The organism is Mycobacterium kubicae, assembly GCF_015689175.1.
Classification (GTDB): domain Bacteria; phylum Actinomycetota; class Actinomycetes; order Mycobacteriales; family Mycobacteriaceae; genus Mycobacterium; species Mycobacterium kubicae.
This window is the reverse complement of sequence record NZ_CP065047.1, coordinates 3,495,824-3,553,494: the sequence shown is the minus strand read 5'-3', so window position 1 is coordinate 3,553,494 and position 57,671 is coordinate 3,495,824. Positions and strand designations below refer to the sequence as shown.

40 protein-coding genes and 10 pseudogenes (2 of these 50 running past the window's edge) are annotated in these 57,671 nt (G+C 62.9%); 27 read left to right on the top strand and 23 right to left on the bottom strand.

Annotation, left to right across the window (positions count from 1 at the left end; translation table 11 throughout):
• Positions 1 to 1,863, top strand: partial view of an nSTAND1 domain-containing NTPase gene (locus tag I2456_RS16750; RefSeq protein WP_163703937.1) — the 3' portion only. The gene continues 618 nt to the left of window position 1, outside the view; the window shows 1,863 of its 2,481 coding nt (coding positions 619-2,481); its start codon lies off the left edge, out of view; the stop codon is at positions 1,861 to 1,863.
• A gap of 527 nt (positions 1,864 to 2,390) precedes the next feature.
• Here I2456_RS16750 and I2456_RS16745 read toward each other — a convergent pair.
• Positions 2,391 to 2,915, bottom strand: coding sequence for an MTB12 family secreted protein (locus I2456_RS16745; RefSeq protein ID WP_085075182.1), 525 nt, complete (start codon positions 2,913 to 2,915; stop codon positions 2,391 to 2,393).
• A 541-nt stretch (positions 2,916 to 3,456) separates the two neighbouring features.
• On the opposite strand from I2456_RS16745, the gene I2456_RS16740 reads away from it, so the two are divergent.
• From I2456_RS16740 to I2456_RS16710, 7 genes and pseudogenes are all read left to right on the top strand, one after another.
• Positions 3,457 to 6,042: an excinuclease ABC subunit UvrA gene (locus I2456_RS16740; protein WP_085075183.1), complete on the top strand. Its 2,586-nt coding sequence runs from the start codon at positions 3,457 to 3,459 to the stop codon at positions 6,040 to 6,042.
• Positions 5,999 to 6,162, top strand: a pseudogene (locus I2456_RS16735) (IS481 family transposase); the annotation flags it as partial. The gene I2456_RS16740 and the pseudogene I2456_RS16735, both read left to right, overlap by 44 nt.
• A 258-nt stretch (positions 6,163 to 6,420) precedes the next feature.
• Positions 6,421 to 7,200 (top strand): RsiV family protein, encoded by a 780-nt coding sequence (locus I2456_RS16730; protein WP_085075184.1) that lies wholly within the window; start codon positions 6,421 to 6,423, stop codon positions 7,198 to 7,200.
• A 46-nt stretch (positions 7,201 to 7,246) separates the two neighbouring features.
• The gene (locus tag I2456_RS16725) at positions 7,247 to 7,408 is read left to right on the top strand and encodes a DUF417 family protein (protein ID WP_241007736.1); all 162 of its coding nucleotides are present in this window, start codon (positions 7,247 to 7,249) and stop codon (positions 7,406 to 7,408) included.
• Between the two features lie 697 nt (positions 7,409 to 8,105).
• Entirely contained in the window at positions 8,106 to 8,249 is a 144-nt protein-coding gene (locus I2456_RS16720) for a hypothetical protein (protein WP_163703938.1), read from the top strand.
• A gap of 408 nt (positions 8,250 to 8,657) precedes the next feature.
• The gene (locus I2456_RS16715; protein ID WP_241007735.1) at positions 8,658 to 11,183 is read left to right on the top strand and encodes a glycoside hydrolase family 2 protein; all 2,526 of its coding nucleotides are present in this window, start codon (positions 8,658 to 8,660) and stop codon (positions 11,181 to 11,183) included.
• Positions 11,184 to 11,193: 10 nt separating this feature from the next.
• Positions 11,194 to 12,150 carry an NAD(P)H-dependent flavin oxidoreductase gene (locus I2456_RS16710; RefSeq protein WP_205880176.1) on the top strand — a complete coding sequence of 319 codons (957 nt, stop codon included), beginning with the start codon at positions 11,194 to 11,196 and terminating at the stop codon, positions 12,148 to 12,150.
• A 219-nt stretch (positions 12,151 to 12,369) separates the two neighbouring features.
• Here I2456_RS16710 and I2456_RS16705 read toward each other — a convergent pair whose 3' ends face one another.
• On the bottom strand, positions 12,370 to 14,322 hold the full coding sequence (locus I2456_RS16705) for an aconitate hydratase (RefSeq protein ID WP_085075186.1): 1,953 nt from the start codon (positions 14,320 to 14,322) through the stop codon (positions 12,370 to 12,372).
• A gap of 84 nt (positions 14,323 to 14,406) precedes the next feature.
• Positions 14,407 to 14,895: a glutathione peroxidase gene (locus tag I2456_RS16700; RefSeq protein ID WP_085075187.1), complete on the bottom strand. Its 489-nt coding sequence runs from the start codon at positions 14,893 to 14,895 to the stop codon at positions 14,407 to 14,409.
• A 61-nt stretch (positions 14,896 to 14,956) separates the two neighbouring features.
• Between I2456_RS16700 and I2456_RS16695 the strand changes: the two genes are divergently transcribed.
• Positions 14,957 to 15,823, top strand: coding sequence for a TPM domain-containing protein (locus tag I2456_RS16695; RefSeq protein ID WP_085075188.1), 867 nt, complete (start codon positions 14,957 to 14,959; stop codon positions 15,821 to 15,823).
• Between the two features lie 1,223 nt (positions 15,824 to 17,046).
• Here I2456_RS16695 and I2456_RS16690 read toward each other — a convergent pair.
• Positions 17,047 to 17,976, bottom strand: coding sequence for a DUF389 domain-containing protein (locus I2456_RS16690; RefSeq protein WP_085075189.1), 930 nt, complete (start codon positions 17,974 to 17,976; stop codon positions 17,047 to 17,049).
• A gap of 49 nt (positions 17,977 to 18,025) precedes the next feature.
• On the bottom strand, positions 18,026 to 19,390 hold the full coding sequence (locus I2456_RS16685) for a DUF2029 domain-containing protein (RefSeq protein WP_139823288.1): 1,365 nt from the start codon (positions 19,388 to 19,390) through the stop codon (positions 18,026 to 18,028).
• Between the two features lie 134 nt (positions 19,391 to 19,524).
• Here I2456_RS16685 and I2456_RS16680 point away from each other — a divergent pair, with 134 nt between their 5' ends.
• Entirely contained in the window at positions 19,525 to 20,169 is a 645-nt protein-coding gene (locus I2456_RS16680) for a nucleoside/nucleotide kinase family protein (RefSeq protein ID WP_085075191.1), read from the top strand.
• A gap of 11 nt (positions 20,170 to 20,180) precedes the next feature.
• On the opposite strand, the gene I2456_RS16675 is transcribed toward I2456_RS16680, so the two are convergent.
• From I2456_RS16675 to I2456_RS16655, 5 genes are all read right to left on the bottom strand, one after another.
• Positions 20,181 to 21,446, bottom strand: a complete 1,266-nt coding sequence (locus I2456_RS16675) for a glycosyltransferase family protein (protein ID WP_085075192.1) — start codon at positions 21,444 to 21,446, stop codon at positions 20,181 to 20,183.
• A 112-nt stretch (positions 21,447 to 21,558) separates the two neighbouring features.
• The gene (locus I2456_RS16670) at positions 21,559 to 22,536 is read right to left on the bottom strand and encodes an NAD-dependent epimerase/dehydratase family protein (protein WP_085075193.1); all 978 of its coding nucleotides are present in this window, start codon (positions 22,534 to 22,536) and stop codon (positions 21,559 to 21,561) included.
• 3 nt (positions 22,537 to 22,539) lie between these two features.
• Positions 22,540 to 24,228 (bottom strand): nitric oxide reductase activation protein NorD, encoded by a 1,689-nt coding sequence (locus I2456_RS16665; RefSeq protein ID WP_085075194.1) that lies wholly within the window; start codon positions 24,226 to 24,228, stop codon positions 22,540 to 22,542.
• Positions 24,225 to 25,043 carry a CbbQ/NirQ/NorQ/GpvN family protein gene (locus I2456_RS16660; RefSeq protein ID WP_085075195.1) on the bottom strand — a complete coding sequence of 273 codons (819 nt, stop codon included), beginning with the start codon at positions 25,041 to 25,043 and terminating at the stop codon, positions 24,225 to 24,227. Before I2456_RS16660 ends, I2456_RS16665 begins: the two co-directional genes overlap by 4 nt.
• Before the next feature lies 1 nt (position 25,044).
• Complete coding sequence (locus I2456_RS16655; protein ID WP_085075196.1) at positions 25,045 to 26,220, bottom strand: spirocyclase AveC family protein; 1,176 nt, start codon at positions 26,218 to 26,220, stop codon at positions 25,045 to 25,047.
• A gap of 167 nt (positions 26,221 to 26,387) precedes the next feature.
• On the opposite strand from I2456_RS16655, the gene I2456_RS16650 reads away from it, so the two are divergent.
• The 6 genes and pseudogenes from I2456_RS16650 (at position 26,388) to I2456_RS16625 (ending at position 33,213) form a co-directional block, all read left to right on the top strand.
• A complete protein-coding gene (locus I2456_RS16650) occupies positions 26,388 to 26,993 on the top strand; it encodes a TetR/AcrR family transcriptional regulator (protein ID WP_068021772.1) in 606 nt (201 codons plus the stop codon).
• A gap of 90 nt (positions 26,994 to 27,083) precedes the next feature.
• Positions 27,084 to 28,904, top strand: a complete 1,821-nt coding sequence (locus tag I2456_RS16645; RefSeq protein WP_139823289.1) for a DUF6311 domain-containing protein — start codon at positions 27,084 to 27,086, stop codon at positions 28,902 to 28,904.
• A gap of 120 nt (positions 28,905 to 29,024) precedes the next feature.
• Positions 29,025 to 30,179, top strand: coding sequence for a zinc-binding dehydrogenase (locus I2456_RS16640; RefSeq protein WP_085075198.1), 1,155 nt, complete (start codon positions 29,025 to 29,027; stop codon positions 30,177 to 30,179).
• Between the two features lie 88 nt (positions 30,180 to 30,267).
• Positions 30,268 to 31,098 (top strand): LLM class F420-dependent oxidoreductase, encoded by an 831-nt coding sequence (locus tag I2456_RS16635; RefSeq protein WP_085075199.1) that lies wholly within the window; start codon positions 30,268 to 30,270, stop codon positions 31,096 to 31,098.
• A gap of 114 nt (positions 31,099 to 31,212) precedes the next feature.
• Positions 31,213 to 31,738, top strand: a pseudogene (locus tag I2456_RS16630) (MTB12 family secreted protein).
• A 230-nt stretch (positions 31,739 to 31,968) separates the two neighbouring features.
• The gene (locus tag I2456_RS16625) at positions 31,969 to 33,213 is read left to right on the top strand and encodes a glycosyltransferase (RefSeq protein ID WP_085075200.1); all 1,245 of its coding nucleotides are present in this window, start codon (positions 31,969 to 31,971) and stop codon (positions 33,211 to 33,213) included.
• An 18-nt stretch (positions 33,214 to 33,231) separates the two neighbouring features.
• Here the strand turns inward: I2456_RS16625 and I2456_RS16620 are convergent, their stop codons facing one another.
• A complete protein-coding gene (locus tag I2456_RS16620) occupies positions 33,232 to 34,113 on the bottom strand; it encodes a TIGR03854 family LLM class F420-dependent oxidoreductase (RefSeq protein ID WP_085075201.1) in 882 nt (293 codons plus the stop codon).
• 112 nt (positions 34,114 to 34,225) lie between these two features.
• Between I2456_RS16620 and I2456_RS16615 the strand changes: the two genes are divergently transcribed.
• Together I2456_RS16615 and I2456_RS16610 are read left to right on the top strand one after the other, a co-directional pair.
• Entirely contained in the window at positions 34,226 to 34,555 is a 330-nt protein-coding gene (locus tag I2456_RS16615) for an ArsR/SmtB family transcription factor (protein WP_068021991.1), read from the top strand.
• Positions 34,552 to 34,941, top strand: a complete 390-nt coding sequence (locus I2456_RS16610) for a VOC family protein (RefSeq protein WP_085075202.1) — start codon at positions 34,552 to 34,554, stop codon at positions 34,939 to 34,941. The genes I2456_RS16615 and I2456_RS16610 overlap by 4 nt, the downstream gene beginning before the upstream one ends.
• 7 nt (positions 34,942 to 34,948) lie before the next feature.
• Here the strand turns inward: I2456_RS16610 and I2456_RS16605 are convergent, their stop codons facing one another.
• Positions 34,949 to 35,596, bottom strand: a complete 648-nt coding sequence (locus tag I2456_RS16605) for a TetR/AcrR family transcriptional regulator (protein ID WP_068027116.1) — start codon at positions 35,594 to 35,596, stop codon at positions 34,949 to 34,951.
• A gap of 77 nt (positions 35,597 to 35,673) precedes the next feature.
• On the opposite strand from I2456_RS16605, the gene I2456_RS16600 reads away from it, so the two are divergent.
• Positions 35,674 to 37,143 carry a flavin-containing monooxygenase gene (locus tag I2456_RS16600; protein ID WP_068027114.1) on the top strand — a complete coding sequence of 490 codons (1,470 nt, stop codon included), beginning with the start codon at positions 35,674 to 35,676 and terminating at the stop codon, positions 37,141 to 37,143.
• A gap of 195 nt (positions 37,144 to 37,338) precedes the next feature.
• Here the strand turns inward: I2456_RS16600 and I2456_RS28575 are convergent.
• Both I2456_RS28575 and I2456_RS29160 read right to left on the bottom strand, forming a co-directional pair.
• Positions 37,339 to 37,419, bottom strand: a pseudogene (locus tag I2456_RS28575) (hypothetical protein); the annotation flags it as partial.
• Between the two features lie 132 nt (positions 37,420 to 37,551).
• Positions 37,552 to 37,719, bottom strand: a complete 168-nt coding sequence (locus tag I2456_RS29160) for an NAD-binding protein (protein ID WP_085075203.1) — start codon at positions 37,717 to 37,719, stop codon at positions 37,552 to 37,554.
• Positions 37,720 to 37,942: 223 nt separating this feature from the next.
• Here I2456_RS29160 and I2456_RS16585 point away from each other — a divergent pair, with 223 nt between their 5' ends.
• Both I2456_RS16585 and I2456_RS16580 read left to right on the top strand, forming a co-directional pair.
• Positions 37,943 to 40,516: a SpoIIE family protein phosphatase gene (locus I2456_RS16585; RefSeq protein WP_085075204.1), complete on the top strand. Its 2,574-nt coding sequence runs from the start codon at positions 37,943 to 37,945 to the stop codon at positions 40,514 to 40,516.
• A complete protein-coding gene (locus I2456_RS16580; RefSeq protein ID WP_068027107.1) occupies positions 40,516 to 40,842 on the top strand; it encodes an STAS domain-containing protein in 327 nt (108 codons plus the stop codon). Before I2456_RS16585 ends, I2456_RS16580 begins: the two co-directional genes overlap by 1 nt.
• 56 nt (positions 40,843 to 40,898) lie before the next feature.
• On the opposite strand, the pseudogene I2456_RS29155 reads toward I2456_RS16580, so the two are convergent.
• Positions 40,899 to 41,342 (bottom strand): annotated as a pseudogene (locus tag I2456_RS29155) (hypothetical protein); the annotation flags it as partial.
• On the opposite strand from I2456_RS29155, the gene I2456_RS29150 reads away from it, so the two are divergent.
• Entirely contained in the window at positions 41,224 to 41,766 is a 543-nt protein-coding gene (locus I2456_RS29150) for a pentapeptide repeat-containing protein (RefSeq protein WP_390639594.1), read from the top strand. The pseudogene I2456_RS29155 and the gene I2456_RS29150 overlap by 119 nt on opposite strands.
• Positions 41,767 to 42,013: 247 nt before the next feature.
• Here I2456_RS29150 and I2456_RS16570 read toward each other — a convergent pair whose 3' ends face one another.
• Together I2456_RS16570 and I2456_RS16565 are read right to left on the bottom strand one after the other, a co-directional pair.
• Positions 42,014 to 43,351, bottom strand: a complete 1,338-nt coding sequence (locus I2456_RS16570; RefSeq protein ID WP_085075205.1) for a PPE family protein, SVP subgroup — start codon at positions 43,349 to 43,351, stop codon at positions 42,014 to 42,016.
• Between the two features lie 173 nt (positions 43,352 to 43,524).
• Positions 43,525 to 45,291 carry an NAD-binding protein gene (locus I2456_RS16565; RefSeq protein WP_068161340.1) on the bottom strand — a complete coding sequence of 589 codons (1,767 nt, stop codon included), beginning with the start codon at positions 45,289 to 45,291 and terminating at the stop codon, positions 43,525 to 43,527.
• Between the two features lie 509 nt (positions 45,292 to 45,800).
• On the opposite strand from I2456_RS16565, the pseudogene I2456_RS16560 reads away from it, so the two are divergent.
• Positions 45,801 to 47,720, top strand: a pseudogene (locus tag I2456_RS16560) (APC family permease); the annotation flags it as partial.
• A gap of 121 nt (positions 47,721 to 47,841) precedes the next feature.
• Positions 47,842 to 49,782: pseudogene (locus I2456_RS16555) on the top strand (APC family permease); the annotation flags it as partial.
• Positions 49,783 to 49,853: 71 nt separating this feature from the next.
• On the opposite strand, the gene I2456_RS16550 reads toward I2456_RS16555, so the two are convergent.
• The 3 genes and pseudogenes from I2456_RS16550 to I2456_RS16540 form a co-directional block, all read right to left on the bottom strand.
• On the bottom strand, positions 49,854 to 50,522 hold the full coding sequence (locus I2456_RS16550; RefSeq protein ID WP_241007733.1) for a sensor domain-containing protein: 669 nt from the start codon (positions 50,520 to 50,522) through the stop codon (positions 49,854 to 49,856).
• A gap of 89 nt (positions 50,523 to 50,611) precedes the next feature.
• On the bottom strand, positions 50,612 to 50,812 hold the full coding sequence (locus tag I2456_RS16545) for a YdeI/OmpD-associated family protein (protein ID WP_390639592.1): 201 nt from the start codon (positions 50,810 to 50,812) through the stop codon (positions 50,612 to 50,614).
• Between the two features lie 137 nt (positions 50,813 to 50,949).
• Positions 50,950 to 51,184: pseudogene (locus I2456_RS16540) on the bottom strand (transposase); the annotation flags it as partial.
• A gap of 580 nt (positions 51,185 to 51,764) precedes the next feature.
• On the opposite strand from I2456_RS16540, the pseudogene I2456_RS28570 reads away from it, so the two are divergent.
• The 3 genes and pseudogenes from I2456_RS28570 to I2456_RS16530 all read left to right on the top strand — a co-directional run.
• A pseudogene (locus tag I2456_RS28570) lies at positions 51,765 to 52,067 on the top strand (copper-transporting ATPase); the annotation flags it as partial.
• Between the two features lie 176 nt (positions 52,068 to 52,243).
• Entirely contained in the window at positions 52,244 to 53,536 is a 1,293-nt protein-coding gene (locus I2456_RS16535; RefSeq protein WP_085075207.1) for a magnesium transporter MgtE N-terminal domain-containing protein, read from the top strand.
• Between the two features lie 74 nt (positions 53,537 to 53,610).
• Positions 53,611 to 55,209: an Nramp family divalent metal transporter gene (locus I2456_RS16530; protein ID WP_139823294.1), complete on the top strand. Its 1,599-nt coding sequence runs from the start codon at positions 53,611 to 53,613 to the stop codon at positions 55,207 to 55,209.
• A gap of 407 nt (positions 55,210 to 55,616) precedes the next feature.
• Here I2456_RS16530 and I2456_RS28565 read toward each other — a convergent pair whose 3' ends face one another.
• The 3 genes and pseudogenes from I2456_RS28565 to I2456_RS28560 all read right to left on the bottom strand — a co-directional run.
• On the bottom strand, positions 55,617 to 56,060 hold the full coding sequence (locus I2456_RS28565; RefSeq protein ID WP_222106563.1) for a hypothetical protein: 444 nt from the start codon (positions 56,058 to 56,060) through the stop codon (positions 55,617 to 55,619).
• 300 nt (positions 56,061 to 56,360) lie between these two features.
• A pseudogene (gene istB, locus I2456_RS16515) lies at positions 56,361 to 57,155 on the bottom strand (IS21-like element helper ATPase IstB).
• A gap of 83 nt (positions 57,156 to 57,238) precedes the next feature.
• A pseudogene (locus I2456_RS28560) lies at positions 57,239 to 57,671 on the bottom strand (IS21/IS408/IS1162 family transposase) (it continues 930 nt past the right edge of the window).

Here is a 57,671-nt window from a genome sequence, read left to right as displayed (position 1 = left end):
GTCGGGCATTTGGTAACGGCCTGGGAAGAAACCGTCCATTCCCCTGGTTGGTCCGAGGTTGGGCTCCTACATCTGCAGGCCACCTTGTACAGCCTGTGGAGCACCAAAACAGGACACAGAATCGAAGGTGTCGACGTTCAGAAGATGATTCGTAAATCCGGTGCCACTGCTTTCAACGCGTCACAGCCGGCTAACGTGGGCTTGTTCGAATATGGTTTGTCGACGTCGGTGGAGGTCGCCCTCAACCACTGCAGGGAAGCTTGTTTGCCCGCGGGCATAGATACTGCGCTTGCCACTCGAACGCGAGAGCTGGTCGTAAACATGGCCGCACATCTTTCGAGCGGCGGTTACAAGATCAGCCTTGACCGCGATGAGTTGGCCGATCGCGTAGTGATGGGCACATCCGCCCCAGTCGCGAAAGCCGCGCGCTCAGCCCTCGCCTCCAGAGTCGACAGCGCAGGTAGTGCTGATCTTGATGAAGATCAGCGCGATTGGCTTGCCGTGCGCCGCTCGGAGCTTCTTGACAGCAGCCGCCTACACGGCGGCACCTGGCCCTGGGAACTCGATCCCGAAGATTCAACCGGCGGAGCGCTTCTCGGACTGCGCCCGGTCGACAGCATGCTCGAAGAACTACGGAGCTTTCACTTCGCACTCGAATGGTTGCGTACTTGCGCGCTCATCCGTATGACAAGCACGGAGCCCGGCAGGGTGATGGTCAGCCTGATCCACGACCGATTCGCTGCCGGGTTGTCGCGGTGGAGTGAAACCGTCCGCACAGGATCGGAGGAAGCGATCGCGCGCGTCTCAGCGATCCGCGGAGCCATTCTAGATTGGTCGTCGGAAAGGCACAGTGAGAGCGCCGACCACGAGATGAGGACGGGCAGCAACCGAACCCGTGTGATCGCGAATGTGCGCTGGGCGTATTGCACTATCACGAAGTCATTCGAGAAAACGACGTTCGTCAGCTGCGACTTCCGCGGATCCACCTTCCACAACTGCCAGTTCGAAGGTGTTTCATTCGTTAATTGTTTGCTTGACGACGTGGAGTTCGTTGACTGCCATATCGTCGGCCAGCCCGATGCTCTGCCAGCCGATCTCACGACAGAACAGAAGGAGAAGCAGCCTTCTTTTCACGTGCAGGCGCCGCAACTAGTTCCGATTCTCAATCGCTATCGCGAGACGAACATCGCCGGGTCCATGCTGTTCTCAGAGACGGCTGGCCTCGCAGCTGTGCCAGTGCCCACCGGGCACACGCATGCACGCCTGGTTCCATTTGAACCGCAGCTGGGCGGATTAACGATGTTCGGTGGACGGCTGAGCTCGCTGAAGCTTCGCTCATGCGTATTTCCGCAGAACGGAAAACTATCGCTACGCCACGTTGCGGGCACTTCGGTGGAACTGGCAGAACAATCCGAGGCCAGGTTGGAAGTATTCGCTGCCGCGCTGCGTGGGCTCACCATAACCATTCCGATCGGCATGCTGACCGATCCGACCGCGGGCGTCGAAACGACACGACCGGATAATTGGTTTGAAGTGTCCGTCCGGGACTCGCGGATCATCAACACCTGGATAGGTCCTGGGATTAACGGAGCTGCCGAATTCTATAACTGTCGGGTGTGGCAACTCTTTAACGGATCCGACTCGTTCAGCGTCACGCTGCCGAACTCGCCCGTGCTGGGGGCGGTTAACGTCGATGAGTCGGAGGATCTCATACCGGTTCGTATCGAAGCTGGGACCCTGGGCGGGATTCGGGACGAGGTACTTGAAGCGAGTCTGCTTATCGACTATCGAAGCCGACCCGCCAAGTACGAAGTCACACATGAGGGTGAGCGTCAGCCTCGGCCCCATTTACCAGCTCACTAATGGCCTGAGCTGAGCCAGCCGGTCGATGACCTCACTCGTGTTCGGCTAACTCCGTCCGGGCGGCATCGAGCAGATGCGTATAACCGACAACGCGCAAAATTCCTGTCTCAAACTCAACTGGCACCTCTGGACGCAGCTGATCATCCTTGGAGAAAGTGGCGGAACCTGCTTATCCGGCACCGATCACCACAGCGTTGATTAGCACTTATGCCGCTCGATCGTCCATCGGGCGTGCGACGCATCGCCCGTCCCGTCGCGCTGCCGGCCTAGCTAACACCGGGTGCCGATCTCACCCCGGCGTCACCCCGGCGGCCGGGGGCGATTTGTAGCCGTACCGAGGGCGTACCGGAACCGTACTGGCGACGGTCAAAAAGGCTGTCTTACAGCCGATTTGGATCGTTTCGCCGAACCATTTCGCCTGGTCGCCACAGCGTTAGAGCCGCGGACTCATAATACGTTGGTCGCGGGTTCGAGCCCCGCCCGCCCCACTTTCACCCGACGTTCGGCGGTCGCGCGGAAAGTTTGAGTCAGTTCCCGGCGACGGCCTGCACCAGCATGGTCGCGGAAGGGCTCGACAATACCCAGTTACCGTTTTGATTGACGAACATGAGGGGCTTCGTCACCGGTGCCGGCAGCTTCGGCCCCGAGACGGCCACATCGGACATGACCGTAGTCGGACCGTTCTGTTGGATGTTGGAGACGACAAACGACAAGGGAAGCTGGCCGTTGCGGTAGGCCACTCGCAGCTCATGATCCATCTGATGGCCCTCGCCCGACCCGATGCCGCCTTCGACGAGGCCATCTTTGGTCCGGTAATTCACGCCCGGATTGGAAAGGTTATTGAGGATGCCGGTCAACTGGTCAGAGGTCGGCAGGATCATGGTCGTTGCGGGTTGCGGGTCCTGGGGTAGCGGCGCGCCGATTGAGGCCAGTTGAACTTGCGGCGGACCCGCAGGTGCTGTGCCGGATGCGCTGGATGCCAGCCCCGCGGCGCCACCGCCAACAATGGCCAGTGCAGCCGCGCTGATGGCAATAGACTTCATCGATTTCATGGTTCTCCCTGTTGTGCGCATGGACATGAGTGCACCGCGCATCGTTATGCCGACAATTTCTGTTGAGGACATCGTGCATCAATGTGTGGGCCCAAAACCGCTCTGTCCTAATCGGTATCAACCTGTTAGGAAACCGTAGTGCCGCTGCTCATCGATTGGCCGCAGGCCTCGTTGCCTCAGCGGTTGGGGTGTGGAACCGCGACTCGAACCCCGGCGGTGTCATTGAGGGACGTGCGGTACCGAATAATTCGTTGCCAGTGAGTCGCAATGGTTGGACATTACCCTGGGGATCCCGACGGGTCTGCTTGGTGGTGAATCCTATTGTTTAACAACAAGTTACAGTGGACGACTGGTTGCAGGGAGAACTGGGTTGCCAATCCTGGTCGCCGTTCGAGCGCCGCTTCACCAGCTGTATGACCTCGGTTGATGCTTGACACTTACTTCGGTTGATCCTTCACACTCCGTCCGGTGAGGAGTTACCCGCGGCCAACCAGCAGTCATCATGCATGCGCGACCCAAGCACGGGTACTCCTCGAGCACGATGACAGATATGCCCAGAAGCACCGATGACATCGACCCGTGTGTGCGCGTCTACGGGACACGGGTCCACAATCTGCAGGGTGTCGACGTCGTAGCGCCTCGTGATGCGCTGGTCGCGTTCACCGGGATCTCTGGATCCGGCAAATCGTCGTTGGCCTTCGGGACCATCTATGCCGAAGCCCAACGCCGCTACTTTGAATCGGTCGCTCCGTATGCCCGTCGCCTGCTCCTGCCTACCGGCGCGCCGAAGGTGGACGACATCACCGGGTTACCGCCCGCCGTCGCATTGCAGCAGCGCCGGGGCTCGGCGACATCACGGTCGACGGTCGGCACCGTCACCACCCTGTCGAATCTGCTCAGGATGCTGTTCTCCCGCGCCGGAACCTACCCGCGGGGGGCCACCGAACGACTGGACTCCGATGCGTTCTCCCCAAACACCGCGGTCGGGGCGTGCCCCGGGTGCCACGGGCTGGGACGAATCCATCGGGTGACCGAACAGACACTGGTACCAGACCCGTCGCTGACCATCCGCGAAGGTGCCGTTGCCGCATGGCCCGGTGCATGGCAAGGCCAGAACCTGCGCGACATCCTCGTCACGCTGGGGTACGACATCGACAAGCCATGGCGGAAACTTCCCAAGCGGCAACGCGATTGGATTCTGTTCACCGATGAGCAGCCAACGGTCGAAATCGATCCCAGCCAGCACCCTGTGCAGGCCGATTATTACTACAACGGCACCTTCTCCAGCGCGGAACGCCACGTCCGCCACACGTTGGCCAACTCCCATAGCGCGATGATGCGTCGCCGCGTGCTGCAATTCGTGGACAGCATCGAGTGCCCTTTATGCGACGGTTCCGGGCTTCGGCCCGAGGCGCTGCAGGTGACTTTCGCGGGACGAAACATCGCCGACTACGTAGCGATGCCGTTGGTTGACCTTGCTGATGCCTTGCGCCCGACGGCTTCTCGGACCGATGCCGCCGCCGCTTACGAGTCAACGGAATCCGGTGAGCTGACCGAAGTGGCGACCATGATCGCCGCCGACCTCGTCGCGCGCCTGCAGGTACTCATAGATCTCGGCCTGGGCTATCTGACACTGAGTCGCCGCACTCCGACGGTGTCACCCGGCGAATTGCAGCGGTTGCGACTGGCCACTCAATTGCGCGCCGGGTTGTTCGGCGTGCTCTATGTGCTCGACGAGCCGTCGGCCGGACTGCACCCCGCGGACGCCGAACCGCTCCTTGACGTGCTTGATCGTCTGCGTCGCGCGGGCAATTCATTATTCGTGGTCGAGCACGACATGGACGTGGTGCGCCGTGCCGATTGGATCGTCGACGTTGGACCGGGGGCGGGGGAACTGGGCGGGCGCGTGATCTACAGCGGCCCGGTGCCGGGTCTCGCCGACATCGAGGAGTCGGTCACTCGCAGGTATCTTTTCGAGGGGACCACGCCGCCGTCTCGTCAGCCCCGCACGCACTCCGGTCTAATGCGGCTGCGCGGGATCTGCTTTCACAATTTGAGAGACCTCGATGTGGACCTGCCGCTTGGTGTGTACACCGCGGTCACCGGAGTGTCCGGTTCAGGCAAGTCAACCCTCGTCGTCAAGGTCCTCGGCGACGTAGTGAACAGCCACCTCGGCACGGGACGCGCTGCCGAGCTGGCCCAATCCGACGACGGCGACGCCGACACCGAGATCATCGATCTCGATCACGACGCGAGCGCAGGTGTGACGGCAGAGGGGGTCGAGCAGATCAACCGGCTGGTATCAGTTGACCAGCGCCCGATCGGACGCACGCCGCGCTCGACGTTGGCGACCTACACCGGCCTGTTCGACGCCGTGCGCCGCGAATTCGCGGGGACCCCCAAGGCGCGGCGCCGCGGTTGGACAGCGGGCAGATTCTCGTTCAACGTCGCCGAAGGTCGCTGCCCCACCTGTCAGGGGGAGGGTTTCGTATCCGTCGAATTGTTGTTCCTGCCAGGCACGTACGCCACCTGCCCGGCGTGTCATGGAGCGCGTTACTCCGACGAGACACTCGAGGTGCGTTACCGCGACCGGACGATCGCCGACGTGCTCGCGATGACCGTCGATGAGGCATCGGAGTTTCTTGCCGACGTCACCAGCGCAGCGCGGAGCCTGACCACGCTGCAAGAGGTTGGGCTGGGATACCTGCGTCTCGGACAGCCCGCGACCGAGCTATCAGGTGGCGAGGCGCAGCGGATCAAGCTCGCCTCCGAACTGCAAAGACCCCGGCGAGGGCACACCCTCTACGTCCTTGACGAGCCGACCACCGGGCTGCACCCCGCCGACGTGGATCTGCTCGATCGTCAACTGCACCGCCTGGTCGACGCGGGCAACACCGTAGTGGTGGCCGAACACGACATGCGGCTGGTCGCAGGCGCGGACTGGGTGATCGACCTGGGACCGGGGGCCGGCAGCGACGGCGGTCGGGTGATCGCAGCGGGCCCGCCTGAGACGGTGGCACGCGCCAAAGACAGCCGCACGGCGCCGTATCTGGCTAAGCGGTTGGCGCCGTCTGCAACTCCGGCAGCAGGTGTGTGTGGGCGCCCATTACGCCGGGGCGCGCTGTGATGTCCATGTCGATGGCCGGTTGCTGCGGTTTTTCATCGGCGATGATCTGGTCAAGACCGTCGCGCGCACCCACACAGAGGTACGAAACACACGGCCTTCCGCAGCCGCGAACAGGCCTGACCAATAACCCAGAGTGTCAAGGATCAACCGACATAGAAACGTCAACCAGCAACCGACTCTGAACAGCCCTACTTAAAAAGGGAGTTGAGCGTGGCCGAGCAGCGGTATCAGGCTCGTCTGCAGAGCGCGACTTCGCTCGAACCCTCACTTCAAGCTACGGTAGGCAAGCGGCGGCCTCGCTTGCCTATCTTGCGTGAGTGCTGCTTGCTAATCGCTCGTCCGCGGCGCCATGCCGCGTTTGCTTGGAGGAATTCACAAATGCGCCTGCTCAACGTTGCCGTACTCGTCACGGCTGCGGCAATCCTCGGTTCTCCTGCGGCGGCGGTGGCGGCGCCGAAGGACTATTGCGCCGACCTCAAGGGCAACAACACCGGCCGCACGTGTGAGATCCAGCTGTCCGACCCCGCGTATAGCGTCGACATAAGCATCCCGCTCGATTACCCGGACCAGAAGCCGATCGCCGACTTCATCTCCCAGACACGCGACGCATTCCTCAGCGCGGCGAAATCGGGCGCGCCCGGCGACAAACCATCTCAGCTGAAGGTCAAGCCGACGGAATACAGCTCGGCGATTCCACCGCGGGGCACGCAGGCTGTTGTGTTCAACTTGTACCGGAACGTCGGCGGCGCGCAACCGCAGACGACGTTCAAGGCATTCAACTGGGACCAGAGCTACCGCAAAGAAATCGTCTACACGGCCGCATCTGACGACAAACAAAACACGCCGTTGTGGCGAGTCGATGACCCGCTGCGGACCGTAGCGCCGATCGTCCAGGCTGAACTGCAGAAGCAGCAGGCGCCATCGCCGGCCGGGCCGCCCACTCCGTCCCCGCAACCGGGACAGCCGGCCAGTGCCACGCCACCACCGGCATCCCCGGTCGCGCAAACCGCGCTGTACAACCCGGCGAACTACCAGAATTTCGCGGTGACCAATGACGGGGTGATCTTCTTCTTCGACCAAGGCACGCTGCTGCCCGACTCAGCCGGCGCGGTCCAGGTGCTCGTGCCTCGATCGGCGATCGACCCGATGCTGGCCTGAAAGTTTGCCTGTATCGGTCTTGCTGTTCATCGCGACCATCAGTTTCTTGTTCATTACTCCAGGCATCAGCGAACCGGCAGGCGGTGGTTTCCCGGCTATTACGTTGCTCGCGGAGTTCCTGCTCAAAGACATCGTCCTGCTGGGTGCTTCAGTCTGGACGTTGGCCGATGCGATTCGGTCGGGCTGGCCGCGAGCTCAGCACCGGTGAACTGAGCACCTTCTGGGCCCCGCCAGGTCACCCAGACCCGTGGTGGCAACCTGGCGCCGCCGACGACCGAAGGGCCCATCTGGTGTGACTTTGTGCTATAGCAAATCTAGGAGGTAACAGAGGCCGCTGACCGGGAGGACATCGGATCATGACCGTTCTACGAGGCATTCTCTCCGTCGCCGTGCTCGCCGGATGGTTAGCCGTCGGGTCAGCAGCTACCGCGTGGGCGGACCAGACAATGAGCGGCCACTACATCTCGACTGTGACCTCAGCATCCGGTGAGACCACGACCAACGATTGGTATTTCACTCCATGCGGTGACGGGTGTGCTTCCGTGGCCAACACACCGGGTGGACCCGCCTTCGGGGAGGCACGTCTCTTCAACGGACAATGGACACTGGTTTGGCACTCCGACGCTTTCTGTCCGGAGGGCACTCGGGTCCCCGGAGCATACTCCAGCTACGCCAGCTGGGATCCGAATACCCTTGAAGGCCAAGACGAGTCGGCCATCACGCGGCCGATATGCGGGTCCGGAGGCAGGCCGCCGCGCGTGACGCAGTCTATGCAGCTCACGCACGTTGGATAGCGCCTCGACACCTACCGCGGGCACTCGACGGCGGCACCGCGAAGTGGTTCGAGGGTTCCAACCACCGAACGCGGGTATGGGTCTCGGATCGAAAACCGATAGGAGACAGTAATGAGCCGACGCCACGACGATGATGCGGCCAGCTCTACCGCCGACGACACGGAGTCGAAGGATGACGACACGGTGGCGCCGGAGGTCGGCGAGGGACCGTTTTCTCCGCTGACTGGCCATCCGCACCCACCCATCGGGAACTGACCTGAGCGGTGGGTAAACCGACGCGATCCGCTGAGCCGCCTGACGCCAGACATTTTGACGGTGACGCGACCGCCGCACGATGAAAAGTGGCCGCTGTCTCTGTAACCGGTGGGAGCCGTGTTGCCACGGCCGGAGGCCAACGGCATGATAGGCCGAACGCTCAACTTGAGGAATCGGGAAAACATGCTGAAGGTCGTCGTCAAGACCTTCATCATGCTGCTCCTGTCGTCGCTGTCGTTGTGCGCAGCGGCGCATACCCCAGTCGCCGCGCGGGCACGGTCTGCTTCACCGGAGCGCGTTGAGCTATCGGACAATTGGACGCTGTCGTCGGCGGCGAAGATGTCGGTGGACGGCGACGTCCTGTCGTTGCCGAACTACGACGCCGCTGCCTGGTACAAGGTGCGCCGAATGCCGGCCACCGTGTTGGAGATTCTTCGTGAAAGCGGTGTCTACCGGGATCTGTACGTAGGGAAGAATCTTCGCGACCAGGTGCCGCAGGATCTCTATCAGCGCGATTGGTGGTACCGCACTCAGTTCACCGCCCCGGAGGGCCGAAAGACCTACTTGTTGGGATTTCCCGGCATCAATTACCGCGCCGACATTTGGCTGAACGGACGCCTGGTTGCCGACCGCGAGCAGGCCGTTGGCATGTACGCCGCTCACCAGTTCGACGTGACGCCGTTGATTCGGCCCGGGCAGCCAAACGTTCTGGCGGTGAGGGTGATACCCGAGCGCGCGCTTCAGGACGTCGACGGTGTCGAGTTGGCCGACAGTTGGAACGACTGGATCAACTGGGATTACCTCGGTCTTCCGCCACCCAATGGCGATTCAGACCGGCGAGGCACGTCATTCGTTCCTGACCGCAACGCCGGCATCTGGAAACCGGTGTACTTGAAAGCGCTGGGGGATGTGGAACTTGGCTCGGCAACCGTTAACTCAGAACTCCCGCTACCGCGCACCGATAGCGCACGGCTGACGATACGCGCAGACGTTCATAACTATTCCCCACGGCGCACCCGCGGCGTTCTCCGCGCCACCATCACTCGCCCGGACAACGCCACGGTTCACCTCGAACAGGCGGTCGTCCTCGCCCCCGGCGAGAACACGCAGGTCACATTCACCCCAGATCAGTTTGCGCAGTTGACCTTTCAGCACCCGGACCTGTGGTGGCCGTACACCATGGGACAGCCGACGCTGCACAACCTTCGGTTGGAGTTCCGGGTCGACAATCAACTCAGCGACGCACGCGAACTCCGGTTCGGCATTCGGACCGTTACCCAGCACCGCGACGAGGGGTTCTCCGGCGACGGCGGAGACTTCTTTCTGCAAGTCAACGGCAAGAAGTTCCCGGTGCGGGGCGCGGCCTACACGCCCGATCTGCTCTTCAAGTACGACCCCGACCGGGAAACCGCAATCCTGCAGTACGCAAAGGATCTGGGTCTCAACATGCTCCGGCTCGAAGGCAAGCTCGCCAGCGAACGCCTCGTCGAGAAAGCCGACGAGCTCGGAATTCCGCTGATGGCCGGCTGGATGTGCTGCAACCAGTGGGAGAAATGGGAACAGTGGAACGCCGAAGATCAGCGTGTGGCGATGGAAAGCATGCGCTCACAGATTCAGCTGCTTCGGGCACACGCGTCGGCGTTTGTGTGGGCGAATGGCAGCGACGGGTTGCCTCCGCCGGCGATCCGCGCGCGATACCGGTCCATTCTCGATGAATTGCATTGGCAGAACGCCGCCGTCGATACCGCCTCCCGCCAGACGCGGGATAACGACGGCATTTCGCAATGGGACGGAATCGATATGGCGGGACCGTATACGTGGCGACCGCCCACCTACTGGTTCAGCCGCCGTTACGGAGCTACCTGGGGAGCGTCGGCCGAACAGGGCAGTAATGAGCAGATCCCCCCGTTCGCCAGCCTCCGAAAATTTATCCCGCCTGACGACTTGTGGCCGATCAACGACACGTGGTCGTTCCACGCAGGCGCCCAGTACAAGAACGCCGCCTTGCTCAGCGCTCAGCGCTCAATCGGCATGCGCTACGGCGCGTCCGACAGTGCCGAGATGTTCGCTGCCAAAGCGCAATTGGCTCAGTACGAGGCCACCCGCGCGCAGTTCGAGTCCTTCGCCGCCGCGGGATGGGACAGCCACAAGATGACGATCTACTGGATGCTGAACAGTCATTGGCCGTCCTTTTTCGGGCAGCTCTTCGACTATTACCTGCGCCCCGGTGGTGCATATTTCGGAGCCAAGAAGGGGCTACGCCCGCTTTCGGTCGTCTTCGATTCGTACGCAAGGGATAACGGCAACTCGGCGCGGATCAGCGTCGTGAATCAATCGCCCTCCGATGAGCGGGATCTTCGTGTCCGGGTGCGCGTCTACGACACACAAGGGAATTTGCAGACCGACGGAACCGCGGAGCACATCAACGTTTCCGCCGGCGGCGCCGTCGACGCCATCACGCTACCGCGCGGCCTCGCCAAATCGCCCGTCTTCTTCGTTCGTTGTCAACTGACTCGCCCGTCCGGCGAGGTCGTCGCGGAAAACGTGTATTGGCAGTCCCAACAGCCCGATGACGTGGGTGATCCGGACAACGACCGGGCGTTCGACTCGACGCAGGAGAGCTGGGCGGACATGACCGCCTTGAACTACATGCCGCGCGTGCCGCTCGACATCACGGCCCATCGTCAGTCGACCCCTGGGAGCGTGGTCATCCGGTTACACAACCCCACGCACAACGTCGCATTCTTCGAGCGCGCCGAGATCATGTCGACGCGCGACGGCGACGAGATCCTGCCGGTTGAGTATGACGACAACTACGTGACCGTGTTTCCGGGCGAGACCGTGGAGATGCGGGGTAACGCAACGGGTTCGCCGGCGAACTGGGTGCGGGTGACGGGGCATAACACGTCGGCGACCACCGTGGCGATCGAATAACCTGTAGTCAGTGCCTGCCATCTTTGATCTACGCCGCCTAGACGTGCCGGTCGTTCAGGCCGGCATGGGCACCGTGGCGGGTCACGAACTCGCGGCGGCCGTTTCGGAGGCGGGCGGTCTCGGAACGATCGCCGGCGCTCGCGCCCCGATTGCTGACGAGGTCGCGGCCGCACGAAGGCTCACCGGACGCCCGATCGCGGTGAATCTGTTGTTACCGTTTGTGCGTCGTGGCGATGTGGAAGCGGCCGCTGCTGCTGACGTGGTCGTGACGTTTTGGGGTGCCCCTCGCCGGCTTGCTGCCAACACCTGGATTCATCAGTGCGGGTCGGTCGACGAGGCGAAAGCAGCGGCTGCTGCCGGTGCAGACGGTGTGATCGCGCAGGGGGTTGAGGCCGGCGGCCATGTCCGCGGGACGACTCCGGCCCTAGAGTTGCTCGAACAGGTCCGCAAAGCGGTGACCATTCCGGTCTTGGTCGCCGGGGGAATCGTGGATGTCCATGGCGTGCGGGAGGCATTGGAAGCCGGTGCCACCGCCGTCGTGGTCGGCACTCGCTTCCTGCTCAGCGAAGAGTGTCGGGCGCACCCGGAGTACAAGAAGCGCTGCCTTGAAGCCAGTGAGACGGTGCTGACCGAACTTTTCGGGCTGGGCTGGCCCGATGCGCCCCACCGGGTGATTCCCAACGCTGCGACTCGCCGCTGGCTAGGCAGCGACGCTCGGGGCCCGCACTGGCTTCGCCTCGGTAACCGGATAACGTCTCGCCTCGCCAACTCGATGCCGGCGGCGGCCCAGAATCGCGCTGTCCGAGCGCAATTGCCTCCCTGGCTACCGTATGCGATCGCCCAACCGCCCGCCGACGACCAACCCGCCGAGTTGGTCGACAGCCGTCCGCTCTATGCAGGCGAAAATGTTGGCAGAATCAATGACATTCGTCCGGCCGGCGAGCTCGTTAGGTTGCTCACGCCGTAGCGTCAATGTGCCAGCAGTAGGCCGCGATGACGACCAATCTGCAGTGCCGGACAGTCGACCCGAAAGACGTTATGAATCGGTGTAACCGAGGCTGCCCTGCAGAAACCAATAATGCATTCCAACAACACCATAGAAAAGGTCGGCCCGTGAATAGCGATTGTGTCAGCGGCCGTCGCCCTCGCGAACTTCCGCGCCGACGTACCTAGCGCAACGGACCCGTTAGCGATCTTCCCCCGCAAGGCGCGGAATCAACCCACCGGCCAACACGTCCTTGACCTGCCTCGGCGAAAGCCGATGCCGCACAGTGAAAGAGGAGTCTTTGGTGACGTTGTCGACCTGCAGTGTGCCCGAATCTCCCAGCTGATCCAAATGCTGGATGTGAAGTCTGTCGTCCTGATCGACCGAGTCGTAATCACCCGGATCCTCGAACTCGAGCGCCAGAATCCCGTAGTTAGCCAGGTTTTGCCAGTGAATCCGTGCGAACGACTTGGCGATAACCACCCGCAACCCTAGGTACCGCGGAGCGATCGCGGCGTGCTCGCGAGACGAGCCTTGACCGTAATTGTCGCCGGCCACGATGATGTGCCCGCTGTCCTCGGCTTCCTGCGCACGCTCCGGATAGGAGTCGTCGACCCGAGTGAAGCTGAACATCGCCAGCTTCGGAATGTTGGACCGAAACGGCAGTGCTTGTACACCGGCGGGGGAGATCTCGTCGGTGGAGATGTTGTCGCCGAGTTTGAGCAGCACCGGTGCCTCCAGCTCCTCGGGCAGCGGGGACAACTCCGGCAGGCTGGATATGTTGGGCCCCTTCACCGGTTCCACCTTCTGTGCTTCCTCGGGTTCAAGCGGAGGCACCAGCATGGCGGTGTTAACCGAATGCGTTTCGGGCAAGGCAAGTTTCGGATATTCCATACCGACATCACGGGCCCAGTCCCGCGGATCAGTGATCACACCCGTCAACGCCGAAGCGGCAGCGGTTTCTGGCGAGCACAACCACACCGCGTCTTCCTTGGTGCCGGATCGGCCGGGGAAGTTGCGCGGCATCGTGCGCAGCGAGTTGCGCCCCACCGCCGGGGCCTGACCCATGCCAATGCAGCCCATGCATCCCGCTTGGTGGATGCGCGCACCGCCCATCACGAGATCCAGCGTCGCGCCCATCTTCGTCAGGTCGGCCAAGATCTCCCGCGACGTCGGGTTGATGTCGAAGCTGACCTGCGGAGCGGTCTGCCGGTTGGCCACCATCGCCGCCGCGATCGCGAAGTCGCGCAGACCTGGGTTGGCGCTCGACCCGATCACCGCTTGCGCGATCTCCTCGCCGGCCACTTCCCTTACCGGCACCACGTTGCCCGGCGAGGACGGCTTGGCGATCAGCGGCTCGATCTTCGACAGGTCGATTGTTTCCTCGACGTCGTAGGCGGCGTCGTCGTCGGCGAGCAACTCCACCCAGTCGTCCTCGCGTCCTTCCGCGCGCAAGAACTGTCGAACCGCGTCGTCGCTGGGGAACACCGTCGTCGTCGCGCCGAGTTCCGCTCCCATGTTGGCGATCACGTGTCGGTCCATCGCTGTCAGGCTCGCCAAGCCGGGACCGTAATACTCGATAATTCGATTCACCCCGCCTTTCACGTCGTGGCGGCGCAACATCTCGAGGATTACGTCTTTGGCCGAGCACCACTCCGGCAGTTCGCCTTCCAGTCTGACGCCCCATACCTCCGGCATCCGGATGTGTAGCGGCCGCCCGGTAATGGCCAGCGCTACTTCCAGGCCACCGACACCAATCGCCAGCATGCCCAGCGAACCCGCGGCTGGCGTGTGCGAGTCGGATCCCACCATGGTCTTCCCGGGGACACCGAACCGTTGCATGTGCGTCGGATGCGAGACGCCGTTGCCTGGCTTGGAGAACCACAGGCCGAAGCGTTGCGCCGCGGTGCGCAGGTATTCGTGATCCTCGGCGTTCTTTTCATCACCCTGCAGCAGATTGTGGTCGACGTACTGCACGCTGACGTCGGTTTGTGCGTGATCGAGTCCGAGCGCTTCGAGTTCCTGCATTACCAGCGTGCCGGTCGCGTCCTGTGTCAACGTCTGGTCGATATGGATCGCGATCTCTTCCCCGGGCCTCATGTCGCCGGATTCGAGGTGGGAATCGATCAGCTTGTATGTGAGGTTCATGGACATCCCTGGCCTCCTCCTGACAGCGACGGGTCCGACCATGTGCTGGAAGAGGGGATACCCGCCGACCGCCTCGATTAGTACTGCCGCTTACCGCGGCAACACCGCCTCGATCGCATCAATAACCTCCGGCGCATCCGGTTCCGTCCTCGGTCGAAACCGATTGACCACCTCGCCGTCGGGTGTCACCAGAAATTTCTCAAAGTTCCACTGGATGTCACCGGCCTTCCCGTCAGAGTCGACGGCCTTGGTGAGCTCGGCGTAAAGCGGATGGCGGTTCTCTCCGTTGACGTCCGCCTTCGCGAGCAAGGGGAACGTCACCCCGTAGGTTGTGGAGCAGAAGGTCTGGATCTCTTCGGCCGTGCCGGGTTCCTGACCCATGAATTGATTGCACGGGACGCCGACGACCGTCAGGCCCCGGTCGGCATAGTCCTTCGAAAGCTTCTCCAGTGCCGCGTATTGCGGGGTGAGTCCGCACTTGCTAGCGACGTTCACGACAAGCGTTGCGCCGCGCGACAATTGGGCCAAAGTGGCGGATTTGCCATCGAGTGTGGTCAGGGGGATGTCTTTGAGGGTCACGGTCTTGACGCTAACACTGCTTGGCCTCTGCAGGTGCCGGTGCGCCGCGGTAGATTGCGCTATGCGGATCGTTCGCCAGCTCGGTGTGCTTCTGACGACTTTGGCAACGGCTTTGCTGCTGGCTCTTCCGGCCGCCGCACAACCGCCGTTGAAGCTCACCGACCACATCACCGACAGTAATCAGGTCCTGACAGAGTCCCAACGAGCGACGGTCACCTCGGCGATCGACAGACTCAGCCGTGATCGGCACATTCAACTGTGGATCGCCTACGTCGACAACTTCTCCCGGTTCAAACCTGAGAACTGGGCCAACCAAACCCGCAGCGCCAGTGGAATGGGCGACCACGACGCGCTGCTGGCGGTGGCGACGGACACCAAGGCGTACACGTTCACCCTGCCGAAGGGTCTCACAGCGGATGAGCTGAACACGCTGCAACGCAATCACGTTGAACCAGCCCTGACCGCAAAAGACTGGAGTGGCGCAGCTATTGCTGCGGCTGATGCTTTGGACAATCCGGCAAGCAAGTCAACACGGAGTTGGCTGCCGATCGCGATCGCCGCCATCGTCGCCGTACTACTGCTGGCGATCGGCATACTGCTCGTTCTCGCGCGCCGCCGCCGAGGCGACGCGCCAGGTCGTAATGACGTGAACATCGTAGGTAGCGATCTCCCGCTCGACCGGGCAATGTCCACGGCGGACGCTCGGCTGCACCAAATCTCCAACTATGTGACCAGGCATGGCAAGGATGTCGGCGCAGAGGCTAAAAAACGACTCGAAGAAGCGAAACGGCACTTGGCGGCCGCGCACGATAAGGAAGCAAGCAACGCCGCAGAAGCAATCTCCCATGCCAACGCGGCATCGACCCTAGCCGCCGAGGCGCAGACGCTGGCAAATGCTGATGTGCTTGCCGCTCACCGCAAGAAATGACTCAGGTGCAATCCGGCGCGACGAACCATTCAATACAGCTCGACGCTGGCATCGGCCGGTCGACGCCTAACACCCGTGGTGGGTGAGACGCGATCGAGGTGCTCTTGCCTCCCGCGCGCCGGTGATGCCGTGCCGTTTTCGAGCACCGCGCGGGACCGTCAAGTTCGCGAACGGCAGCGGCAGTTCGGGGTCACAAACGGCTGCCCGCGCCGAAGGGGAAACGCCAACTAGAAAGGCCTCGAGCATCGTCCGTTCGGCGACGTCGACTGATACGCAGGCCGCGTAGTGCACGCACAGCTCGTCGAGGTTCTCCAGGGTCTTCAGCGGCCAGCCTCCGGCGTGCGGCTTACGAGCACCAAGCGGCGTGTTGTAGTACTGCCGCACGCGCTGAGCGACCGACGTCCCTGCTAACCCGACGTACAGGATCGTCTAGTCTGGCAACCACATCGACGCAATGCGTGCGGCGAGCTGGTCGCGGCGGGGTCGTTGACCATCAAGCAAAAGCTCGGGACGGGCATCGAGCAACTCCTGCACCGCTGTAGTCGATATCGGACAAATTGGCTGTGTCACAACGGCATCGGGCGGTTCAGCCAAGGACACAACGTAGACGCCAGGTCCGTCGAGTGGCACCTTGCTGCGCCATGGAACCACTCCCGCCCAATCAAGTTGGGCAGCTCGCAAGAGGCTCTCAACACTTGACGGCACAGTCGAAATCTACGATGGGCTCGATTTCTGGTCTAACGCCAAAGCGCGTTATGCCCGCCCGCCACGCGCGCCGCTAATTGAACCGGCCGCACTCCGGTATCCAGAAGATGCCTCTGGCTTTCATGTCGTTGCAATACGCTTCCAACTCCTCTACGGCGCCAGGAGTCTCTTCTCCGCAGGTGTGGTTCAACAGGCAAGGATCTTCCGGCGTTGCGGTATGCGAAGTCGGATTATCGGCGAGCGTATGGGCGGCCCCGGCGCCGAAAGGCATTGCGACTCCGGCGATTACCGCGGCGACCCAGATCAACCGCTTCGGACAGCCCGTGACGCCCGGCCGTGACTTCACAGATCCCGACCCTGCTCCGATCATCAACCACTCCTTTGATAGTTGGTGGCTCATTATGGCAACTAATCGGAGTTTGCGCCTGTCGAGAGACGCAGACGTCGAGGCATACGACGGCCCTCGGTTCAGGTTGCCGGAGCTAACGGGACCGGAGGCGGGCCATCAGCCGTCACGGTCATCCTGTGGCGACCCGACGCCGCGAACTGGTTCGCAGATGCACCGAAAGCACAAGCACCCCAGCCAAGACGATTCCCGTCAGGTTCACCCCCAGTTGCGCCGCGGACTGCTCGGCGACCTGCCAGTCACCCACGGTGGCGGCGACCACCGCGAACCCGGCGGCCGGCACCGTGGTCACCGAGATGAACACCCCGACCAGCGCGGCCGATTTCGCGGAGATCAGCGAGAGCATGCCGGCCGCACCGGCGAACAGTGCCACGACGAACGACAGCGGGCCGACCTTGAAGATGAAGTCCACCTGTTGCAGCTGTCGGGTGGTCCCGAGCGTGATCCAGCCGACGCCCTCACCGGCTAGCACGCCAATCGCCGTGACCGACATCGCCAACGGAAAACCGACCAGCAACGCCAGCGCCGCCCGACGGGCGAGGTAGCCGCGGCGCCGCACGATTGCGACCGCCAGCGCGGCAAGCGGCCCGAACTCCGGCCCCACCACCATTGCGCCGACGACCGTGACCGGCGAATCGGTCACGACGCCGACCGCCGCGATGAGACAGGCCAGGGTCAGAAACGTCAGGTAGGTGAAATTCAGCGTGGACTCTTCTCGGGTTCGCTCGGCCAATTCGTCCCAGACGACCGCGTCGGCAGGATCGCCTTCGGCTTGCTCCTCGGCGCGATATGCCGCCGTGGAGACCACGGTGTCGACCACATCGAGCGTGATCGCCCCATGCCGCTTGAGCCCGAGTGCTTTGAGTTCTTCGATGACGTCGTTCGCGCTTTCTCGCGCGATGTCGGCGGTGATCTCATCGCCCTGCGGTTCGAGGGCGGCTTCGCGGTGCACGACGATATGAGTGACTCCCGCCTCGCGGTGAAGGACTTCCAAGACCGACTCGCTCGACTCGGAGGGTGCGATAACGCGCAAATGAAGCATTCACCGGACATTAGCGGCGGCACCCGTTGCCCAGGTGGAATCCGGCCGGTCAGTTCGCTACGTCCATCGCTTCGGCGCGGGCCGGCTCCGGCGCGGTCTGGGTAACCGGCTGCACTGGCACCACCGTTCGGGAGCGGAGGAACACCACAACAAGTACGGCGAGTAGGACCGCGCGTCCCCAAACGCCACAGTTGAGCGCTAGGTCGGCCCACGTGAACCTCGGGTTGCCAAGGGAGTGATAGTAATTAGTTCGATGCCAGCCGATGAATGCCGCGAGATCGGCGAGCAGGTACGCGACGACCCAGACGGTCCTTATCCGGACGGCGGCGAAAAATGGCAGCAGCCAGATCACGTACTGAAGTGAGTGCACCTTGTTGAGCAACAGGTAGGCGCACAGCATGCCAGCCGCTGTCTGGACCCACGGCACCGCGCCCGTTCGGAGGCCGATAACGGTGCCCGCTGCCAGAACAGCCAGGACGCCGATCGCGGTGCTCAGGGCCGCCGCGACATCAAGGAGATGCTGGCCACTGGAATCCGGCCCGAGCAGCCGCCTCGCCCCGTTCCACCAAATGGACAACGTGGTGACATCGATCGGCCGTTCGGCCTGGAACCGGAACACCGACAGCCAGCCCGCCCGATTCGCAACCACGAACGGAACGTTGGCGACAACCAAAACCGCCGCAGCCGCACCGACCGCACCGCATGCGCCGCGCCGTCGCGCCTTGGTGTCGGCCTGATTCCGATCGAGCAGGATGGCCAGGGCCAGTGGGGCCACGAAGGCCAGGGGATAGAGCTTCAGCGCGCCGCCCACGCCGAACGCGGCACCGGCCACTACCGCCCGCCTCGTCGGCGACCAGCCACGCGGAAAGCTGAGCCCCACAGCAAGTCCCACCGCGGTGGCAGCAGCCGGCAGGACGTCCCAGTTGTACAGACCGTAGAGCGCCAGCGGAGGAGTGCCCGCCCAGATCCATGCGCGTCGGCCCGAGATTCGCTCGAGGCACAACGTCGTGACGACAACAGCGGGCACGAACGAGATCGCCGTCGCCACCAGGAACCCCTGCACGCTTGAAGTCGGCAACGCTGTCGCCCACGCCCATAGCCCGGTCAGCGTCGGGTACTCGATCGCACCGCCATGTAAGGCGGGCGGGTCCGTGGTGTACCAGCTGTGAACGTACGGGAACACGTGTGCTGCCAAGTTGCGGTTTCCGAACAGCGTGACGGTGTCCGAGTAGCACCCGGTCCGGCTCACCCTGGTCAGCCACGGCACCGGTACACCGTCCGGACCGGTCTGCAGCGCCGTGCAGGAGAGTTTGTGGGCGAGGCTGACAGCAGTCAAGACCAGCGCAACGACACACATGAGGAGTGGCTGGCGGCCACCGTTACCGCCCGAGGCGGATTGCTGTGCTTTCGGCACGGCGACCCCTCCGTGCACTTCCGCCGACGTTTTGTTCGGGCAATACTAGCCCGCGTCCGGCCCGCCGCCGCCTCACCGTGCCGACCGGAAGTGATTCCGGAAGCCTCGCCGAAAGCCCACCTAGAGTAAGTAATGTGACCACGAACGCGGCCAGCGCGATCATGTCTGCGCTCATGGTGCATATCGGAAGCCACGCTCATGCGCGAATGATTGTCGGGTTGGCTGGGCCGCCGGGATCGGGAAAGTCAACGTTGGCAAGCGTTGTTGTTGACGAGATAAATGCTCGTGGACAATATTTTGCGGTGGTCATGCCGATGGATGGCTTTCATCTGTCGAATGTGCAACTGGAGAAAAAGGGCATTGCTGCCATCAAAGGCGCACCTGAAACGTTCGATGTAGACGGATTCATCGCTACCCTGGCGCGCATCCGGACACCCAGCTCGAAGACGGTCTATGTACCGGACTACAGCAGAGTTGTGCATGAGTCCATCGCGGCCAGCATCGCGATAACTCCGGAAACGAATATTGTTGTGCTCGAAGGCAACTACCTCCTGCTTGGATCGGGCGCCTGGCAAGAAGTCTCGTCGTACATAGACCAACCATGGTTCCTCGACATCGAGTGGGACGTCTGCCGCCAGCGCCTCATCGGAAGACACATTGCCACCGGGAAACCCCCCGCCGCAGCGTCCGAGTGGGTGGATCGATCCGATAAAGCGAACTACGACCTGGTCGTAAAAAACTCGAGAACAAAAGGCGTGGGTGTGGTCTCGACGGTGTGACCGTCGGAAAGCTATCCGGCGAAATCCTTGGTTACGAACAGCAGATGGATGATTACCGCCTGAGCGGCGAGCATCGCCAGTCCGCTGCCTAAGACGAGTAATCTGCGCTTCCGGTAGTGAGCGTAGATCAGCCCCAACGCGATATAAATGCCCAGACAGGGCAGTGAGTACCGATGAACCGCGACGAAACTATTGTTGATGGTAAAAAACACAATAGCGCACAGTCCGAAAATTCCTAGCGGTACGCCTTTGCCGCGATAGACCCAGATCAAATAAATGGAACTTGCGAGTAGCAGCGCAATACACAGCAGCGGTATCGCATAGTTCACTGTGATGTCATTATCAAAACGCCGCAGACCAACAACGGCCCGGACCGTTTCGAGCGCGCATCGGAAAATCGAGTAGACAAAGTTCGGCTCAAAGGAGAGATACCCCCAGGCTCGCGTCGACTTGTAGGCGCTGAACATCGCAAAGAAATCGCCACGCGCAGCCAACAAATAGACTCCATAGAGCATGAACCCCACCGGGGCTAGCAAGAGCGCCGCCGCGTTCCGATTGAAAGCCTTCTTTAGGCTCCAACTGTGAGCGCGAAGATATTCCAGGCCGCACAATCCGACGAAGAGCACCGCAGGTAGACGCGTCGCCGTGAGAAAAGCAAGGGTGATGCCCATGAGCACCCACCGGCGCTGCAAGGCGAAGGCGTATGCCCAGAACCCCAGCGCAACGAACACAGCCTCGGTGTAGAAGAGGTGCATGAAAATGGCGGCCGGCGCTGCTAAGAATAATGCTACGGTGACGTGGCGGAAGTGCTGAATCCCAAAGTTCCGAGAGATTCGCAGCAGCGCGGCGATCGCGAACGCGAGCGATGCGGTGTTCACCAAAAAGCCGAGGTGGGCGTACGGAATGCTGTGAAAGGTTACCGCCGAAAGCGTTCCGACAATGAGTGGAAACAGCGGATAGAACGCGGGCGACGCCGGATTGAAGAGGTAGCGCTCCCTGACGATATTCAAGTACCACTGGGCATCCCACAGAATGGTGTGGCCTAAACCGCCCGACCCATCCGGCAAGAGTGTGGTGCCAAGAATCGTCATCAGCCCTTGCCATGCCAAGGCAATGGCTAATGCGATCGCCGCATCAGAGCTCAGGAGCGCTTTGATCCTGAGCTCGATCGAGAAACGCCGCGCTTTAAGCTCGTCATTCCGCGACCAGTCCTGCTGCTCGGACTTGCGCGATAACTGGTCGACGCCGCGAGACTCTTCTTGTACCTCTGTCGGCACCCACCCTCCTCAGCCGTCAGCAGCGACGCACCGAGCGCCGTCGTACCGGTGTATTCCTTACCCACTTGAGCGAGGACTTGCACCTCGAACCTGCCGGTTCGGGCGGCGACGTCTAGGTCGCCATGGCCCTCCGGTTCTCCTTCACATACGCAGAGCTGCGGGTCACAAACCACCGCGCCAGCGGCCGCACCAGGCGGATCAACGGCACCAGCATCCCGAAATCTTTCTTCATGTCTTCGAGTTGCTCATTGAGTCCTCGCCGTTGGTACTGAAGGAGGCGCTGGCTCTCCTCGGTGTCCACCCAGTCGCCGAAGAAGCGGGGCGGCCTGGTCCGCACGAAAGCGTCGACGGGAAGCGGGCCTATTCCGATGGCCTTCATCAAAGCGTTGATGAAGTCGTGGTAGGTCATGCGACAGTGTGCGCCCCCGGCGATGTACAGGGTCTTTCCGATCGACTCCGCACAAGCGACGGCGCGCGCGAACGCCGTCCCGGCGTCGGCGGGATGGAGGAACTCGAATCGCGCGTCGGGGCTGAACTCGAACATGATGCTGGGGTCCTGTGCCTGCAAGTGAATCGGCGTCACCGCCGAAAGCCGCAGAATGCTCCAGCGAAGCCCCGACTCGCGGATCGCCTGCTCGCACTCGACCTTGTGGCGCCCGTATTCGTCGGTGGGAGATACAGGCGTGTCAGCACGAAGTGGCGGCTCGCGATCTTGTACGTCGCCGAAAATGCCCTGTGACGATGCGAAGATCAGCCGTTTTGCCGTCGCTGAAGCCTCCATCTGGGCGATCAGGTTGCGCGTGGCGACCACGTTCACCTTTCGGGCGAGCTCGGGCACGCGGTCCGTGGCAGGCGGGATGATGCCCGCCAGGTGGATCACGGCCTCCACGCCTTGCAGCGCGTTACGGAGTGTTTCGGGCCGGGTGATGTCGCCCCACACGAAGTCGACTCGATGGTCGAACCCCGACGCGAGTTTGCGGGCCCTGCGTGATTCGAGGTCGAACGCCACGACGTCGTGGCCTTCGTCGAGCAACGCCTCCAATGTGGCGAGGCCGATGTTGCCCAGCGCCCCTGTCAACAACACCTTCATGCGTCATCCTCTCGATGCTTTGGGCGCCGCGAGTTCCTTGAAGGCAGAAAGAAACAACTCGTCTATCTGCGGGCTCAGGTCGGCCAGGGTGGCAGCGCTGGCATAACTGGCGGAGCCGAAGACCCGTTCCAGGGTGTCGGCTTCAGTCGCGGCGCCGATCGAAAGACCAAGGCAGGCAACACCGTCCGTGCGGAGCTCTTCAAGAGCCTTGCGCGCGTCGGCTTCGGCATACCTGCCTTCGTAACCGTCGTCGTAGGGAAAGCCATCCGAGAGAACGACCAGCAGGCGATTCGGTGTGCCCGCCTCGGTCTTGAGGATTTCGCCTGCTCCACGCACGGCAGCGCCGAGTCGCGTGTAGTTCGACGGTTGGAGCTGATTGAGGCGGGCCCGACCGACGGCGCCGAAACGTTGGTCGAACGTCTTGATTGCCGGTAGCTGGACGGCGTGGCGCCCATGTGACCGAAATGCGTAGACCGCGACGCGGTCGCCGAGCTCTTCGAGCGTGACGGCCAGTGTGGCCGCGGCCCGGCGCTGGTGGTCATGGACGGCAAGCCCATCGGGATCCGTGTCAGTGGCCGAGCCCGACGCGTCGAGCAGAATCAAGACACCGAGATTGCGCGCAAGCTTGCGGCGTTCCAGGTAGACGTGTTCTGGTGGCGAGTAACCCGAGCGCAGATCGACGAACAGGTCGATGAGCGCCTCGACGTCGAGTTCGTCGCCATCGGGCCGCCCGCGCAACATCCTTGGACCCAGCCCGACCCGGGACAAGCGGCGCCGCAGCACGTCGTCATGGGGAACGGAGGCCGCTGCGATGTCACCGCCTGCCGTCAACGGGAAGTCGATGACCCGGCACCACTGCGGCCGATACCGGTTCTTGTGCACATCCCATTCCGGATACAGGGCGCCACCTACGCCTATGGCAGCACCGGGTCTGCCGTCGTCGCTGAACTGGATGCGCGTGGGAAGGGGCCGGGCGTTTGGTCCGCCCGCGCCCGCGCGACGCACAGCGCGAACCTGCATCTCTGCACCGGCAGCGCCGTCTCCTGGGGTGCGGGAGCTACCGAACAGCTTGCGGAAGTGGTCCGAGAGCGCCTGGGAGCTGAAGAGCGGATTCTCGAACAGCTTCAGGATCTTGCTGCCGCCGGACTGCTCTTGGTCGCCGTCGTTCTCACCTTCGGCTATGTCGATGGGATCGAATTGCAGTCGTAGCTCTTTGTTGGTCGGCTGCCCGCCGGTGCCGACAGCAGACGAAAGCAGCCGGGACGGTTTGATGACACCGAACCACTCGGGCGCATCAGCCACTGCCGTACGGCTTTTGGCCACTTCCAAGGACTCGTCGGCGGTGGTTGTGCTTGGATCCCCGTCTGGCCTGAGCGTGGCCACGAGGGGAACCTCTGCGGCGAGCGTGGCGAGGACGCGGCAACCTTCCACCGCCAAATAGCGGCGCGCCAGCGCAGGCCGCGCACGCAACGCTTTGACCAATCGCTGGTCCAGACTTCCCGCACCGAGTAGAGCGCTCTGGACCAGCAGCTCGCGGCGTTGCTCCGCCTCAGGACGGCCGGCTGAAACGAATATGACCTGTCCGTTGGTGTGTGCGGCCTCACCAGTCTCCGCAACCTCGACCGACCTGCCGGCAAGGTAGGTGGCGAGGAGCCGAAACTGGTTGACCCCCTGTTGGCTTGGCGAGGTCACGTCCGGGGCAGCACGGCGTCGACGAGTTCACCGAGTGCGCGCACGACATCCCTATCGTCAGTAAGGGTTTGGACGATGGCCGACTGGACGGCACTGCGCAGGCCGAGCCCCTCGGCGACGAGACCGCCGGCGAGGATCAGCAGGCGAGTGGAGGACACTTCCCGCAACGGGGACCCGTCCAAGTGCCGGATGGCGTTTCCCAGTCTCACCAAGACATGCGCTGTGCGTGAGTCGATTCCGGCTTCGTGCGCAACAATTTCCGTCTCGATCTCCATTGGTGGGAAGTCGAGCTCGATGGCGATGAAACGTTGTCTGGTCGACTCCTTCAGATTTTTCAGGACGCTCTGGTATCCGGGGTTATAGGAGATCACCAGCTGGAATCCGGGCGCGGCCGGCAACGTGGTGCCGAGACGATCGACCGGTAGTGCACGGCGATGATCAGCTAGCGGGTGGATGACTACGGTGGTGTCCTGACGCGCTTCCACTACCTCGTCCAGATAGAAGATCGCGCCCTCGCGCACGGCGCGGGTCAACGGGCCGTCCACCCAGACCGTTTCTCCGCCCTTGAGAAGGAAGCGGCCCACCAGATCGGCCGAGGTCATGTCCTCATGGCCCGCCACGGTGATCAGATCCCGGCCGAGTTCGTGGGCCATGGCCTCCACGAAGCGGGTTTTTCCGCATCCGGTGGGGCCCTTCAACAGCACGGGCAGACCACGGCGGGCTGCCGCCTGAAACACCTCCACCTCATCGCCAATCGCCTTGTAAAACGGCGCCTTTGGGGCAGTGAGGACAGGGGCGCGTTGGGTGTTCAGCACCTCACTTACCTCGCTCCAACGGAACGATGGCCGGAAGCTGTACGCCCGGTGGGAAGACAACGTGGCCACCGGGGTCGATGTAACCCGACTTCTTGCCCGGGATGGGTAGGGCTGGGTCGGGACAGAGCCGGTTCGTCCCTTCACCGCAGATGCCCATCAGGAAGTAGGAACGCTTCAGGATGTCGTTGGGCCAGGACTCGGCGTGCAAGGCGAGCCACTGCGCGGGAATGTTGTAGAAGACGAAAAAGAACATGCTGCACGCCGCGAAGATCGCCAGGAAGCGCGTGAACTGCTGCCGCACGAACCCGCCTTGGACACGTTCTAGTCCTCGTTCGACGAATGTCCGGCCGCGATCGTCGGTGAAGTAGCGCAGCGCGCACAGACCTGCCTGCACGCCTCCCCACATGAGTCCTTCGTAGAGCGGCCATTGGTAGTAGGTGCCGGCATTGATCGACAGAGACTTGATGGCGCCGGGGTAGGTGAACAGCCCCATTGGCATCAGGAACAAGCCCTCGATGACGAAATCGAAGATGAAAGTCCACCCAATCAGAACGCCGATCAAGCCGACGTTGCTGATGTTCGGCCACCGCGACTTCGCCTTACGCATGACCCAACAGCCAAGGATCGTGCACAGGAGAACTCCGAAGGAATACCCAGGCGCATTCATCAAGATCGGTTCGGCCATCATGCGGCCCGGTTCCCCGAACGAGACCCAGCCCGGAATGTCTTGTACCCAGGAGCCGCGGTTCCACATCCACGTGTTGTAAGTGCTCCAGGTGTTGAAGTAGTTCAAGAGCGGGTCTTGAAAGAACAGCAGTCCGCAAGCCACCAGGAGCATGCCGTCCAGCGTGATTCGTCGCTCTCGTCGCCAAGGCCTGACGATGAAGAAATACAGGCTGATAGGAAGACCGACGATGATCACGGCCGTCCACGTGAACAGGATGACCTTCATGAATGTCGGCGGATCGCTCGGACCCGGAGGCACCCGCTCGAAATTCGGGCCGGTGATCCAGCGGATCCACACGTACAACTGGAACGCCAGGATTGCACCGCCAACACAAGCCCACCGGCGGATCGACGTGGATTTCGGCTGAACCTGCGCACCCAGCGAAGCCGTCGTGCTGAGCGACTCGGTGACGGTCGAGCCGCCGTTCTTTGTGTTCAACGGTCCGCTCATGACCTTGTGCTCTCCTAATCAATCGATGGCGCAACGCTTTTCGCCGAGTGCCCGGCGTCAGTAGCTCGACCCCCAGGTGCCCTCGCGACGGCCCAATGCTCAGTAATATACCAATGAGTATCTCAATGACCAAGCAATATCTGAGATCCTGTGGCACAATCACAGGCATGGTCGAGCGATGGACTCGAGAGCGGCGCCTCGAGCACACCCGGTCGCTGCTCTTGGATGCCGCTGAAGAGGTGTTTGCCGAAAAAGGCTTCATGGCAGCGTCTCTCGACGACATCGCGCACGCGGCGGGCTATACCAAAGGTGCCATCTACAAGCACTTCGCCACCAAGGAAGACCTGTTCCTGGCAGTGAGCGACCGATACTGGCGAAGCTATTTCGACAATTTCGCCGAGGTGATGTCGACCTCGACACAGATCGGGGCGCGCGAACTCGAGAACATCGCCGAGCGCTGGCGCCAGTTGGGCCGTGACCGCGGTGCCGAGCACGCCGCACTGGGACACGAGTTCACCCTGTACCTGCTTCGGAACCCCGACGCGCGGGAACGAGTCGCCGCGAAGCGGTCCGAGGTAGTCGAGGCCCTGGCCAAGTTCATCGTCGAGGGCATCGACCGGCTCGGTGGAGCTCTGCTGATCCCGCCCTTGACCTTCGCCCACATACTTGTCGCTACCACTGACTCGGTGGAGCTGGTCAGCCAGCTCGACGACGTGGATCTCTATTCGCCGATTTTGGAAATGTACATGTCGGTCATCAAAATGCCTGACTAGCGAAGGCTGCCGGCCCAGCGGCGCTCGAACCGCCGCCGGGGTGTCGTTGTGACCGAATATGCCGCGGCCGCCTCTCGTGAAGGAGGGACAGTGCTAGCACGGCCGGTCGAGGAGGAGACGCCGCGCGCGAGCCTAGCGCTCCCCAGGCTCCGCCGGTGGACCAGCGGTGGCCGCGGGGGCATCACCGCCTTTTTCCTCTATCTGCTCGGGGCGGTCGTGCTGACGATCGGAGCTTGGAGCAACCCGAGGTCCGGTTGGGCCGGGAACTGCCGCGACCAACAGCAGACGATCTGGTACCTCGGCTGGACCCCGCATGCGCTCGACCATGGCCTGGACCCGTTCTTCACAACCCAGATCGGCGCGCCGGCGGGCGTGAACCTGATGTGGAACACCCCGATGACACTGCTCGGGCTAATCGGCTGGCTTCCGGCGCAGATCGGCGGACGGATCTTTGGATTCAACGTCTTGATGATCTGCGGCATCGCCCTCAGCGGATTTACGGCGTGGCTGGTAATCCGACGCTGGACGGGTGATGGGCTCGGCCCGATCGTCGGGGGAGCGGTCTACGCCTTCTCGCCATACGTCGCCTCCCACGCGGCACTGCACCTCAACCTGGCCACCGCCTGGGTACCGCCGTTGATACTGCTCGTCATCGACGAGCTCTTGGTGACTCGGCGTCATCCGCCGTGGCGATCGGGTATCGCGCTCGGGATCTTATGCGCCGCACAGCTTCTGATTACCGAGGAAGTGCTCGCCACCACCGGCGTGGCAGCCGTGGTGTTGGTCTGCTTTATGGCGCTGGCACGCCGAGACGGGCGGGTCCGAGCGCGCTGGCGCGAGGGAGTGGCCAGGCTTGTCCCCGCGCTGGCGGTCGCCATGGCGACGTTCCTCCTGTTGACCGCGTGGCCCCTCGCCGTCCAGTTCTTCGGACCGCAGCGCATCAGCGGACAGGTGCAGGATTCCGAGACATTCTCGACGGACCTGTTGAATCTTGTTCTGCCGACGCGTTATCAGCTACTCGCCCCGGAGGCAGCGACACGGGTGGCCCACCGATTCAGCGGCCTCTATCACGAGGCGACCGGATACCTGGGCCTGCCGCTTCTCGTCCTGCTTCTTTTCGTGGCTGTCCGCCAATGGAACGACCTACGCGTCCGCGTCGCCAGCGTCACCGGAGCTGTGCTGCTCGTGCTCTCGCTCGGGCCGTGGCTGCACATCGGCAACAAGGCTGTTCATATTCCGCTGCCGTGGTTGCCCTTCACGAAGCTGCCGCTGCTCAAACACCTTCTGCCCGGTCGGTTTACGCTGTTCGTCTGGTTGGCGGTTGCCGTGATCGTCGCGATTGTGATCGGGCAGGCGACTCACCTGGCCCTACGACCGGCGGCGCAGCGGCTGGCTGTTGTGGTGGCCGCCCTCGTCCTGATCCTTCCCGCGCCCCTGCACCGGCAGCCGTCTTACACGCCGGCCTTTTTCCGGACCTGGGCCGCCCACAACATCGGATCGGACGAAACAGTCCTTGTAGCACCGTATTTCATTACCGGCGCTCAGGCCGCACCGATGTTGTGGGCCGCGGAAACCGACTATGGGCTGCGAATGCCGGAAGCCTACGCGTATATGCCTCAGCCCGACGGCCGAACGATATCCGGACCGCCGCTGACGCGGCTCGCCATGATCATGCTGGCCATTCAAGACGATGAGACGCCGATCCTGGCGCGCGGAGAGACTCGCGCACAGGTCACCGCCAACCTGCGGGACGCCGACGTGCGCCACGTGATAGTCGGGCCGATGCAGGGATGGCCGGCAATGCTCGCCTTCTTCACCGACCTGTTCGGCCGGGAGCCCGAGCGAGTCGACGAAATCGCGATCTGGCGAAATGTGAACGTCCGGGGCGTCGTTGCGGCACCGGGGGAGTAAGCCCAGACCATCACTTCGGTATGCGCTCGATTGACTTCGAGATTTGAAGGGGAAGATTCGGACCGGATTGGGAGTTCCTATGGTCTGAGCACCCTTCCAAAACAAGAACGAGAGACCGCCATGACCGCAGACTTGCCTGATTCCGCACTCGAGCTACGTTCATTGGTGACGTCTGAAGGCGTGCTGGAACTTTCGCTGCACGAGGTGCCTGTTCCCGCCCCCGGCGCCAACGAAGTGCTGGTGCGCGTGGAAGCCTCGCCGATCAACCCGTCGGACTTGGGCCTCCTCATTGCCGGAGCGAATATGACGACTGCGACGGTCGCTGGCCCGCCGGAGCGGCCCGTGGTCACCGCCCCACTGGGCAAAGACGCGTTGAAAGCTCTATCGGCGCGACTAGACAAATCGCTTCCGGTCGGTAATGAGGGCGCGGGGACTGTTGTGGCCGCTGGGTCGTCGTCGGCGGCTCAGGCGCTCGTCGGCAAAAAGGTCGCGATTGCAGCGGGCGCTATGTATGCGCAATACCGGGTGGTCGACGCCGCTGCCTGTCTGGTACTCCCGGAGGGTGCCACCGCAAAGGATGGGGCGTCGTCGTTCGTCAATCCGCTGACCGCACTCGGCATGACCGAGACCATGCGGCGTGAAGGTCATTCTGCCCTGGTGCACACCGCCGCGGCGTCGAACCTCGGTCAGATGCTCGTCAAGCTGTGCCGGGTTGACGGCATACCTTTGGTGAACATCGTCCGCAAAAGCGACCAAGAAGAGCTGCTGAAATCCCTTGGGGCAGAATATGTCTGCAACTCCACGTCGCCGTCCTTCGCGGCAGACCTGGTCGAGGCGCTGAAGGCCACGTCCGCGACGCTGGCTTTCGACGCCACAGGCGGGGGCACGTTGGCGAGCCAGATTCTCAACGGCATGGAAGAAGCCGCCAACTCGGCCGCGTCGGAGTACTCGCGCTACGGGTCAAGCGTCCACAAGCAGGTGTACATCTACGGTGCACTCGACACGGGACCCACTGTGCTTAACCGGAACTTCGGGATGGCCTGGGGCGTCGGAGGGTGGTTGCTCACCCCATTCCTCAAGAGCGCAGGAGCCGAGACCATCACTCGGTTGCGTGCGCGGGTAGCCGCCGAGCTCACCACGACGTTCGCCAGTCGGTACACCAGAGAGGTGTCTTTGGCCGGCATGCTGCAACCAGATGCGTTCCTGGCCTACGTCAAGCGAGCTACCGGGGAGAAGTTCCTGGTCACGCCGCACGGACTTGCTGAGCCAATCTGACTCTGCCGCAGCGTGACTCCCGACGAGGGAATAATCCGTGAGGCCGGGATGTCTGGTGATGCTGAGGCGATAGACAAGGGGTAGCGGGATGAAGTTCGGGATTGCCACGTTCGTCAACGACGACACCATCGATACCGTGTCGCTGGCACAGGCTATCGAAGAGCGTGGATTGGAGTCGTTGGTCGTCGCCGAACACACCCACATTCCAGCGAGCCGCGAATCCCCGTATCCACTCGGTGGCGACCTGCCGAAGATCTATTACCGGACCCTGGATCCTTTCGTCACGCTGGCCGCAGCGGCTGCGGTGACGTCAAGCATCGAGTTGGTCACCGGTATTGCGCTGCTCATCCAGCGTGACCCGATCATCACGGCCAAGGAAGCCGCGAGCATCGACCTGATTTCCGGTGGGCGGTTCGTCCTCGGGGTGGGCGCCGGCTGGAACATCGAGGAGCTACGTGACCACGGCACCGACCCAAAGACACGTGGTGCGCTGCTGGACGAACGCATCGAGGCCATCAAGGCGCTGTGGACAACCGAACCCGCCGAGTACCACGGCAAGTACGTAGATTTCCCTCCGGCCTACAGTCGGCCCAAGCCGGTGCGTCAACCTCATCCGCCGATCTTCATCGGTGGCAATTCTGACGCCACGGTGAAGCGTGTGGTCCGCCATGACGCTGGCTGGATATCCAATCCGTTACCACTAGAGCAGCTGACCCAACGCGTCAACCAATTACGCGATGCCGCCGGCCACGAGGTGCCACTGTCGATGTTCGGCACGCCCAATGATCTCGATTACTGGCGCGCGGCCGAGGAATTGGGGTTCGGCCACCTGGCGCTGCTGTTGCCGACCAAATCGCGGGACGACTCGTTGCGGCTCCTCGACGAGTACGCGGCCCGGGTAGCGCAGTATCGCGGCTGACCCAGGCACGTCCCAGGAAGCCGGCAGCTTTTTCACAGGTGTCGCGTCGTCCATGCCTCGCAGAGACGGCTTAGTTTGAGCCGACACACGTCGATGCGCACCACAGGGGGATCCGTGAAATCCTTGAAATTCATCGCCCTTGACGCGGCAGCGCTGGCCGTGATCGGTGCCGCCGGACTGGCATCTGGTGTATCGGGTATCTCGCCGGTCAGCGCTTCTGAGGTCGCGTTGGCCGCGGTCGGCGCGCCGCTGCCGCAGGACCCGCCTCCGCCACCCGCCCCGGCGCCAGGTCTGCCGACGGCTGACCAGTTGACTGGCCTTCTCAACAACCTCGCCGATCCTGGGGTGTCGTATAGGACCAAAGAAGGGCTGGTTGAAGGCGGCATCGGTTCTGGTGAGGGCCATGTCGTCGACCACGAGCTCAGGAAGGCGTACCGCAACGGCGAACTCCCGCTGTCGTTCAACGTCTCCAACATTTCAGCCCGCCGGTCCGAACCGGGCTAGCGCCGACGTCGCCGTCTCCGGTCCGAAGATCCCCGCACCGATCACCAAGAACCTCACCTTCGTCAATCAGAACGGGAACTGGATGCTCTCGGCCGATTCGGAGTCGGCGTTGGTGCAGGCGGTCTCGGGGCAGTAAGTCCGCCTCCCCGCGCGAGCAGACACAGAATCGCACCGCGACCAGCGACTTAGTGCGATTCTGTGTCTGCTCGCGCAGGCGAGAGGCCGGTGAGTGCGTGCTCGCGGTCGACTCCCCGTAGCATGGATGCCACGTCTACTTGAGTACCTGCGCTGGGGCAGATGGGCAGGGGTCGTAGTCGTCGATCACTTGCTAACGCGCAACTTCACCGACTTACCGAGAGGTTCTGGATGCATGTCGCACTCTTCACCGATCTTCACCCCGACAGCCTCGGCGGCACCCAGGTATCGGTAGCCACTCAGCGCCGCGCCCTCGAGCTGCGCGGCCACCGGGTCACCGTGTTCACCGCGCCGCTGCCCAAGGCGGTGGATCCAGACCCGTGCGTCGTGGAGCTGAAGCCGGTGCCGGTGGTGGCCCCCCTCATGCGAAAACTGGGCAGGCATGACGACTTCATGTTCGTCTGGCCGTCCAAGAGGAACCGCGCAATCATCGACGACGCCTTCAACACCGGCGAGCCGATCGATCTCGTGCACACCCATGGCGATCTAGGGGTCGCCATCGCGGGTGTGGAAGCCGCTCGTCGGCACGGTATTCCGGTTGTGCAGACCAAGCACACCCGTTTCGACGTGTACTTCGAGCAAGCCACTGCTACCCCGCTTGTGCTGGCACTGTTGTTCGCCCAGATGCAGAAACGGCACCTGTCACGGGATTTCAACCTGTTACCCGTGAAGGAAGGTGCCGCCTCCCGGCTGGCGTGGCGTCTGATGGTCGCGCATGCGCAAGCTGTCGACCACGAGATCACACCGACGCGACACTTCGCGGAGTCGTTGGCTCGCCGAGGCGTGAGCCGGCCAATCTCTGCGATTTCCAACGGCGTTGACGATGACGTCATCGACCGAGCCGCGGCAGTCGACGTGGTCAGGCCGGCCGACGACGAGCCGCTCCGGCTGATCTGGTGTGGACGCCTGTCGTCGGAGAAGCGAGTTCTTGCCGCGGTCGAAGCTGTCGCCCAAGTTGATCACTGCACGCTCGACATCTACGGCGACGGTCATCTGGATGCATCCATCCGTAAGCTCATCGAATCTGCCGGACTTTCTCAACGAGTTCGCCTGCGGGGCAGGGTCGATCGAGAACAATGCCTTGTCGCCATGAGAACAAGCGGCGCGTTGCTGTTCACGTCCTATGACTTCGACACCCAGGGTCTGGTGCTGCTGGAAGCGGCCGCCATGTCACTTCCCACCATCTACTGCGACCCCGCCTTGAGCGAAACGGTCCCAGACGGCGGTGGTTTGCTCAGCGCCGACCCTTCACCGGAGGCACTGGCCGCTTCCATCCGTGAGCTCGTCGGGGACCGCAACAAATTGCGGCATATGACCGACATCGTCACCACACACCGAGACACTGCCCGGCAGTCCCTTCAGACCGACAAGATCATCGACATCTATCACAGCCTGGTTGACCCGGTGCCCGCTTGATCGACGCACCAACGGGATTCAGTTCTGCCGAGGAATCAACTCGGACACGAACCGATCGATGAATCGGTTCAGCGGCACACCACCAGCGGACCGTATGACGAATTTCGACAATCCGGCCTCGAGATATCCATCGAGCTGACGGTGCAACTGATCCCAGCTGGCGGCAACCAACTCGCCGGGATCGACATCTGGACGACGACGACGAACCGCTGCGATCATTTCGGCCGGCAATCCTCCGTCGGCGACCGCCAAGGAAATGCCGTAATGGTCGGGTTCGATAACCCGGCCGGCTTGGGCCGCGGCCTGCTCGATCGCCTTGCGCCCTGCCCCAGCCTCGCTGGGAGTCAGAAAACTCCCGAGCCAGCCGTCACCTAGACGGCCGATGCGGGCAAACGCCGCCGGAGCGGATCCGCCTAACCAGATATCCAGCGGTGCTTGGAGTTTCGGTGCGACCGACACCGCGGTGACCGAGAAATACTTGCCTTGGTAGCTGGCCGCGTCGTCGACCAGCGCGGAGCGCAGTATGCGCAGGGACTCATCGAAGACTGCCGCACGCTCTCCGTTCGGCACGACGAACACCTCACGCTCGGCCGGGATGGCCGAACGCAGTCCGAAGACGGGAAGCACTCGTTTGGGTGCGACGGCCGCCAACGACGCCAACTGCTTGGCGACCAGCACCGGATGGCGGCCGGGGAGTACCGCCACCGAGGTGCCTACCTTCAATCGGCTCGTCCGGCTCAACGCATAGGCCATTCCGACCATCGGATCCACCGCGGGGGAGTAGACCAGCTCGGAGAACCACAGTGAGTCCACCCCGCTGCTTTCCAAATGGTCGACAATGCCGCCGAGTTGACCGGGAGCCATCTCAGCGCCCAACCCGACTCGGAAGCGAATCTTCACCTGATCTCCCTGTGTCGAGTGCGTAGCGCAACACCGCACGGTCGCAATTTGTGCCCGCTATTCACCGCGCTTGCGTTGACAGGCAAGTAGACACTTGCATATCGTTCGCTGCGTGGGCGACGTCTTCAAGGCCTTGGCCGATCCCACTCGCCGTGCCGTGCTTGACGAGCTGACCGATCGAAATGGCCAGACGCTGTTCGAGATATGTGCCCGGCTCACCACCAAGCATGGGCTTGGTTCGTCACGGCAGGCGATCTCTCAACACCTCGACGTACTCGAGGGTGCCGGCCTGGTCGAGACCCGTCGCGAGGGTCGGTACAAGTTGCACTACATCAACACCGCGCCGCTCGAACCAATCGTTCGGCGGTGGCTGAAGAAGACCGGAAACGACACCGGATGCGCGGCAGGCGCGGAGGCCGGTGCACGGGAAGGATCATCATGAAAATCACTTTGACCAGCGTCTTGGTGGACGATCAGGACAAAGCGCTGCAGTTCTATACGGACAAACTCGGCTTTCAGAAGAAATTCGACGTTCCCATGGGTAGGCATCGGTGGATCACTGTTGTCTCCCCACAAGCTCCCGATGGCACCGAACTTGTCCTGGAACCCGACGAACACCCAGCGGCGAAGCCATTCAAGGAGGCTCTGGTTTCCGACGGCATCCCGTTCACCGCTTTCGCGGTCGACGACGTGCATGCCGAGTTCGAGCGCCTCAGAGCGCTAGGCGTGGAGTTCAGCCAGCAGCCAACGGATCTGGGTCAGGTGGTTGTCGCTGTGCTCGACGACACCTGCGGCAATCTCATCCAGCTAGTCCAGCAGACCGGATGACACTTGGTCAGTGTCCGGCGCCATAGATGCTGCTGACCCAGATGTGTGCGAGGGTGTCGACGGTCCGGTCGGCGGGCACCGCAGACGGTTCGTCGGCGAATGCGGCGAACATCGTGCGTTCGTTCATCAGGTTCAGTGAGATGGCCAAGTCACGCGCGGGAACGGTGTTCGGCGCCGCCCCCCGGGCGCGCTCGGACTCGATCGACTCGGTGGTGTAGTCGATCCACTTCTCCATGAACGTCGACCATCGGGCGGCGATCTCGGGCACGCTGGCACGCGCGGTGGCACCGGCGAGGGTGACCGCCCGGTGCGCTCCGAACGTCGCGAACAGTGCACTGATGGAACGCCACACCCCGGCGGGGTCCACGCCGGCGTCGTCTCGACCCCCCAGTGCAGCGTCGGCGCTCCGGTCTGCCTCGCCGATCACCCGGTCTATCAGTGCGGTCAGCACCGCGTCCTTCGACGCAAAATAGAAATAAAACGTCGGGCGGGACAATCCCGCGCCTTTGGCCAGATCATCGACCGAAATGTCGGCATAAGACCGCTCCTCGAGCAAGCGCTCGGCGGTCGTGAGAATCGCGAGTTCGCGGTCGTCACCGGATGGACGCGTGGAGCGTCGACCGCGGGTAGAGCGGACGGGGCCGGTCGTGGTCACCCGGCCGACTTTACTCCATGTCGAGATTCTCAACACCCTGTTGACTATCTCAACACCACGTTGATAACGTGACCGCCATGACCGAACACCTCGACGTCTTGATCGTGGGCGCCGGCATCTCCGGCATCAGTGCCGCGTGGCACTTGCAGGAGCGCTGCCCCTCCAAGAGCTACGCCATCCTCGAGCGCCGGGAGAACATCGGCGGCACCTGGGACCTGTTCAAGTACCCCGGTATCCGGTCGGACTCCGACATGTACACGCTGGGATTCCGGTTCAAGCCGTGGACGTCGGAGAAGGCAATCGCCGACGGGCCAGACATCTTGGCCTACATCAAGGAGACAGCCGCCGAGTTCGGCATCGACAAGCACATCCGCACGGCGCACACCGTGACGGCCGCTGAGTGGTCCGACGCCGACAACCGCTGGACGGTCACGGTCGACAAGGGCGACGAAACCATCAAGCTCACCAGCTCGTTCCTGTTCGCCGCCAGCGGCTACTACAACTACGACGAGGGTTACTCGCCGACTTTCGTGGGCTCGGAGGACTTCAAGGGCCCCATCATCCACCCGCAGCACTGGCCGGAAGACCTGGACTATGCGGGCAAGAAGATCGTGGTCATCGGATCGGGGGCCACGGCGGTGACGCTCATACCGGCGCTGGTCAAAACGGGCGCCGGACACGTGACGATGCTGCAGCGGTCACCCACGTTCATCGGCTCGCTGCCTGCCATCGACCCGTTCGCCGTCAAAGCCAACAAGTACTTGCCACCCAAACTTGCCTACATCGCCAACCGGTGGAAGGCGATCCTGTTCTCCACTTTCCAGTACCAGCTTTCGCGCCGCTATCCCGACTACATGCGCAAGACGCTGCTGACTATGGCCAAGCGCCGCCTGCCCGAAGGTTATGATGTCAACAAGCACTTCAATCCGCGGTACAACCCGTGGGACGAGCGACTTTGCTTGGCGCCCAACGGTGATCTGTTCAGAACCATCCGCAAGGGCCAGGCCGATGTCGTCACCGACACGATCGAACGCTTCACCGAGACCGGCATCCAGCTGACTTCCGGAGACCACATCGATGCCGACATCATCATCACGGCAACGGGTTTGAACCTGCGCTTGTTCGGCGGGGCGGCGATTCGCCGCAACGGTGAGCCCGTCGACCTGACGACGACCATGGCCTACAAGGGCATGATGCTGTCCAGTATTCCGAATATGACCTTCACCATCGGCTACACCAACGCCTCGTGGACGCTCAAGGCCGACCTGGTCTCCGAATACTTCTGCCGCGTGCTGAACTACATGGACGACAACGGCTTTGACACCTTCGTGCCCGAACACCCGGGCGACTCTGTCGAAGAGCGTCCGCTGATGGACTTCACGCCCGGCTACGTGCTGCGGGCACTGGACACCCTCCCCAAGGCCGGGGAACGCGCACCGTGGCGGCTCAAGCAGAACTACCTGCTCGACATTCGCTTGATTCGGCAGGGCAAGGTCGGCGACCAAGCGCTGCGGTTCAGCAAGCACCGGACGCCGGTGGCCGTCTAGCCGTAGTCGTGCTCGTAGGGCGGCTTCCAGGCGCTGGCAAGTCCCGCCGCGGTACTGAATAATCGATTGGGCATCGCGCGTAAGGTGTTGTCGCGCAGGGTAGTCGGTGGTACGCCGGCGACGCGCCTTGACGTAGCGATGCGGACCTAGGCGGGCAAGTGTCCCAGCATCCTCGAGTGCCAGAGCGGCGCCCTGTCCGAAAGTCGGTCTCAACGCATGCGCCGCATCGCCGATCAAAGCGACGCGGCCCGGCAACGGGTTGCTCACCGGAGGCATTTCTTGTAGTTCATGAATGATGACTCGGTTCGGCTCGCGGGCCGCGATGAGTTCGGGTAGGGGAGCGGGCAAGTCGAGGTAGAAGTCCATGTCCGGATGACCGGACTGTGCGCCACCGTAGGCGTACACGCCCTATCCGGGCAGCGGCAGCGCGCCGAATTCGGCTGTGCGGCCCCAAATGCCGGCCACCTCTGTAAAGGCGGATGGTCGTTCGACAACAGAGACTTGATGTCCAAGCCGATGAAATGCCAGGGCCGCGGCCAGACCGGCGATCCCGCCACCGACAACACCTACCTCCATGATACTACGCGCGGTAGTAGTAAAATTCCGCCGACTCGTCCGGTCCGACGGTCCGCGACCTACGCGAGAAGTTTGCAAATCCGCATTCGTGGGTACGGGCGATGATGCCGTGGCCGGCGCGCGTGGTTGCCGAATGGTGACGCGTCCGTCGGCTCGAAAGTGGTCTACGGGTGCGGCGCGTCTAGAGGAAGAAGCCCCGGCCCTACCGATTAGGTTTGCATCTATGGACAAAGACCGGGTTGAATCCGCATTCACCTGGCAGGGCAGGCGCTCGCTGGTCAGCCGAATCCACGAACAGATCGACGAACTGGTCGCTGCTCGCGACCAGATGGAAGATCTGGTGCGCGTCATCGTCGAAATCGGCTCCGACCTCGACCTGGACGTAACGTTGCATCGAATCGTCAGTGCGGCGATGGAGCTGACCGGCGCCCGCTACGGAGCGCTGGGCATCCGCGCGTCTGAGGGGAGCCTGGTGTCTTTCGTGCAAGCGGGAATGGGCGACGCCGCAGCACAGCAGCTGGGCGTTCTGCCGGTCGGAGACGGTTTGCGAGTCGATGACCTGACCGCATACTTGCAGGCCGAAGGACTACAGGCGCAGCACTCGCAGATGCGGGCGCTGCTCGGGATACCAATCACCGTCCGAGCAGCCGACTTCGGAACCCTCTATCTGGCCGACGACCGGCCAGGGCTGGTGTTCACCGATTCCCAGGAGAGCGCCGTGCGGGCTTTGGCCACGGCGGCGGCCGCAGCCATCGACAACGCCCGCTTGTTCGAGCAAGAACGAGAATCAGCGAAATGGACGAAGGCCAGTCGTGAGATCACCACGGCGCTGCTGTCGGGCGACCCGCAAACCGGGCCTCTGCAGCTCATCGTCAACCGGGCGCTCGAGTTGGCCGGTGCCGAACAAGCGATCCTGCTGGTGCCAAGGGAGCCGGACCTGCCCGCCGATGAGGTCGACACACTGGTCGTAGCCGCCACCGCGGGCCGTTATGCCTCGGAAGTAATCGGTCGCCAAGTCCCGATGGACGGATCGACCACCGGTGGCGTGGCGCGCCGTGGTCAACCGCTGATCACCGATTCCTTTCAGTACCCGATCGAGGGGTTCACCGATGTCGGTGAGCGCTCGGCAATAGTCATGCCGCTGGTCGCCGACCAGGCCGTGCTTGGCGTAATCGCCGTCGCACGTCACCCTCAGCAGCCGCCGTTCGGCAACGATTACCTCGAACTCGTCAGCGACTTCGCTCGACACGCTGCTATCGCGCTGGCCTTGGCGGCGGGCCGTGAACATGCGCTCAATCAGGAACTCGCGCAAGCGGCGACGCTGGATGACGCGGTGCACGCCGCGGCTGAGGAGTTGCGTCGGCTCTGGCGGGCCCGCCGCGTTCTGGCCGTCACCTTCCCGACCCGCAAACCCTCCACCCGAGCCCCGGTCTTCGGCGCGCCGGAAGTTGTATCAGTCGGTGAGCCCGCGCAGTGGACCGACCTGGCGCCCGAAACCCGACAGGTCCTCAGTGCGTTGCGTGATGGCGAGTTGCTCACCCCCAATACGTCGATGCTCGGGACGGCGGGCATCGCGCTGCAGCATCCCGAGGGTGTGCTTGTCGTCTGGATCGATTTGACCGAACAGAGGGCGTTCACTCTGGAGGATCAAACTCTGCTGACCGTGCTGGCCGGCCGCCTGGGCCAGGGCCTGCAGCGAGTCCATCAAGTTGATCAGCAGCGAGAGACCGCCCTGGCGCTGCAGCATGCGATTCTGGGACCCGCTCATCTGCCCAGCGGCTTCGCGGTGCGTTACCAGGCCGCCAGCCCGCCGCTCGAGGTGGGCGGGGACTGGTACGACATCGTCGACTTGGATGACGGACGCATCGCGTTGATCGTCGGGGACTGTGTGGGACATGGCCTCGCCGCCGCCACCGTGATGGGGCAGGTGCGCAGCGCTTGTCGCGCGCTGCTCTTCGACAACCCGAGCCCAAGCGCTGCGTTGTCGGGGATGGACCGCTTCGCGGCACGGCTGCCCGGTGCCCAGTGCACCACGGCGGTGTGCGTGGTGCTCGACCCCGATACCGGTGAATTGGTGTACTCCAGCGCCGGCCACCCGCCGCCGCTGCTGGTCAATCCGGATGGCACCACCCACAAGCTCGACGGTGGGCACACCATTGCGTTGGGTATGCGACCCGGTTGGCCCCGCCCGGAAGCTCACGCGGCGATGCCCGCGCGCGCGACCCTCGCGCTCTACACCGACGGTCTGGTGGAACGCCGCCGGATTCCGCTGGAGCACGGCATGTCCCGTGTCGCCGCCGTTGTGCAGAACGGCCGGACCTCCGCCCTCGACGATCTGGCAGATCAGGTCATGTCCGCTGTGGCGCCAAGCGGCGGTTACCAGGATGATGTGGTCCTTCTGCTCTACCGCCATCCGGCCCCGCTGGAGCTCACCTTTCCGGCACACCCGAACCATCTCGCGCCCACCCGCACTGCCTTGCGCCGCTGGTTGACCCGGGCCCGGGTGGACCCGGATCAGACAATGAATGTGCTCATCGCCGCCGGAGAGGCCGTCTCGAATGCCATCGAGCACGGTCACCGCCACAGCCCCGGAGGCACCATCACCCTCGGCGCCACGGCTCTGGACGACCGGGTGCAATTGACCATTACGGACACCGGCACGTGGAAGACACCGCAGCCGGCTTCCTACCCCCATCGCGGTCGAGGTATCACCCTGATGCGGGGGCTCATGCAAGACGTCACCATCCACCCCGACACCGACGGAACAACAGTTCACCTATCCGCGAGGATCACCTGATGCCCACGTCGCTCACCCTTGACACCGCTCGCTGCAACGACGGCAATGTTGTGCTCGTTGCGGCAGGGGAAATCGATTTAAGCAACATCGACGCCTTCGACCAGGCCCTGAGTGCTGCCACCACCGATGCGACGAACAGCGGCGGCCGGTTCACCGTCGACCTGAGCGCTGTGGAGTACCTCGATAGCGCGGCGATCAATGCCCTGTTTGCGCGCGCCGACCACATTCATGTCATCGCCCACCCGCTGTTGATGTCCATCCTCAGGATGAGCGGACTGACCGAGCTGGTACCGATCGACGTCGCGCCGCAGACCGCGGAACTCTGAAAGTCAGGGCCTGGCTAGTAGAGCCCTCGAAGGGTATGCGGTGCAGCGCATTTCGCTTACTTACTGGTGCCGGCGGTTTTCCTCGGCGGGGTAGTCGACTTCTTGACCTGATTACTGCCCGACGAGCCACTCGCAGTTGACGACGGCGGGGATGTAGTCGCCGGCGCCTTCTTTGCAGGGGCCTTCTTTGCAGAGGCCTTCTTGGCGGGTTGCTTCTGTGGTGTGGCTTTGGTGGTGGGCGCCTTGTCTGGTGTCGCCTTCTTCGCCGGCGTCTTCTTGGCTGGGGCCTTCTTGGTGGGCGCCTTATCTGGTGTTGCTTTCTTGGCGGGCGCCTTTTCCGGTGTGGCCTTCTTGGTGGGCGCCTTCTCTGGTGTGGCTTTGGTGGTGGGCGCCTTATCTGGTGTCGCCTTCTTCGCCGGCGTCTTCTTGGCGGGTGCCTTCTTGGTCGCTGCCTTCTCCGGCAATGCCTTCTCCGGTGCTGCCTTTTCTGGTGCTGCCTTTTCTGGTGCTGCCTTTTCTGGTGCTGCCTTTTCTGGTGCTGCCTTTTCTGGTGCTGCCTTTTCTGGTGCTGCCTTTTCTGGTGCTGCCTTCTTCGCCGGCGTCTTCACCGGTGACTTCTTCACCGCCTGCTTTGACGGTGCCTTACTGGCGGGCGCCTTCTTCGCTGGCGCCTTCGTGGCGGGTGCCGCCTTGACTGACTTCTGGCTGTTCGCAATCCCCTCGGCGCCTTGCGGGGTGCCGGCCGCGGCCGAGGTTGACGGTTCCTTGGCCTCGGTGGGGCCCGGAACGCTGGGCAGCGCCGGCGTCTGCGGCGACGACGATCGGCCGTCCGTGATCCCGATCTGCTCGACGACCTGCTCACCGCGGTCGATGGTGCGACGGACTAGCCGCGCGACCCTAGTCGCCGCGGCAACGACGAGCTGAACGGCTCGCAATTGAAGCCCCCAGCCACCCTTGGGTCCCGATTGTGTTGACACTGCCGCCTCCGATACGTCGTTTGCTTGCTAATCAAACTTTGCCCTTGCTAATACCCGCTTCCCGATTTCCTGATCGCTAAACGGTGAGATTGAGCAAACTCGGTGGTTGCGAACTGACCAGTCCCATTAAAACTGCTGTGCGACAACAATTTTGAGAGAACTATTGGAAGGCTGCTTCGGATGGCCGAGCCGCCTCACAACCCCAGCAGCCGATTGCGTTGCTCGATGAATTGTTCGTCGGTCAACAGTCCCTGCTCGCGCAGTTCGGCGAACTCGCGAATCTCCGCCGCGATTCCTGTGACTACCGCGCGCGGGGCGCTCACCACCTCGGGGCTTTCCTCAGCCGTCGAGGACGCTGCTCCGACCTTGGCATGACCCTTGGGTGTCACCTTGCCTGGGGTCCGGGAACGCACGCCCAACGTGTCACCCACCGCACGCCCGGCCATGCCGGCCAATGCCATATCACCCAACGTGGTACCCGAACCGGCTGTCGCCGCCAACTGTTCAGCGCCAATATTGGTGGCGGGCAGTTGCAGCGCCACCGGCACCACCGCGGGCGTCGCGGCGGTCCAGGTCGCGGGCACCGACAGTCCGCCGACCAGATTCCCTTCGCCGTATGCTCCGGTCACCATTCTCGACACCACGTTCGTGGCCGTCGATGTCGGCGACGCGGCTCCCACCTCGGGCAGCACGCCGGACTCTTGCCATCCACTGACGATCTCGTCAGTGTGCAAACCGGTTTGGGCTCCGACCAGGTCGATCGGAAGGGATACCGCACCGATGGGTGAGACCGGCGCGTCGATGCCGAAAGCGATCAAGTCGGCACCCACATCCAGAATGTCTAGTGGTGACAGGGGACCGATTGGCCCTAAGGACACCATATTGCTCAACGCCGACGGCACCGCAGAGAAGTCCTCGGCAATCTGCGACAGGGTGCTCTGCGCGATGCCTGCTGGTGCTTGCCCCGCTTGACCGACAGCCGCTGCCTGACTGGCCAAGCCGGCCGAATTGGTGTTCGGCACTGGCGAATTGAACGGTGTCACCTGAGTGGCCATCGCCGATGAGCCTGCGTACCCGAACATGGCGCCAACGTCTTGTGCCCACATCTCGGCGTATTGCGCCTCGGTGGCGGCGATGGCTGGAGTGTTCTGGCCCAGCTGGTTCGTCGCGACGAGCATCAACAGCAGGCTGCGGTTGGCCGCTACGATCTCCGGTGGCACGGTAGCCGCGAAAGCGGTTTCGTAGGCGGCCGCCGCGGCTCTGGCTTGGCTGGCGGTTTGCTCGACCCGGATGGCGGTGTCACTCATCCAGACGGCATAGGAGGACGCGGCGGCCGCCATGGTCGTCGATGACGGACCCACCCACGGGGCGGCGGTCAGTCCGGCGATAACTGACCGGTAAGAACTGGCTGTCGAAAACAGTTCTGCCGCCAAGTGCTCCCACGCTTCGGCGGCGGCAAGCATCGGGGCTGACCCCGGACCGGTATACAGTCGACCGGAGTTGATCTCCGGCGGTAGTGACGCGAAATCCATTGTCAGCAAACACCAATACCTCGGCTCGCGGCCGCCCCCAGGGAATCGCCGCTGTGGTGAACTCTCAATCCGACAGCCACAGATAACAAAGGTTCCCCCTCGACAACATCACAACGTTGGGTTTTTTCGGGTCGCGCGGTACCGGATACACCGCTGGCGCACCGGTGCGTCGCTTATGAAGCCTTCGACTCCACCTCTGCGTCATCGAGAACCCCCGCATGGTGCAAAACCGGTTGTCGGGGCGGCTGACCCTTGCGCAGGGTGGCAAGCAGTTCCCGATAGGGCCCGACGAGGAAGACGGTGTCGCCGGCGCTGAGTCGGGCATCCCGGCGCGGGTGCAATTGAACCGGCGCGTCCTCGCGGGTGACAGCAATGACACGGGTTTGTGTCGACATTTCGAACATCGGAAGCCCATCCAATTCACTGCCCGCACCGACGTGCATTCCACCCACCATGAACGAGCGATTTCCCACCGAGAAGGTGCCCAGTACACGCAGCCCGAGTGCCGCGCCGATGAACCATGGCGCGGCGAGTTCGACTGTGGAGCGCACGTTTTCAAAGCCGAATCGCTGGGCTACCGCAGAGCCAAGCTCATGGTCGTACACGCGCAGCACCAGTGGAACCCGTCCTCGGCGGTTGGCGGCCGATTTGACCTCTGGACCGAGCATTTCGCGAAGGATGATTCCGGTCTCAATGTTGATCATGTCGTCACGGGTCAACACCGCCACCGCACGTGCTCTGTCGACGCGAGCCGCCTCCAGGGTCGGACGTAGTGTGGCGTCGCCGAAGATCACCGGTATGTCGAGTTCTGCCGCCGTCGATAGATACGGGTTGTTTTGGTCCCGCTCGATCACCGCGACGTCGTAGCCGGCGTTAGTGAGATCGGTGACCACCCGGGTGCCCAGGGCGCTGAGCCCGACGACGATGACGTGGTTTCGTAGATGACGCGCGCGCGGACGCCCGGAGGAGAACACGAACCGACGCGACAGGAGTACATCAGCGACGAACGCGACCAGCAGCGCGGTGGTGGTAACTCCGCCTAGCATCAACATGGCTGCATATAGCCGCAGCCAAGTAGGTTGCTGAGCGAAGCTGAAGTCGCCATATCCCGTCGTGGTGATCGTCTCGTTGGTGAAGTAAAAGGCGTCGACCCACGACATCCCGGGGTGCTGGTAGGAGTAGTGCAGCAGCGTCGTAGATCCCAGGATCAACACCATCAATGCACCGATCACCGGATAGAACGCCGGATTGACTTCGGCCGGCAACGTCCGGGCTGCGTCGAGGGTCCGGCGCAGGCGGGACTGCCGCGAGCGCGTCCGCGAGTCACGCGGAACCCTGACGCCGCAGGCGGTGAGCTCATCGGGGGTGCCGATCATAGAAGTCCAGTCGCCGGCCCGGACCTGCTCGTCGCGTCCCGGACAGGGCACCACCTTGCCGGACGTGGATTTGTCCTGTTCGCGGACGATCGCAACGGGCGCCAAGTTGCCGTAGATCTCGCGCAGGGTGGCATCGCGCGGCGCCTCGGCGCCGAACACGACGAAGTCGATGCCGGCCGCGCGAAAAGGGTGCGTCGTGCGGGCTAGGCAGGCCTCGACGACTGCCGTGCCGGCAAGATCGGCGACATTGAAGATCGCGCTCGGCCCGTCGTCAACGGCCACCGCCTCGCGCAGCACATCGTTGGCCAACCGTGCCACCACTCGAATAGTGCGACTGGCCTTCCTGGCCAGCAAGGCGACCTCGAGATTGGTCGCGTCGTCATTCCCGGCGCACACGATAGCCGCCGCATGAGCGATTCCCGCGCTGATTAGTTCGGCTTTGACTCGGGTGCCCGCGAGTTCTGGGCCGATCAATCTGGCAACGGTCGCGCCGGCCCTTTTCAATTCGTCGATGATGGTCGTCGCCAGCGCGTCGTCACCGCTGACGATCACGTGTTGGTGCATGAAGTCCACCCTTCCGGGAAATGTGGATCGAGCGCGTGCGAGCCATACGCGAATGTTGCTCCTGCGCAATTGATTAGCTGGCAGGGCGGCACCGAAGGCGCAAATGGCTTTGTGACAGAACAGGTCTCAGTCGCCATGCATTCCCCCTCTCCGGTCCACAACGATGATCGTTGCCCTCATCACGATGTCACGGTGCTAGCTGCTAGCAGCTAATCAACGGCGTTGACATCGAAATCCACTGGTTGACATGCGTGTTGGCCCGAGCCGGACCAAGGATCATGCTCGAGCCAGCACCTGCTGCGCGGCACTATGCGGCGATAAGGGCGGCTCGGCAGGTCCGTTGTTTCTACAATCTCGTTACTTTGTTACATCCAGATCAAGCGTTCATGGGAAGCTCCTGGCAACTTTCTGAAAGACGTCGTCGGGCAGGGCTTCGGCTCATCGACAACCGCTAGGCTTTCGCCGACGTCATAGGCTGGGGGAAGGAATGTAATTCAGTGACAACGACTTTGGCTGACAGCCCGAAAGAGTGGTCTTCGTTTTCTGATTTGTGCAAGCGGAGCTTTCTGGGCAAGCCGTTGATCACTGATCAGCTCCAGCACGAAAGACTGTCGAATACGGTTGCTTTGGGCGTACTTTCGCCCGACGCAATCTCGTCGACGGCCTATGGCTCCGAACAGATTCTGATTGAACTGTTACCCGCCGCCGGGATGGCCGCGTTCGCGTTGCTGGTGCCCATCACCGGTGTGATCTTGCTGATCCTGGTATTGGTCACCGCTTCATACCGCCAGGTCGTCATGGCCTAGACCCGATCCGGCGGCTCCTACGTGGTGGCCCGGGAGAACTTCGGGCCACGGGTGGCGCAAATAGCAGCCGCGTCGTTATTGATCGATTACGTGGTCACCGTGGCAGTGCAATGCGCCGCGGGGACAGTTGCCGTCGTCTCCGCACTACCGGTGCTGGGTCCTTACAGCCTGAAGATCACGGTGGGGATGGTCTTGCTCATGTGCTTTGCCAATCTGCGTGGATTGCGCGAAGCCGGCGTTCGTTTCGCGGTCCCTACCTACGCCTTCGTGGTGATGGTCGCGGGAATGATTCTCATCGGCGTGGCGCGTGAATTGTTCGGCAACCTGCCGACCTACGATTCACAACACATTCCCGGGGCGGTGCCCGTGCACCAGGGCAGTGGGCTGGTCATGGGCGCGACCGTGCTGATCCTGCTGCGCGCGTTCGCAAATGGCGGGTCGTCGTTGACCGGAGTAGAGGCAATCTCCAACACTGTCAACAGTCTGCGTAAACCCGAGGGCCTCAATGCCCGCCGGGTGATGACGATCATGGCGTGCATTCTCGGATTTCTGTTGACCGGGGTGGCCTGGCTCGCGCACGTCACCCATGCCACCCCGTACGTCGACGGATACCCGTCGGTCTTGTCGGAGATTGCCCGCGCGGTGTTCGGGCACGGGATGATTGGCAACGTTCTCTATTTCCTTCTGCAGGCGTCGACCGCAGCGATTCTGTACACGGGCGGAAATACCAGTTTCAACGGTTTCCCCGCGCTGGCCAGCTTCGTTGCGGAAGACCGGTTCCTGCCGCGCCCGCTGATGAAGCGGGGCCATCGGCTGGTGTTCTCCAACGGCATCATCACCTTGACCGCGTTGTCGGTGGCCTTGCTGGTGATCACCGGTGGATCGGTCAACGCGCTGGTCCCGTTCTACGCGATCGGCGTATTCACCGGCTTCTCGATGGCCGGTTACGGTATGACGAAGTACCACCTTTGCCACCGCGGCCCGGCTTGGCGAGGCAAGCTTGCCGTCAACTTGTCGGCGGGGATCCTGTCCACGATTGTGGTGGGGATCTTTGCGGTAGCCAAGTTCACCGAAGGGGCATGGCTCATCGTCGTCGTGTTTCCGGTGCTGGTTTTCGCCTTGATGCGGCTCAACCAGAAGTACCGCGCGGAGGCGTCCGTTCTGGAAGTGTCACACGGCGAACGGCCCAATGTGGCGCGTTATACGCGGCATCGGGTTTTTGTCTTCGTTGATGCCGTAGACCTCGCCGAGATCGAGGCACTGCGCTACGGCAACGGTTTGCACGCCGACGACCTCACCGCCGTGCACCTGGTGATCGACGCTCTGCGTGCCGAACGGTTACGGCAGCGTTGGGATCACTTTGAGCACGAGACACCGCTGCGCCTGGTCGATTGCCCCGATCGTCATCTGAGCCGCGCCGCACATCAAATGGTGTTCGAGGCGCTTGACCATCATCCCGACACCAAGGTGACGGTGCTGTTGCCCCGCCGCACATATTCGCCGCTGGTAGGCCGGTTGCTCCATGACCGAACGGCGGACAAGATCGCCCGCGCCGTGAGCCGCATTCCCGGGGCAACGGCGCAGATCGTGCCCTACGACATCGAGTCCCGGATTGCGGAGGCAACCCGCGCGGGGTGACATCTCAGTCTTGGTCAACAGGCTCAGTGAATAACTGCCGGCCGGGGCTGCGCCAAGTCGCCTGCCGCACCTGACATTTCGTCGAACTCTGAGGAAGTGATGCGTTATGGCGACACCGGTCGGCGGAATACCGCCGTCATTCACCGACAAATGCAAGCGGGTGCTGCTGGGCAAGCCGCTCACCACTGATCAGCTCGACTCCGAGCGCTTGTCCAATCGCGTTGCACTGGGCGCACTTTCGCCCGACGCGATCTCCTCGACCGCCTATGGTCCCGAACAGATCATGATCGAACTGCTGCCCGCGGCCGGGATGGCCGCCTTCGCCTTGCTGCTGCCGATCACCGGTGTCGTGTTTCTGATCCTGGTCTTGGTCACCGCGTCGTACCGCCAGGTCGTCACCACGTATAGCCGCGCGGGCGGCGCATACATGGTGGCCAGGGACAACTTCGGACCCAGGGTGGCGCAGATCGCTGCGGCGGCATTGTTGATTGATTACGTGGTCACTGTGGCGGTGCAGCCTGCAGCCGGAACCGTTGCGGTGGTTTCGGCGATCCCGGTGTTGCGCCCATACCACCTGGAGATCACGGTCGCGGTGGTCGTATTGATGTGCGTTGCCAACTTGCGCGGCCTGCGCCAATCCGGCCGGGCGTTCGCCTTCACGACGTACTTCTTCGTCGCCATGATCACACTGACGATCGTGACTGGCCTCGTGCGTGAATTCATTTGGGGCCTACCGAAATACGACCCGCAAAGAATCGTGGGCGGCGTGCCAGTACACCACGGAAGCGGCTTGGTGATGGGTGCGACTGTCCTGGTCGTGCTCCGCGCATTCGCCAACGGCGGCACCTCGTTGACCGGCCTCGAGGCGATCTCCAACACCGTCAGCACCTTCCGTAAGCCCGAAGGGGCCAATGCTCGTCGGGTGCTCACGCGGATGGCTTGTGTCCTCGGCTTCTTGCTGGCTGGAGTCTCATGGCTGGCCCACGTTACGCACGCCACTCCGTATCTGAGTGAGTATCCGTCCATGCTGTCAGAGATTGCCCGTGCGGTCTTCGGCAACGGTGTGGTCGGCAACACCCTGTATTTTCTGGTGCAAGCCGCCACCGCGGCGATCCTTTTCACCGGTTGCAACACGAGTTTCAACGGGTTCCCCGCGTTGGCCAGTTTCGTTGCCGAGGATCGATTCTTGCCGCGGCCGCTGACCAAACGCGGTCATCGCCTGGTGTTCTCCAACGGCATTCTCACGTTGACCGCGTTCTCGGTGACGTTGCTGATCATCACCAGGGGATCGGTGACGACGTTGGTCCCCTTCTACGCCATCGGTGTGTTCACCGGTTTCGCGATGGCCGGTTACGGCATGACGAAACATCATCTGCGACACCGTCATAGAGGCTGGCGTCGCAAACTCGGCGTCAACCTGTCGGCGGCCATCTTGTCTACGGTCGTTGTGGGCATTTTCGTGGTGGCGAAATTCGCCGAAGGCGCCTGGCTCATTGCCGTCGTCTTCCCGGCGTTGGTGCTGGGTCTGATGCGACTCAATCAGAAGTACCGCGCCGAGGCCTCGGTGCTGGAGATGTCGCACACCGAACGTCCGGAGTTAGCCCGGCATCCGCGGCTACGGGTATTGGTCTTCGTGGATTCGGTTGACCTTGCCGAGATCGAAGCACTGCGGTACGGAAATGGATTGCACGCCGACGATCTCAGGGCCGTGCACTTCGTGGTCGACGCCGATCACGCGGCGCGGCTTCAGGAGCGCTGGGAGCGCTTCGAACAGGAGACGCCGCTGCTGGTGGTCGACTGCCCCGACCGCCACCTCAGTCGAGCCGCGCACCACTTGGTCTCTCAGGTGCTCCTAGATCATCCAGAGGCCAAAGTGACAGTCCTCCTGCCGCGTCGGACATATTCACCCCTGCTGGGTCGGCTCCTGCATGACCGCACCGCGGACAAGATGGCCCGGGCCGTGAGCCGTATCCGTGGGGCAACCGCGATCATCGTGCCGTACGACATCGAGTCGCGAATCGCGCGCGTGGCTCCTGACGGCATCGAAGATGGCGGTGTGAACCGAGCAGTCGAAGCCGAGACGCCGATGTCAACTCTGGTGGGGGACTGACCTGGTCGTCACGACGTGGAGTTGAGCAGGTCGTTTATCTTCTTGAGTCGCTTGGCGACCAGCCCTTCGATATCGACGGATCGGTCGGGGGAGCAGGTCACGATCTGCGAGACCACGTTGGCCTTCGAAATCACCGCGAAATCGCAAGCCCATTGTTGCCCGCCCAGATTCGTCATCCACTGGGCCACCTCCGGTGGGCTCGGAACCAGCGGCGCTGGGTTCACCGTCATGCCGCGCCCGCTGTCACCCCAGGCGGAAACGGGCCGCTGGCAGGCCGATACGGTGCTGCGGACCGAGTCCAGGAAGCCCGCAGCATTGAAATTACTTGGATAGGTCGCCGAGACCTCCAGTAGCTGGTGCTGGTTCCGATCGTGGTCCTGCTGGGTACGGGCCTCGCGGCCGGTGTAGTTCGCCGGGAAAAGCGGGAAGCGGCCAAACGCGACGGCGCCATGGCATTGGGCAGGGTCGGCCCCGATGAACAGCGCGGACTGCATGTCTTCTTCGCCCAGCGGGTTGTTAGGGACCGCCGAAAACGAACCGGACGGGGTAAGCAAATCGTCCAACTGCGAAGGGTAGATCGGGCCGCCGGACGCTGGGCCGCGCGGCGCAGCCTTCGGGGTGCCCGCGACGACCGTGCTGCAGCCGGAGAGCGCGGTGACGGCCGAGATGAGCGGCACGCAACATGCCACACGCGCAAGTGCGTATCGCTGTGAGAGCGGCGAGCCGCCTCGTCCCTTCACGCTCAATCCCCCCGGCGGTGTTGCGACTACCTGCCCGTGCGCTCGCGATGTTTGCATCCCGGCCAGCAGCACGGCCGGCGCTTGCCTTCCTCCAGCTCCTCCTGGGTCCGGCGGATGCGGCGTTCCCGCGTCTTGTCCTGCTTGGCGTCCTCGACCCAACAGATGAACTCGTTGCGCGCCAAGGGTGTGATGTCCTCCCAGGCGGCCAATGCCGTGGAGTTGGCCATCAACGCCTCCCGCAGATCCACGGGCAACTCGTGGACCACTCCGCCCGACACCTGCTTGATCCTCACGCCCACCAGGGTAAACGCCCATGGCCGCCGGGCGTCAGAACGGCCGCCCGACGGAGGCAGTTGATCAGATAGATCCGCAACTCCAAATTCCCGGCGGTGGTGTTGACCGTGCGCGGACGAGAGCCGTTGCGCTGATTGCCACCGCGACGCGGTGCGCTCGTGTGGGCCGGCGCCGATCACCGCGGTCAGCTCCGCATCGATCATCGCTTGATAAATCGATTCGGCTGCTTGCTTGATGCGCTCAATGGCATCGGCATTGCGTAGTGCATCCAACACCTCCAACAACGCAGACTGGTCCAGGGCCATCGCGATGTTCCTCTCGGTAGTGATCCTTGGTCGTTTCACCACAGAGACTCACGCGATGGTGATCTGTTCCCGATTTGCCCCCGGACACCGAGGTTGAGGCGATGATCGTCTCAAGGGAAGGAGTCCGAGAGAAGATGCTTGCTGCTCATCCGGAGGAGTTTCGCCGTCGTGCAGTGGAGTTGGCCCGGCTGCGGGAGAAGCCGATCGCCAAGGTTGCCAAAGATCTGGGTTGGTCGTGGTGACGGCGCTCAGAAAAAAACCGCGGCTGTGCTCGCCGAAATGCCTCACCTGTGAGCAGCGGTCAAGGTGAATCGGTGCGGCGGCAGGCCCCACACGTCTTCCTCGATATGGCCTTGGCCCAGACTTAAGGCGATGCGGCGTTCTTCCTTGTTATGCAAGGTTCGTCGATGTCGAGGGCGGTACCACCGTCGTCAGGCGGCGCACGAACCGGAGGTAGGTTTCGCCGACGTTGCTTATGCGGCGCCCCGCCATCGTTGCCAGCGGCGCGCCGAGCATGCTTGCGGCAGTCCCCTGCTGTGGCTCCTTGGGCAGTGGCCGGGCTGGCGCTGGGCAAGCCGTCGTGCGGCGCCTGCTTGACGTACCCGATTGGCCACGCGAGCCGTCGCAGTGATCCGGTGAAACTATGGCATGTCCATCGCCGTCAACTCCGTCGGTCTACTGATGGGCGCCTGCATCGCTCTCCCCAATGCGGGCATCGATATTGCACAATGTCTCCTCGGTCGCGGTGGTCACCAACAGTCCTCGACTCATCCGCTACCGTCTGACCAACGGTAACTCTGCGACCCTCAACGGGCGCCCGACGACAGCGCCTGCTGTGACCAGTCGTTACCAGGACGCGACGCCGCCCCCGGTCGCCAACTAACCCATGCTGTCGCGTCTCCCCACAGCGTCATCGTCGAAGTGCGCGTGTCTTGGACTGGCGGATGACCCGCTCGAGTGGGCTATGGCATCCTGAGCCCGACGAGCGCCCGGTAAGAAAGGTAAGCACAAGTGAGTGGACTAGAGACGTCGGCCGAGCAGGTTGGGGCGCCCCCGGTTATGCATCTTTCAGCGATGTTGCACGCGCCAGTCCTGGCCCGGTCGGGCGAGGTTGTGGGCCGGGTGCAGGATGTGATTGTGCGGCTGCGCGGCGCCGACGAGTACCCGCTGGTGAGCGGGATCGTCGCTGTGGTGGGGAGGCGGCGGGTGTTCATCGGCAGCCCCTCCATTTCCCAATACGCCCCAGATCGCGTGGTATTGGCGACACACAAAATCGATCTGCGCGGTTTCGAACGCCGCGACGGCGAGGTGTTGCTGCGCACTGATGTCCTGGGACACCGGTTGATCGATGTGGCTGCCGTGGAGTTGGTACGCGCCTATGACGTGGAGCTCGAAGACACCGGCGCCGGGTGGGTGCTTGCCCGTCTGGATACCCGCCGCCCGGCGCGCTTCTTCGGACTAATCAAAAGCCGGGGTGGGCATGCCGCCCGAGATTGGAAGGCATTCGAACCACTGATAGGCCACGCCCGCTCCGGTGCCTCGCGAAGTCAGTCAAACCGGCTTGGCGGGTTCAAACCCGCGGACATCGCGGATCTTCTCGAAGACGCTGACAAAGCCGAGGGCGGCGAGATCCTCGACCGGGTCCGCAGCGATCCGGAATTGGAAGCCGACGTGTTCGAAGAACTCGACCCTGACAAGGCCAGCCGACTGCTCAATGACATGGCCGATGACGAGGTCGCCGCACTCTTGGGCCGCATGCGCGCCGACGACGCCGCCGACGCGATCGCAGACCTGCGTCAATCGCGGCGCAGGCGCGTGCTGGAGCTGATGCCGGGCCCGCAGCGCACGAAGGTGATCACCCTGATGGGCTTTAACCCCGACAGTGCCGGCGGCTTGATGAATGTCGACTTCGTCTCCTGCGCCGCAAGCACCACTGCGGGCGCGGCGCTGGCACTGATCGCGGGCGCCACGAGGATACAACCCGAGGCATTGGTCAAGATGCATGTCGTTGATGAAGACAACCGCCTGGCTGGTGTCGTGTCAGTGATCGACCTGCTGCAAGCCGAACCCGGTCAAACCGTTGAATCACTGATGGATTGCGACCCAATCCGAATCGGGGCCGAAGCCGATGTCCCTGACGTCGCCCTATTGATGGCCGACTTCAACCTCTACTCCATCCCCGTCGTCGACGGCCACGACCGCGTGCTCGGAGTTGTCACCGTCGATGACGTGCTAGAAGTCACCATCCCCGAGGATTGGCGTCGTCGCGAACCCGCCCCCCGCCCGGTCCGCGAAATCACCCCATCGTGTGACGATCGGGACGCGCCTGGACCAGAGAGTGAGGCGCCGTGAGCTCCGGCGAGAAGGCCACCGGCCACGCAGCAACCACTCACCGATCCGAGTCGCCACCACCGAAGCGCACTGCAGTGCTTGACTCGGCTCACCTCGGTGATATCGAGGGCGCCTTCGGGCGCATTAACGTCGCGGAAACCGACCATCCCCGCACGTTCAAGACGCGGCTGCTGACGCTGCTTGCCATTGTCGGTCCCGGAATCATCGTGATGGTCGGCGATAACGATGCCGGCGGGGTGGCCACCTACACCCAAGCTGGCCAAAATTATGGCTACTCCCTGCTGTGGGTGCTACTCCTGCTGATTCCGGTGCTCATCGTCAACCAAGAGATGGTGGTCCGGCTCGGCGCGGTTACCGGTGTCGGACACGCTCGCTTGATCAACGAACGCTTCGGCCGCGGCTGGGGGTGGTTCTCCGTCGGCGACCTGTTCCTGCTCAACTTTCTCACGATCGTCACCGAGTTCATCGGCATCACTTTGGCCGCCGCCTACATTGGTATCTCCAAATACATTGTCGTTCCGGTCTCAGCGGTCGCGCTCATCGCGATCATGGCCAGCGGCAGCTTTCGCCGGTGGGAGCGGGCCATGTTCGTCTTTATTGTTATCACCTTGGCGCAGATCCCGATTCTGCTGATGGCGCACCCACAGTGGGCCCAGGCCGCCAAGTCATATGTGGCGCCGAACATCTCCGGTGGCGTGACCTCGGACGCGGTGCTTTTGATCATTGCTATCGTCGGGACCACCGTGGCGCCTTGGCAGCTGTTCTTCCAGCAGTCCAACGTCGTCGACAAGCGCATAACACCTCGATTTATGGGCTACGAGCGCGTCGATACGGTCTTGGGGGCGTTCATCGTGGTGGTCGGCGCCACCGCGCTGGTCATGATCGGTGATTGGGCGGCGCGCTCCACTGGCACAGCCGGTGGTTTCACCGACGCCGGCGCCATCGCGCGTCTGCTAGGCCAACACAATTTGACGCTCGGCTGGTTGTTCGCGATCGTGCTGCTCGACGCGTCTATCCTCGGCGCCGCCGCAGTGACCCTGGCCACCAGCTACGCCTTTGGCGACGTATTCGGCCTGAAACACTCGCTCCACCGGGGGTTCGCCGATGCGAAACCGTTCTACCTTTCCTACAGCGCGATGGTGTCGTTTGCGGCGGCGATCGTGCTGATTCCTGGCGCCCCCCTTGGGTTGATCACCACCGCCGTACAGGCCCTCGCTGGCTTGCTGTTGCCTAGTGCCAGCGTGTTCCTCCTGCTACTGTGCAACGACCGGGCAGTATTGGGCCCCTGGGTGAATCGACGCTGGCTCAACTGGGTTGCCGGGCTGATCGTCGGCGTCCTGCTGCTGCTGTCGGGAATCCTGATGGCGACTACCTTGTTCCCCGGCCTCGACGTGATCGTTCTCGCCGGGTACCTGTCACTGACGTTGATCATACTCGCCGCAGCCACGGTACCGACGCTTCGTTGGATGGGTCGCCGCCAGCCCTCACCACCGGCGGTATCAAGCCCGGCGCGGCCTCTTGACCGCAATAGCTGGCGAATGCCACCACTGACCTTGTTAGAACCCGTGACCTGGTCGGCAGGGACCCGTCTAGGCATGATTGCGCTGCGCGGATACCTCGTCGTCGGCGCCGTCCTGCTCATTGTCAAGGCTGTCCAGCTCAGCGGCCGATGAATTTTGGCCAATCCGGAAGGTCACCAAAATGGGCACGGCACCCAACGCGCGATTCGCCGCAGAAGCCAACTACCTACCGCACTACAACGAGGTCCAGCAGATCACAGGAACTGCCGTCCTCGCCACCATTGCGGTCGCTCTGGCAGTGGCATTCATCATCGTCCAATGTCGACGACGCCGCGTGCGCACCGAACGAAGGCATGTCGGTGGTCAGCGACACTCCCGCGTTTCAAGACCTTTTACCACCCGCAGGAGAGATTAATGGCCCAAACGGATGTGCCTGGTGGTAAGTGGTTGACGACGAGCGTGATTCTGCTCCTGGTGCTGCACTGCAATTCGCTACGCCTGCATCAGCGGATCAAACTGATGATGACTTCCTCGGCCGCGCTCAGGAACGCAGGACCGTCTCAACTAACCGCGATGTCGCGATCGCTACCGGCCATAGGGTGTGCACCGGGCTCCGATGCAGACCAGACCGGCAACCTGTTTTGCCGCTGGTAAAAGACACCGGCCTTTCGACAGTATTTGGTCCGGGAGTCGATGTTGTAGCCGGCGATCCGGTTGGAAAACTCGTCCTTGATCGCACTGAGGTAGAGCTTGCCCTCGCCGATACGGGTGTTCGTTAATGTCGGCCATTTATAACTGATTTGGCGTACCGGCGGTGAGATCTCGACCGACCAGATCACCATGCACGGGCGGCTCGGTTCTGCCGTTCTTGCCGCGTTGACGCTTGCCGAACGTGCTCCACCAGCCGTTGTTCGAACAGATCTGCCAGGCGGTGCGTTCGGCCATCGACTGACCGGCGTCGCGGGCTTCATCGACCAGAAACCGGTACCCGACTTCTGGATCATCGCCGTGGGCGTCGAAGAGAGCGTTGGCCCCGATGCGCCTCGACGTATTCGCCCTCGGCGATGGGGTCGGCCCGCCAGCAATAGTAGGGCTGGCGGGCGACCTTGAGTACCCGGCACGTCACCGCCACGGGGATCCCCTCGGCGGCGAGCTCTTTCACGAGCGGGTAGTGCCTTTTCCCGGCAGGTTGGCCTGCGACAAGTAGGCGGCTGCTCGGCGCAGGACTTCGTCCTCTTGTACTGATCGCGCTCACCGAAAGTCCCCAGGTGTGCTCGCCGAAATTCCTCACCTGTGTGCAGCGGTCAGTGTAGTTGTTGGCGGGTGCCGGTGGTGGTTCGGCGCAGGGTTCCCGCGGCGGCCTGGTGGTCGCGTAAGCGGTAGGACTCGCCGTCGAGGTTGATCACGACTGAGCGGTGCAACAGGCGGTCGAGCATGGCGGCTGCCACGATGGTGTCGCCGAGGATCTCGCCCCACGCACCCACCCCCGGTTGGTGGTGATGACGATGCTGGTCTTCAAATACCGTTGGGAGACAACCTGAAACAACGCCGATGCGGCTTCGGCGGGCAAAGGAAGATAGCCGAGTTCGTCAATTATCAGCAGCGTCGGACCGGCATAGCGCATGGTGGTGGCCCAGCGTCCTTCGATCGCGGCACGGTGGCAGCGGGCTGCCAGATCGGCAGCGGTGGTGAAGTACGTCCGGTAACCGGAATGGGCTGCAGCCCTTCCGGTAACCGGAATGGGCTGCAGCCCTTGCCAATCCGACCGACAAGTGCTTCTTTCCAGTACCCGGCGGCCCGATGAGCAAGATGTTGGTCGCCGATTCTAGATAACGGCAGGTGCCCAACTCGTCGATGAGCTTGCGGTCGATCCCGGCGGCAGCATCGACATCGAAATCGGCCAGGGTGGCCGAGGTCGGCAGGCAGGCGAACCCCAGCCGGCCGGCCAGACGTCGGGCAGTGCTGGCCTCGACTTCCACGGCCAGCAGTCGCTCCAAAGCGACGGTCAACGACAGCCCTTCGACGGTGGCTTGGTCGAGGACTGTGCGCAGTGCTTCGGCGGCAGCGGCCAGTTTGAGCTCGGCCAGGTGCGAGCGCAGCTATTGATACCGGCTCGCCGCGGCCGACGGGGACTCCTCGGCGGTGCTGGTGATGTCGGTCTTGCCGGTGCGTGGGTTCGGGGTCATTGGATGGTCCTGTTCTGGGCGGCCCGCTCGTAGGCGGACAGATCGATGACGGTGGAATCGGTTGAGTGAGTTACAGATTCGATAGCAGCGGTAGGCCCCGCTGGATCTGAAGAAGTTGCGCGGCAGCGGCTTTGGCTGCCGGCCCGGGTGGGATGCGTTCCTTGCGGCGGTGCGGGCGCCCGGTGGTGGCGGTGGCCATCGCGACGGTGTCCAAGGCGATGACATGGCCGCTGTCGCGGACCATGACACCGAGCCCGTCGGCGACCATGCGGTGCCGGGCGATCACGATCCCGTTGGTGGTGGCGATGTCACAGAACTGCCCGCCGACGGGATGGCTGACCACCACCTGGGCGGCGGCCAGCTCCGGGGGCCCCGAGTAGCGATTACCGCGGTAGGACACCATTGCCTGCCGCGATGCGGTGCGGGTCT

Excerpts from the sequence above, each read along its gene's own strand:
- I2456_RS28565 (WP_222106563.1), bottom strand. The coding sequence starts at position 56,060 with ATGATCCAGAAGTCGGGTACCGGTTTCTGGTCGATGAAGCCCGCGACG.
- I2456_RS16670 (WP_085075193.1), bottom strand. The coding sequence starts at position 22,536 with ATGAAGGTGTTGTTGACAGGGGCGCTGGGCAACATCGGCCTCGCCACA.
- I2456_RS16600 (WP_068027114.1), top strand. The coding sequence starts at position 35,674 with ATGACCGAACACCTCGACGTCTTGATCGTGGGCGCCGGCATCTCCGGC.
- I2456_RS16635 (WP_085075199.1), top strand. The coding sequence starts at position 30,268 with ATGAAGTTCGGGATTGCCACGTTCGTCAACGACGACACCATCGATACC.
- I2456_RS16720 (WP_163703938.1), top strand. The coding sequence starts at position 8,106 with ATGAGCCGACGCCACGACGATGATGCGGCCAGCTCTACCGCCGACGAC.
- I2456_RS16655 (WP_085075196.1), bottom strand. The coding sequence starts at position 26,220 with ATGAGCGGACCGTTGAACACAAAGAACGGCGGCTCGACCGTCACCGAG.
- I2456_RS16570 (WP_085075205.1), bottom strand. The coding sequence starts at position 43,351 with ATGGATTTCGCGTCACTACCGCCGGAGATCAACTCCGGTCGACTGTAT.
- I2456_RS16740 (WP_085075183.1), top strand. The coding sequence starts at position 3,457 with ATGACAGATATGCCCAGAAGCACCGATGACATCGACCCGTGTGTGCGC.
- I2456_RS16545 (WP_390639592.1), bottom strand. The coding sequence starts at position 50,812 with ATGGCCAACTCCACGGCATTGGCCGCCTGGGAGGACATCACACCCTTG.
- I2456_RS16585 (WP_085075204.1), top strand. The coding sequence starts at position 37,943 with ATGGACAAAGACCGGGTTGAATCCGCATTCACCTGGCAGGGCAGGCGC.
- I2456_RS29160 (WP_085075203.1), bottom strand. The coding sequence starts at position 37,719 with ATGGAGGTAGGTGTTGTCGGTGGCGGGATCGCCGGTCTGGCCGCGGCC.
- I2456_RS16745 (WP_085075182.1), bottom strand. The coding sequence starts at position 2,915 with ATGAAATCGATGAAGTCTATTGCCATCAGCGCGGCTGCACTGGCCATT.
- I2456_RS16715 (WP_241007735.1), top strand. The coding sequence starts at position 8,658 with ATGCCGGCCACCGTGTTGGAGATTCTTCGTGAAAGCGGTGTCTACCGG.
- I2456_RS16690 (WP_085075189.1), bottom strand. The coding sequence starts at position 17,976 with ATGCTTCATTTGCGCGTTATCGCACCCTCCGAGTCGAGCGAGTCGGTC.
- I2456_RS16705 (WP_085075186.1), bottom strand. The coding sequence starts at position 14,322 with ATGTCCATGAACCTCACATACAAGCTGATCGATTCCCACCTCGAATCC.
- I2456_RS16730 (WP_085075184.1), top strand. The coding sequence starts at position 6,421 with ATGCGCCTGCTCAACGTTGCCGTACTCGTCACGGCTGCGGCAATCCTC.
- I2456_RS16695 (WP_085075188.1), top strand. The coding sequence starts at position 14,957 with ATGCGGATCGTTCGCCAGCTCGGTGTGCTTCTGACGACTTTGGCAACG.
- I2456_RS16580 (WP_068027107.1), top strand. The coding sequence starts at position 40,516 with ATGCCCACGTCGCTCACCCTTGACACCGCTCGCTGCAACGACGGCAAT.
- I2456_RS16610 (WP_085075202.1), top strand. The coding sequence starts at position 34,552 with ATGAAAATCACTTTGACCAGCGTCTTGGTGGACGATCAGGACAAAGCG.
- I2456_RS16565 (WP_068161340.1), bottom strand. The coding sequence starts at position 45,291 with ATGCACCAACACGTGATCGTCAGCGGTGACGACGCGCTGGCGACGACC.
- I2456_RS16625 (WP_085075200.1), top strand. The coding sequence starts at position 31,969 with ATGCATGTCGCACTCTTCACCGATCTTCACCCCGACAGCCTCGGCGGC.
- I2456_RS16640 (WP_085075198.1), top strand. The coding sequence starts at position 29,025 with ATGACCGCAGACTTGCCTGATTCCGCACTCGAGCTACGTTCATTGGTG.
- I2456_RS16535 (WP_085075207.1), top strand. The coding sequence starts at position 52,244 with ATGCATCTTTCAGCGATGTTGCACGCGCCAGTCCTGGCCCGGTCGGGC.
- I2456_RS16650 (WP_068021772.1), top strand. The coding sequence starts at position 26,388 with ATGGTCGAGCGATGGACTCGAGAGCGGCGCCTCGAGCACACCCGGTCG.